At 69.9% G+C, this 54,545-nt stretch carries 53 protein-coding genes; 25 read left to right on the top strand and 28 right to left on the bottom strand.

Translation table 11 applies throughout. From position 1 onward, the window contains the following. Both BLQ73_RS26400 and BLQ73_RS26405 read right to left on the bottom strand, forming a co-directional pair. The coding region (locus BLQ73_RS26400; protein WP_093174516.1) for a tyrosine-type recombinase/integrase at positions 1 to 1,714 on the bottom strand (1,714 nt) is incomplete at its 3' end. Next, positions 1,711 to 2,826, bottom strand: a complete 1,116-nt coding sequence (locus BLQ73_RS26405) for a tyrosine-type recombinase/integrase (RefSeq protein WP_218126028.1) — start codon at positions 2,824 to 2,826, stop codon at positions 1,711 to 1,713. The genes BLQ73_RS26400 and BLQ73_RS26405, both read right to left, overlap by 4 nt. Positions 2,827 to 2,885: 59 nt before the next feature. Between BLQ73_RS26405 and BLQ73_RS26410 the strand changes: the two genes are divergently transcribed. The 6 genes from BLQ73_RS26410 (at position 2,886) to BLQ73_RS26435 (ending at position 6,225) form a co-directional block, all read left to right on the top strand. Then, complete coding sequence (locus BLQ73_RS26410) at positions 2,886 to 3,920, top strand: IS3 family transposase (RefSeq protein ID WP_093174520.1); 1,035 nt, start codon at positions 2,886 to 2,888, stop codon at positions 3,918 to 3,920. 52 nt (positions 3,921 to 3,972) lie between these two features. After that, the gene (locus tag BLQ73_RS26415) at positions 3,973 to 4,257 is read left to right on the top strand and encodes a hypothetical protein (RefSeq protein ID WP_143020452.1); all 285 of its coding nucleotides are present in this window, start codon (positions 3,973 to 3,975) and stop codon (positions 4,255 to 4,257) included. Further along, complete coding sequence (locus tag BLQ73_RS26420; protein WP_093174524.1) at positions 4,250 to 4,585, top strand: hypothetical protein; 336 nt, start codon at positions 4,250 to 4,252, stop codon at positions 4,583 to 4,585. Before BLQ73_RS26415 ends, BLQ73_RS26420 begins: the two co-directional genes overlap by 8 nt. A 148-nt stretch (positions 4,586 to 4,733) precedes the next feature. Then, entirely contained in the window at positions 4,734 to 5,585 is an 852-nt protein-coding gene (locus BLQ73_RS26425; protein WP_176955697.1) for an N-acetylmuramoyl-L-alanine amidase, read from the top strand. A 32-nt stretch (positions 5,586 to 5,617) separates the two neighbouring features. Then, positions 5,618 to 5,914, top strand: coding sequence for a hypothetical protein (locus BLQ73_RS26430; protein ID WP_143020453.1), 297 nt, complete (start codon positions 5,618 to 5,620; stop codon positions 5,912 to 5,914). A 50-nt stretch (positions 5,915 to 5,964) separates the two neighbouring features. Next, complete coding sequence (locus tag BLQ73_RS26435) at positions 5,965 to 6,225, top strand: hypothetical protein (protein ID WP_093174530.1); 261 nt, start codon at positions 5,965 to 5,967, stop codon at positions 6,223 to 6,225. 85 nt (positions 6,226 to 6,310) lie between these two features. On the opposite strand, the gene BLQ73_RS26440 is transcribed toward BLQ73_RS26435, so the two are convergent. From BLQ73_RS26440 to BLQ73_RS26475, 8 genes are all read right to left on the bottom strand, one after another. Beyond that, a complete protein-coding gene (locus BLQ73_RS26440; protein ID WP_093174532.1) occupies positions 6,311 to 7,432 on the bottom strand; it encodes a hypothetical protein in 1,122 nt (373 codons plus the stop codon). A 2-nt stretch (positions 7,433 to 7,434) separates the two neighbouring features. Next, complete coding sequence (locus BLQ73_RS26445) at positions 7,435 to 8,403, bottom strand: thiopeptide-type bacteriocin biosynthesis protein (RefSeq protein WP_093174616.1); 969 nt, start codon at positions 8,401 to 8,403, stop codon at positions 7,435 to 7,437. Beyond that, entirely contained in the window at positions 8,385 to 9,563 is a 1,179-nt protein-coding gene (locus BLQ73_RS26450; protein ID WP_245691431.1) for a lanthionine synthetase C family protein, read from the bottom strand. Before BLQ73_RS26450 ends, BLQ73_RS26445 begins: the two co-directional genes overlap by 19 nt. Beyond that, positions 9,563 to 12,640 (bottom strand): lantibiotic dehydratase, encoded by a 3,078-nt coding sequence (locus BLQ73_RS26455; protein WP_093174534.1) that lies wholly within the window; start codon positions 12,638 to 12,640, stop codon positions 9,563 to 9,565. Before BLQ73_RS26455 ends, BLQ73_RS26450 begins: the two co-directional genes overlap by 1 nt. 78 nt (positions 12,641 to 12,718) lie before the next feature. Further along, positions 12,719 to 12,916, bottom strand: coding sequence for an FxLD family lanthipeptide (locus tag BLQ73_RS26460; RefSeq protein WP_093174536.1), 198 nt, complete (start codon positions 12,914 to 12,916; stop codon positions 12,719 to 12,721). A gap of 55 nt (positions 12,917 to 12,971) precedes the next feature. Further along, positions 12,972 to 14,207 (bottom strand): methyltransferase, FxLD system, encoded by a 1,236-nt coding sequence (gene fxlM / locus BLQ73_RS26465; RefSeq protein ID WP_093174538.1) that lies wholly within the window; start codon positions 14,205 to 14,207, stop codon positions 12,972 to 12,974. A gap of 192 nt (positions 14,208 to 14,399) precedes the next feature. Continuing rightward, positions 14,400 to 14,702, bottom strand: a complete 303-nt coding sequence (locus BLQ73_RS26470) for a hypothetical protein (protein WP_093174540.1) — start codon at positions 14,700 to 14,702, stop codon at positions 14,400 to 14,402. Next, complete coding sequence (locus tag BLQ73_RS26475; RefSeq protein ID WP_093174542.1) at positions 14,699 to 15,550, bottom strand: SAM-dependent methyltransferase; 852 nt, start codon at positions 15,548 to 15,550, stop codon at positions 14,699 to 14,701. Before BLQ73_RS26475 ends, BLQ73_RS26470 begins: the two co-directional genes overlap by 4 nt. Positions 15,551 to 15,818: 268 nt before the next feature. Between BLQ73_RS26475 and BLQ73_RS26480 the strand changes: the two genes are divergently transcribed. Then, positions 15,819 to 16,994: a helix-turn-helix domain-containing protein gene (locus BLQ73_RS26480; protein ID WP_143020454.1), complete on the top strand. Its 1,176-nt coding sequence runs from the start codon at positions 15,819 to 15,821 to the stop codon at positions 16,992 to 16,994. On the opposite strand, the gene BLQ73_RS26485 is transcribed toward BLQ73_RS26480, so the two are convergent. After that, the gene (locus tag BLQ73_RS26485; RefSeq protein ID WP_245691432.1) at positions 16,971 to 17,816 is read right to left on the bottom strand and encodes an alpha/beta hydrolase; all 846 of its coding nucleotides are present in this window, start codon (positions 17,814 to 17,816) and stop codon (positions 16,971 to 16,973) included. The genes BLQ73_RS26480 and BLQ73_RS26485 overlap by 24 nt on opposite strands. 69 nt (positions 17,817 to 17,885) lie before the next feature. Beyond that, entirely contained in the window at positions 17,886 to 18,587 is a 702-nt protein-coding gene (locus tag BLQ73_RS26490) for a GntR family transcriptional regulator (RefSeq protein ID WP_176955698.1), read from the bottom strand. 292 nt (positions 18,588 to 18,879) lie between these two features. Here BLQ73_RS26490 and BLQ73_RS26495 point away from each other — a divergent pair, with 292 nt between their 5' ends. From BLQ73_RS26495 to BLQ73_RS26510, 4 genes are all read left to right on the top strand, one after another. Then, positions 18,880 to 19,161 carry a hypothetical protein gene (locus tag BLQ73_RS26495; protein ID WP_093174550.1) on the top strand — a complete coding sequence of 94 codons (282 nt, stop codon included), beginning with the start codon at positions 18,880 to 18,882 and terminating at the stop codon, positions 19,159 to 19,161. After that, entirely contained in the window at positions 19,158 to 20,621 is a 1,464-nt protein-coding gene (locus BLQ73_RS26500) for a hypothetical protein (RefSeq protein ID WP_093174552.1), read from the top strand. The genes BLQ73_RS26495 and BLQ73_RS26500 overlap by 4 nt, the downstream gene beginning before the upstream one ends. A 174-nt stretch (positions 20,622 to 20,795) precedes the next feature. Beyond that, on the top strand, positions 20,796 to 21,275 hold the full coding sequence (locus BLQ73_RS26505) for a hypothetical protein (protein WP_093174554.1): 480 nt from the start codon (positions 20,796 to 20,798) through the stop codon (positions 21,273 to 21,275). 240 nt (positions 21,276 to 21,515) lie between these two features. After that, on the top strand, positions 21,516 to 21,719 hold the full coding sequence (locus BLQ73_RS26510; RefSeq protein ID WP_093174556.1) for a hypothetical protein: 204 nt from the start codon (positions 21,516 to 21,518) through the stop codon (positions 21,717 to 21,719). Positions 21,720 to 21,968: 249 nt separating this feature from the next. Here BLQ73_RS26510 and glnA read toward each other — a convergent pair whose 3' ends face one another. Further along, entirely contained in the window at positions 21,969 to 23,393 is a 1,425-nt protein-coding gene (gene glnA, locus BLQ73_RS26515; protein WP_093174558.1) for a type I glutamate--ammonia ligase, read from the bottom strand. A gap of 343 nt (positions 23,394 to 23,736) precedes the next feature. On the opposite strand from glnA, the gene BLQ73_RS26520 reads away from it, so the two are divergent. Next, a complete protein-coding gene (locus BLQ73_RS26520; RefSeq protein ID WP_093174560.1) occupies positions 23,737 to 24,195 on the top strand; it encodes an RDD family protein in 459 nt (152 codons plus the stop codon). Positions 24,196 to 24,225: 30 nt separating this feature from the next. Here the strand turns inward: BLQ73_RS26520 and BLQ73_RS26525 are convergent, their stop codons facing one another. The 10 genes from BLQ73_RS26525 to BLQ73_RS26570 form a co-directional block, all read right to left on the bottom strand. After that, entirely contained in the window at positions 24,226 to 25,110 is an 885-nt protein-coding gene (locus BLQ73_RS26525) for a class I SAM-dependent methyltransferase (RefSeq protein WP_093174562.1), read from the bottom strand. Positions 25,111 to 25,123: 13 nt separating this feature from the next. Continuing rightward, on the bottom strand, positions 25,124 to 25,813 hold the full coding sequence (locus BLQ73_RS26530; protein WP_093174564.1) for a DUF4191 domain-containing protein: 690 nt from the start codon (positions 25,811 to 25,813) through the stop codon (positions 25,124 to 25,126). A gap of 186 nt (positions 25,814 to 25,999) precedes the next feature. Continuing rightward, complete coding sequence (gene lipA, locus BLQ73_RS26535; RefSeq protein WP_093174566.1) at positions 26,000 to 26,929, bottom strand: lipoyl synthase; 930 nt, start codon at positions 26,927 to 26,929, stop codon at positions 26,000 to 26,002. 51 nt (positions 26,930 to 26,980) lie between these two features. Continuing rightward, positions 26,981 to 27,667, bottom strand: coding sequence for a lipoyl(octanoyl) transferase LipB (gene lipB, locus BLQ73_RS26540; RefSeq protein ID WP_093174568.1), 687 nt, complete (start codon positions 27,665 to 27,667; stop codon positions 26,981 to 26,983). 32 nt (positions 27,668 to 27,699) lie between these two features. Further along, on the bottom strand, positions 27,700 to 28,437 hold the full coding sequence (locus BLQ73_RS26545; RefSeq protein WP_093174570.1) for a Type 1 glutamine amidotransferase-like domain-containing protein: 738 nt from the start codon (positions 28,435 to 28,437) through the stop codon (positions 27,700 to 27,702). 84 nt (positions 28,438 to 28,521) lie between these two features. After that, complete coding sequence (locus BLQ73_RS26550) at positions 28,522 to 29,415, bottom strand: TIGR01777 family oxidoreductase (protein WP_093174572.1); 894 nt, start codon at positions 29,413 to 29,415, stop codon at positions 28,522 to 28,524. A gap of 64 nt (positions 29,416 to 29,479) precedes the next feature. Beyond that, positions 29,480 to 30,202: a VOC family protein gene (locus tag BLQ73_RS26555; protein ID WP_093174574.1), complete on the bottom strand. Its 723-nt coding sequence runs from the start codon at positions 30,200 to 30,202 to the stop codon at positions 29,480 to 29,482. Positions 30,203 to 30,329: 127 nt separating this feature from the next. After that, the gene (sucB, locus tag BLQ73_RS26560; protein WP_093174576.1) at positions 30,330 to 31,787 is read right to left on the bottom strand and encodes a 2-oxoglutarate dehydrogenase, E2 component, dihydrolipoamide succinyltransferase; all 1,458 of its coding nucleotides are present in this window, start codon (positions 31,785 to 31,787) and stop codon (positions 30,330 to 30,332) included. 27 nt (positions 31,788 to 31,814) lie between these two features. Continuing rightward, positions 31,815 to 33,194 (bottom strand): dihydrolipoyl dehydrogenase, encoded by a 1,380-nt coding sequence (gene lpdA / locus BLQ73_RS26565; protein ID WP_093174578.1) that lies wholly within the window; start codon positions 33,192 to 33,194, stop codon positions 31,815 to 31,817. 106 nt (positions 33,195 to 33,300) lie between these two features. Further along, positions 33,301 to 34,839 carry a leucyl aminopeptidase gene (locus BLQ73_RS26570; protein ID WP_093174580.1) on the bottom strand — a complete coding sequence of 513 codons (1,539 nt, stop codon included), beginning with the start codon at positions 34,837 to 34,839 and terminating at the stop codon, positions 33,301 to 33,303. Between the two features lie 79 nt (positions 34,840 to 34,918). Between BLQ73_RS26570 and BLQ73_RS26575 the strand changes: the two genes are divergently transcribed. Both BLQ73_RS26575 and BLQ73_RS26580 read left to right on the top strand, forming a co-directional pair. Further along, a complete protein-coding gene (locus BLQ73_RS26575) occupies positions 34,919 to 35,266 on the top strand; it encodes a GntR family transcriptional regulator (protein ID WP_093174582.1) in 348 nt (115 codons plus the stop codon). Between the two features lie 82 nt (positions 35,267 to 35,348). Beyond that, entirely contained in the window at positions 35,349 to 36,338 is a 990-nt protein-coding gene (locus tag BLQ73_RS26580; protein ID WP_143020455.1) for a DUF1648 domain-containing protein, read from the top strand. Positions 36,339 to 36,531: 193 nt separating this feature from the next. On the opposite strand, the gene BLQ73_RS26585 is transcribed toward BLQ73_RS26580, so the two are convergent. Beyond that, positions 36,532 to 37,365: an adenosylcobinamide-GDP ribazoletransferase gene (locus tag BLQ73_RS26585; protein WP_093174586.1), complete on the bottom strand. Its 834-nt coding sequence runs from the start codon at positions 37,363 to 37,365 to the stop codon at positions 36,532 to 36,534. Positions 37,366 to 37,429: 64 nt separating this feature from the next. Beyond that, positions 37,430 to 38,536, bottom strand: a complete 1,107-nt coding sequence (locus tag BLQ73_RS26590) for a bifunctional adenosylcobinamide kinase/adenosylcobinamide-phosphate guanylyltransferase (RefSeq protein ID WP_093174588.1) — start codon at positions 38,534 to 38,536, stop codon at positions 37,430 to 37,432. Positions 38,537 to 38,830: 294 nt separating this feature from the next. Here BLQ73_RS26590 and BLQ73_RS26595 point away from each other — a divergent pair, with 294 nt between their 5' ends. Continuing rightward, positions 38,831 to 39,037 (top strand): hypothetical protein, encoded by a 207-nt coding sequence (locus tag BLQ73_RS26595; RefSeq protein ID WP_093174590.1) that lies wholly within the window; start codon positions 38,831 to 38,833, stop codon positions 39,035 to 39,037. Positions 39,038 to 39,095: 58 nt separating this feature from the next. Here the strand turns inward: BLQ73_RS26595 and BLQ73_RS26600 are convergent, their stop codons facing one another. Beyond that, positions 39,096 to 40,097, bottom strand: coding sequence for an aldo/keto reductase family protein (locus BLQ73_RS26600; protein WP_093174592.1), 1,002 nt, complete (start codon positions 40,095 to 40,097; stop codon positions 39,096 to 39,098). A gap of 85 nt (positions 40,098 to 40,182) precedes the next feature. Between BLQ73_RS26600 and BLQ73_RS26605 the strand changes: the two genes are divergently transcribed. Beyond that, a complete protein-coding gene (locus BLQ73_RS26605; RefSeq protein ID WP_143020456.1) occupies positions 40,183 to 41,589 on the top strand; it encodes a hypothetical protein in 1,407 nt (468 codons plus the stop codon). 428 nt (positions 41,590 to 42,017) lie between these two features. Here BLQ73_RS26605 and BLQ73_RS26610 read toward each other — a convergent pair whose 3' ends face one another. After that, complete coding sequence (locus BLQ73_RS26610) at positions 42,018 to 42,638, bottom strand: DUF3043 domain-containing protein (RefSeq protein ID WP_093174596.1); 621 nt, start codon at positions 42,636 to 42,638, stop codon at positions 42,018 to 42,020. A gap of 146 nt (positions 42,639 to 42,784) precedes the next feature. Here BLQ73_RS26610 and BLQ73_RS26615 point away from each other — a divergent pair, with 146 nt between their 5' ends. The 7 genes from BLQ73_RS26615 (at position 42,785) to BLQ73_RS26645 (ending at position 51,147) form a co-directional block, all read left to right on the top strand. Continuing rightward, on the top strand, positions 42,785 to 43,582 hold the full coding sequence (locus BLQ73_RS26615) for a PspA/IM30 family protein (protein WP_093174598.1): 798 nt from the start codon (positions 42,785 to 42,787) through the stop codon (positions 43,580 to 43,582). Continuing rightward, positions 43,579 to 43,857, top strand: a complete 279-nt coding sequence (gene pspAA / locus BLQ73_RS26620) for a PspA-associated protein PspAA (RefSeq protein WP_093174600.1) — start codon at positions 43,579 to 43,581, stop codon at positions 43,855 to 43,857. Before BLQ73_RS26615 ends, pspAA begins: the two co-directional genes overlap by 4 nt. 9 nt (positions 43,858 to 43,866) lie before the next feature. Further along, complete coding sequence (gene htpX, locus BLQ73_RS26625) at positions 43,867 to 44,766, top strand: zinc metalloprotease HtpX (RefSeq protein WP_093174602.1); 900 nt, start codon at positions 43,867 to 43,869, stop codon at positions 44,764 to 44,766. Positions 44,767 to 44,808: 42 nt separating this feature from the next. Continuing rightward, on the top strand, positions 44,809 to 45,369 hold the full coding sequence (pspAB, locus tag BLQ73_RS26630) for a PspA-associated protein PspAB (RefSeq protein WP_093174604.1): 561 nt from the start codon (positions 44,809 to 44,811) through the stop codon (positions 45,367 to 45,369). Further along, positions 45,366 to 46,826 (top strand): alpha/beta fold hydrolase, encoded by a 1,461-nt coding sequence (locus BLQ73_RS26635; RefSeq protein WP_176955699.1) that lies wholly within the window; start codon positions 45,366 to 45,368, stop codon positions 46,824 to 46,826. Before pspAB ends, BLQ73_RS26635 begins: the two co-directional genes overlap by 4 nt. A 170-nt stretch (positions 46,827 to 46,996) precedes the next feature. After that, the gene (gene lysX / locus BLQ73_RS26640) at positions 46,997 to 50,320 is read left to right on the top strand and encodes a bifunctional lysylphosphatidylglycerol synthetase/lysine--tRNA ligase LysX (protein ID WP_093174608.1); all 3,324 of its coding nucleotides are present in this window, start codon (positions 46,997 to 46,999) and stop codon (positions 50,318 to 50,320) included. A gap of 80 nt (positions 50,321 to 50,400) precedes the next feature. Continuing rightward, positions 50,401 to 51,147, top strand: coding sequence for an SIMPL domain-containing protein (locus BLQ73_RS26645; protein WP_093174610.1), 747 nt, complete (start codon positions 50,401 to 50,403; stop codon positions 51,145 to 51,147). Positions 51,148 to 51,359: 212 nt separating this feature from the next. Here the strand turns inward: BLQ73_RS26645 and nadA are convergent, their stop codons facing one another. Next, complete coding sequence (gene nadA, locus BLQ73_RS26650; protein ID WP_093174620.1) at positions 51,360 to 52,514, bottom strand: quinolinate synthase NadA; 1,155 nt, start codon at positions 52,512 to 52,514, stop codon at positions 51,360 to 51,362. A 343-nt stretch (positions 52,515 to 52,857) separates the two neighbouring features. Between nadA and erpA the strand changes: the two genes are divergently transcribed. Then, a complete protein-coding gene (erpA, locus tag BLQ73_RS26655) occupies positions 52,858 to 53,211 on the top strand; it encodes an iron-sulfur cluster insertion protein ErpA (protein WP_093174612.1) in 354 nt (117 codons plus the stop codon). A gap of 239 nt (positions 53,212 to 53,450) precedes the next feature. After that, positions 53,451 to 54,437: a carbohydrate kinase family protein gene (locus tag BLQ73_RS26660; RefSeq protein WP_093174614.1), complete on the top strand. Its 987-nt coding sequence runs from the start codon at positions 53,451 to 53,453 to the stop codon at positions 54,435 to 54,437. The last annotated feature ends 108 nt before the right edge of the window (positions 54,438 to 54,545 follow it).

Genomic DNA, 54,545 nt, shown 5'->3' on the forward strand with positions numbered 1-54,545 from the left:
AGGTGCAGGTCTCGCAGATCGTCTCGTAGCGGCAGCCGATCTCCGCAGGGCGGGTGCAGTACCCGTTGCCCAGCAGTCTGCGGGAGGTTTCGAGCTGAAGGCGTTGCATGTTCGGCCCGGCGGCGTCTGCGGGTAGCGCGGGTGCGCAGTCGTAGAGTGCCTCGACCTGCTTGGTGACGGCGAAGTACTCCTCGGCGACGGTCCGGTCGGAGATTCTCGCGTAGGTCATGGTCATGGACATGGATCTGTGGCCGAGCAATACGGCGATGGCCTCCAGGCTCATCCCGCGGTTGATCGCCTGAGTGGCCAAAGTGTGCCTGAGCTGGTGCGGGGTGACATGTCCCAGCTCGGCGGCGGTTGCCGCCCTGCGGACGGCGGAGTCGACGCGGGTCTGCGGGATCAGCCGTCCAAGCTCAGTGAACATCAGCCTGCCCGGCTGGTCCGCGCGGTGCTCGAGCCACTGACCAAGGAGAGTCTTCACCCGTGGGTGCAGCGGGATGTACCGGTCGGTGCGGAGCTTGCCGACCGGGACGTGCAGCCACTCCCCGTCACCGATCCGGACGATCGCGGTGGTGGTGAGGCGGAGAAACTCCCCCTTGCGCAGACCGGTGCGGGCCAGAACCTCGACGCAGACCCGGTCGAACAGGTCCGGCAGCCGCCTCGCGGCGGTCAGTAGCTTGACGGCGGCCTCGTCCTCCAGGAAACGGGGCAGCGGACGATCCCGGAGCGGGATGTCCCCGGCGAAGACAGGGGTGCGGTCAGGGACGTCGTCATACCCCCACTCGATGATCCGGTCGAAGAAGCCGCGCAGATGGCCGATGCGCATCCCGATCGTGGTCTTGGCCGGGGTGCGGCTGCCCCGATAGCCGGGCCGGGCCTGCATCCAGGCCTTGAACCCCTCGATACGGGTTCGCCGGATCAGCATCGCGGTGGTGACCTCGCGATGATGATCGGCCAGGTAGGTGGCCAGGTGGCGCAGGGTGGTGTCGATGAGTTTCACGCTGCCGGGCCGCATGCTGATCGCGAGCTGGGCGAGGTATCGGCGCATCGTTCTCACCAGGACCGGGGCGTGATTCTCAAGGTGCGACCAGTGGCCGGGCCGGCCTCGGTCGCCGACCTGTTTCCCGCCGGGCGCCTCCAGGATGCCCGAGGCGGCCAGGGTGGCCCGGAGTCCGTGCACCGGTGTGGTCAGGGTGCTGGGGACCTTGCCACGCTGGACTCTGACGACTTCGGCGAGCCGGTCGCGGGCTTGTCCGAAGTACGGTTCGGTCAGTTGCCCGGCCGGGCGTCCGGCGACCGCGGCGAGCTTGGCCAGCACCGCCCACTGCCGTCCGATCTGCTGATCGCCCCAGCCCAGCCGGTAGGCCGTCGCGGAGAACAGCATCGCGAAGTCGGGGTCGACATCGGCGAGCCGATACCCCCAACCGGCGTTGGCCACGGCAACGTAGCCGGCATCGGCCGGCGTCGCGGTGGCCAGCGCGAGCCGGACCGCGAAACCGCGAACCCCCGATGGCGCCTCAAGGCGACGGGCGAGCGGCGCCTTCAGCCAACCTCCCAGGTCACCGAACAGATCAGTGAACTGCCCGGCGATCCGGATCCGGTGCTTGCGCGCGTGGAGGGTGGCGCCGTCGTTGATGAACGCCTCGACCGCTTCCGGTACTGAGAGAACGACGGCGGCGCCCTTGGGTGTGGGTGCCGCTGCAGGCGCCTTCATCGCTCCCCGCCCTGGGGGAGGTCGGCCTCGAGTGCGTCCATTGCCTTGTGGTACTCCTTGGCCGGCCATGAATCGGCCAGGTGCAGGTAGATGCGGGTCGATTCGATGGAGCAGTGCCCGGCTTGGGCCTGGACCGCTTCGAGCGCCATCCCCGCCTCTCGCAGCCGGGTCAGGCAGGTGCGCCGCAGCATGTGGCAGGTGGCCCGTTCCAGCCCGGCTCGCCGCCGGGCACCCCGCAATATCTCATCGATTCCGGCGGCGGTGAGCGGCCGGCCGCGGCTGGGGCCCTTGAGGACGACGAACACCTGGCTGGTGTCGCTCTTGGGCCGCTCCTGCTCGAGGTAGGTCGTCAGGGTGGTGAAGAACCGTCCGGCCACGGGCACGATCCGCTGGTGTCCGCCCTTGCCTTCGGCGATGAGCAACCGGCGGTCGACCGCCTGGACATCCTCCAGCCGCAGCCCCAGGACCTCGCAGCGGCGCAAGCCTCCCAGGAGCATCGCCTCGGCCATGGCCCGATCACGCGCCGTGCGCAGCGCCGCCAGCAGCGCAACGGCCTCCGCCGGGGCCAGGACCCGAGGCAGCGTCCGTGGCGTTCGGATCAGCGGGAGACGTCCGCTCCGCCTCCCACGGTCGTTCGGGCTGCGCGTCAACGGTCCCGAGGGCACCGGGCTCGTCTTCACCACGCCCCGCGCGATCAGGTAACCGAACAGGCCTGACAACGTCGCCAGCCGACGGCGGATCGTCCGCGCCGACAGCCCCGCCTCGCCGTCGGCCAGACGGACCACGTTTCCCCCGTTGAGGGGAGAACGCTGCGCGACGATGAACTCCAGCACGTCCGCAGTGGTCACCTCGGCCGGTTGTTCACCGACGAACCCGAAAAACACTTTCAGGTCGAACCCGGCTGCCAGCACCGAATTCGGACGGCAACGGCCTGCGACAAAGCGCAGATAGTCATCCAGAAGGTCATGACCGAGCCGGACCTCGACCCCCGACTCGCCCAGCGCTCGCCGCTCCAGACACGGCACCCATCCCGACATGCGAAATCCCCCCGCCCCCTGGCCGGCCGCTGCTTGATCAAAGCCTTCCCGGAACCGGTTCGGGATCACCTGCATATCGTGGCGCTCTTGGAATCTCTCTCCGAGAGTGCGGACTCCGACGCCAAGCGCAAGAGATAATCGATAAGGCGTTCGCCGAACTGGAACCCGTCACCAGCACGAAATTCGCATGCGACACCCTGGGGAAATCACGCTCCACCCTGCACCGGCACCGCAATCCCCGCCCCCGGCCCCCCGGCCCGCACCGGCCGCCGGCACCGCACCCCGCGCAACTGTCCCCGCAGGAGCGCCGGGCCGTGATCGAGGCGCTCAACTCCGAGCGGTTCTGGGACAAGGCCCCGGCCCAGGTCTGGGCCGCCCTGCTGGACGAGGGCGTCTACCTGTGCAGTGTCCGCACCATGTACCGGCTCCTGGCCGGGGCCGGGCAGACCGGTGACCGGCGCGGACAGGCCGCCCACCCCCCGCGCGTCCGCCCCGAGCTCGTGGCCGACGGCCCCGACCAGGTGTGGACCTGGGACATCACACGTCTGAAAGGACCGGTGAAAGGCGTCTACTTCGACCTGTACGCGATGCTGGACATCTTCTCCCGCCGCGTTGTCCACTGGGAGGTCCGCCCGACCGAGAACGGCGAACTCGCCAAGCGGTTCATCCAGGGAGCGGTCAAAGCCAACGGCGGCGCGGCGCCCCGTACGATCCACGCCGACCGGGGCACCTCCATGACCTCCAAAACCGTCGCGCAGCTCCTCGCCGACATGAATATCGAGCAGTCCCACTCCCGGCCGCGGGTGTCCAACGACAACCCCTACTCCGAGGCGAACTTCAAAACACTCAAATACTGCCCCGCCTTCCCGGAGCGCTTCGGATCGATTCAGCACGCCCGCCAGTTCTGCGAGGAGTTCTTCCAGTACTACAACCACGAGCATTACCATTCCGGGATCGGCCTGCACACGCCGGCGTCGGTTCATTTCGGTACCGCGGGGCGGATCCGGGACGAGCGGGCCCGTGTGCTCGCCGAGGCCTACGCCCGGCATCCTGAGCGGTTCCGCCGCCGGCCCGAGCCGCCGCCGCTGCCTGCGAGGGCATGGATCAACGAACCCCGCCCCGCGAGCATCGAGACCACGGAGGATATGCAGCCGAGTTATGCAGCATGACGTGTGTCATCCGGATTGACAGCTACCGCCGGGGGTGCCAGACAGCGAGCGGTTGGCTGCGCACCTGGCCCGCATCGAGGCGGTCAAGACCTACCGCGCCCGAGTGGAGCCCGAGGAGCAGCAGGTACGGCAGGACGTGCTCGCCTTCGTCGGCCTCGACGTGACCGCGCCAGTTGACCCGCTGGAGCCGGTCAAGACCATGATCCGCCTTGACCCTGCTCGGGTTGAGGCGCGCCGCCTGGCGGTGGCCTGGTACCGCGACAACCGGGAGGCGCCACTCGTGCCGTCGTACCAGACGAAGCCGCCAGCCACGTCGTGGGCTGTGGCCGGTGGATGAGCTGAACCGGCTCACGCTCGCGCTGACGGAGCTGCGCGCCCTGGTCGAGGTCGGGTTCGAGAGGACGAACGGCAGCACCGCGCTGATCTTGCAGCGGTTGGACCAGGTGGACAACCGGCATGCCGAGCTCGCGCAGCGCGTCGAGCAAGACCGTGCCGCCGCCGATGCGCGGTACATCGCGCTGGAGGCCCGCGTGGACACGGTCGAGCGGGAAGCGGTGACCCGGACGCAGCTCACCGAGCGCACCAAGCAAATCATCGCCGTCGTCGGCTTGCTGGTGACGGTCGCGGGCGCGGTGATCGCGCTGATCCAGCTCACACGCGGCTGACCAGTCGTTTTCGATTGACGAACCCGAGGGGGTCACCATGCCATGGCTTACGCAGCTCGCTGACGTTGCCCGCCGGACAGGCTTTCCAGTTACCGAGGTCGGCGGATGGAAGAGTCGTGGGCACGGGCCGCAGCCTTCCGTCGAGGGCGTGGTCTGTCACCACACCGCCGGATGGAATGACCGGCACATCGTGGTCAACGGCAGGCCGGGCCTGAACGGGCCGCTCAGCCACATCTGGCTGCAGCACACTGGCCGGATCTGGGTCGTCGCCGCAGGTCGCTGCTGGCACAACGCGCCGAGCACCAGTCCGCACCACATGAACAGCACGTCGATCGGCATCGAAGCCGAGAACGACGGTCGCACGCCGTGGCCCGATGCGCAGATCGACGCCTACGAAGCGCTGTGCGCGGAGCTGTGCCGGGAGTTCGACCTGCCGACCTCGCGAGTGAAGCCGCACAGGGAGGTCAACTCCGACAAGCCTGACCCGCACTCCATCAACATGAACCATTTCCGGGAGCGTGTGGCCGCGCTGATCAAGAGTCCCGGAACCCCGCCTAAGCAGGAGGACGTCATGCCCGAGGTGATCTCTCTGGGGGCTGGTGAGGACCAGGATCTCCCGGCCGGAGGTGAGCTGGCGGTGCGCTGGCATGTCGAGTACGCGGACGACCCGCCCGCGCACGGTGCAGACGGTGTCGCGGTCCTGGCCAAGGACTCACGCTGGTGCCTCGTGGATGGCCTGGTCAAGGTACGGGGCCTGAAGCCGGGCGCGGAGATCGACGTGGCGTGGTCAAGGTACTCCCGGGACGGCAAGACGTTCGAGGACGATGCCTGGCGGCTGTCGTTCCGCGCGGACGTCAATGGCCGGGTGGAGGAGAGCATCGGCGGCCAGTTCAGCCTCAACGCCAAGAACCAGCTTCGGCTCAGGGTGATCAACCCGACCGACGCCGCGGCGGTCGTCGAGAAGGTGTCGATGGCCAAGATCAGCATGTTCGCCCGCTAATTGCGGTTCCGCTTTTGACAGGAGGCATGTTCATGTCCACCCCCACCGAGACCGCGCCGACGATCGGCCGGATCGTTCACTACAAGCTGTCCGGCCACGACGTCTCCATGATCGACCTGGAGTCGATGCAGTCGTTCGGCGGCCAGGGCGTCATCCGCTCTCCCGCGAAGCTCGGCGATGTCCTTCCGGCGATCATCACGCGAACCTACGAGGGTTCCGGGACTGCCGTGAACCTCCAGGTGTTCCTCGACGGCAACCACAGCTACTGGGCCACGTCGCGCTCGCAGGGCACCGACCACGGCCAGTGGTCGTGGCCGCCCCGCGCCTGACCCACTCTCAAACCGTCCCGCCGCAGCGGGCTGTCCCGAAGGAGGGGCACATGCACGCAGATCCTCAGGTCACCTACTCGAAGCCGCCCATCGAGACCAAGGTCAAGGCGATGGGCCTGGTCTCGTACCTCGCTGGCGTCGCCGGAATGGCGGCGCTGCAGGCGCTCGCCGACGACCCCAGCATGATCGCCTTCCTTCCCGACTGGATCGAAGCGATCACGCTGCCGCTGGTGCCGACCGCACTGACGGCCCTGGCCGGATGGAAGGCCCGGCACACCCCGCGGCCTGACCTTCCAGGCGATCAACGGTAGCGTCTGCCATCACGAGCGCGCCCCATTCCTCCCTATATAGGGGGAATGGGGCGCTTTTTGTGTTTTCAGGGCTAAGCGCAGGCTCTCAGCATGGGGGAGGGGAGTCGAGCCGCATGGCTTCGGTCAAGACGTCTGTCGCGATCTTCGTCGAACGAATCAGCACGTCCAGCAGTGGCTCCGGCAGTTCACCAGTCCCCAGGCCGGCAGAGGCCACCAGACCAGTCAACGCTTGCCGATGCGTCGCGGACAAGGGATGGCCACCTGTGAGCACATCGCGAGCGGCGTAACCATCGCCAGACTCGACCACCTCCTCGGCCACCCGGGCGTGCACGCGGTCAGCCGCTCCGGAGGCCGTGCTGCTCACGAGCGTGGCTACGGTCAGCCCGAGCCGGGCGCGGAAGACCGCGAAGCCGGGCAGAGGCACACTTCCAAGGAACTGCTCGACCATCGCCGCAACGCTTCGGCCAGCCGACGCGCTGCTCCGGTCCGCGCACATCACGCTCAGGCACGAGCCGACCAGGTGCTCCCAGGGCTCGGTCAGCGTGCACTCCTCCAACACCTTCTGAGCTGCCTGAGCTTCGCCGTGCAGGCAATGGGTGATGATCTCGGCCTGTCGTCCCTCCAGCAGGTGCATGCCGACCCCGTTGTGGACCCGAGCATGGGTGACCGCCTCGTCCCAGCGGTCAGCGAGCGCCAGGACGCGGATGCCGTCCGCGAGGTACTGCAGCCAGACCCATTCGCGCAGCTTGTGATGCTCCTGCCGGGTGCCGGTGACGTTGGCCAGGGGCAGGCGGCGGCCCTCGATCACCAAGTCGGTGCCGTTCCGGGCCGCCTGGTACATGCTGTCCAGCAGTCGTAGCGCGTGCTGCCCGGCGTCGGCGCGGATCTGGAGCCGGGCGAGGTTGAGGGCGGGTTCCAGCATGTATCGCGCTTGGAGCACAGTGAGCGGGTGATCGGCCTCACGGTAGACGTTGATGTGCTGCCAGCACAGCTCACGGGCCAAGTCCGGCAGGCCGCAGTCGCTCGCCAGCAGCGCGGCCTTGTTCAGTGCGTGCGCCCCCTCGTGCAGCGGGTCCACGTCGGGGCGCGCGGCGGTGTCGGCGATGCCGGCGATCTCCTGGACACGCTCCGGAAGCGAAGGGCAGGCGGGCCGGGCGCGGCCGACGAGCGGGAAGCGGCGTACGGCGGCACGCAGTATGGAATCCATGATCAAGACTCGGGAAGGAAGGCGGCCGTGACCGCGCGGGAGAGGATGCCTTGCGTGGTGGCCGACAGGCCGAGCCGGTTCCAGTGGAAGATCACGACGTGGGTGAGGAGGGCCCGTAACCCACGGTTGAGACGGCCTTCGGCAGCGGCGCGGCCGAGTTGGTTGCCGGCGGTCTGCCAGGCGGTGAGCCACGGCGCGGCGAACGCGGCGGGCCCACCGGGCTCGAACGGTTGGGTGTCGGCTTGGGCGGGGATGGCCAGCAGCGTGCGCACGTTGGTGGTCAGCGCTTCGAGGCGGCCGGTGTCGGCGGTGGCAGGTGCTGGTCGTAGCCCAGTCACGCGGGCGAACACGTCGCCGCGCTCGAACCAGTCCAGGCCAGCCGCCTGGAGCAGGGCGTTGATCAGCATGATGGACAGTTCACGGCGGCCGAGGCCGGGGGTGTCCTGACGGGCGAACTCCAGCACGCCGATGCTGTCGGCGCAGAACAGATCGTGCGCAGCCTGCATCCCGTCCGGTCCGCCGAATGCGGCGGTTTCCGGCTCGTAAATGGTCGGCCACCAGCGGGTGAGCGCCCCCGCTGCGCTCAGCTCATCGAGCACCTGATCAACGGCGGGAACGTCGGCCTCCCGCAGACGCAGCCGCCAGCCAGGAGGCTTGCGCAGGAACCACCAGCCGTTGACAGCCCCGCGCGCCTGAAGCTGTTCCAGACGGGGCCCGAGGTGGCGGGCGCCGATCTCCTCGGCGGTGTCCCAGTCGGGAAACTGGACGCGTAGCTGATACCAGCCGGTCTCGGCGCGGCGTTCGAGCGCCGCGAGCCCCGCGGCCTGGAAGGCGATGGCGGCCTCGTCGAGGTCAACCGGGTCCACACCGGTATCGGTGGCCACCGTGTCGAGATCTCCCCCTGCAAGAAAGGCGAGGACACCAGCGGCGAGCTGGTGCGGAGCCGTGGTCGTCAGGTGATGAGGAGGCATGCGTCCCATCCCGAAAGTGGAGGAGCGGCGTGCCGCGCGGTTTCCAGGACCAGCCCAACCCCGGCGGCTCCATCCGGCAGCCCTCCAGGATCGTCCTGTCCGTCAGCCGCACGCTGAGCGAGCGCGGCGGCGAGCGCGGGGAGTCGTTGACCGATTGCAGCATTGGCGGCGTCGCCGGCGGCCCGGAACGCGGTCTGATAGACCCCGGCCATGCCGTGGCACACCCCCGGCCCTGTGATCTTGCTGAGTTGCTGGTCGGTCAGGCACTCAGCCATGGCCTTCTCAGCGATCCCACGATGGACGGGGTCGCACGTTGCCAGGGCGGCGAGTTGTAGTGCGCGCGCGATCCCGGCCGCCCCGTAGCACCAGGACGGCCACCCTGGCCCCTGCTGGGTGGTGCTGCCGGTTCGCATCTCGTCGCGGGTGAGCCACTGAGGCCACCACGACCCTTCCGCCGAGGACTGCCTCCATCGGTCGAACCAGCGGCACAGCCCGTGGAGGGCGTCGATCTGTCCCGGAACCTCGCAGCCACGCAGCGCGGCCAGGGACAGCAGGGCGAGCGGCCCGGCCGCACCGTGCGCGAGGCCAAGATTGACGTGCCCGCCAGGCGTTGGGATCAGCGGGTCGGGATCGTGATCGACCCACCAGCCCGGCAGCTCTTGCCCGTCGATGCGGCGTGGTTTGATCAGCCGGACCATATAGTCGAGGACGTCGGCGAGCAGGTCGCTGCCGGGTGCTCGTAGGAGCAGCAGTGCGCCGATCCCGGTCAGCCCTCGGAAGAGGTCGAATTCGGCGAACGAGGCGGGGAGGCGTCGTCTCATCCGTTCCGTCGCGGTGGCCAGACGTCGCTGGGCCAGGCGTGTGACGTGCTTGTCCAGGGCGCGGGCCGCCGCCTGGTAGCGGGCATCGCGGCTCGTGCCGGCGGCGTGCAGGATGAACGCGACGGCGGGTGCCCCGTAGTAGAGGCTGGCGTGCGGTGCGCCGTCGATCGGCCCGTTCGCGACCTGCTTGATGTGGGTGTGAGCGGTTGCCCAGTCTCCAGTGCCGGTCAGGGCTCGCTCGATGTGCAGGAGCGCGGTCGCGGCGGACCCCTTGGCCAGTGATTGCCGCTCCACGTCGTGCGGGGTTAGCTGCACCGGTTCACTTGTCTTGCCGCTCACTAAGCACCTGCCAAGGCGAGACGGCGCATTGCGGCCGCGCGGGTGAGGCGGATCGTCACCTTCTCGAACTCGGGATCGACGCCGAGGGCTCGCACGTGGTGATCATGCAGCAGGGTCCGCAGAACTGTGGCGGGCGCGCGCTGCTGAGCGAGGGTGTGATGGTAGTCGGCCAGCGCCGCATCGCGAGCCTGCCAGGCGGCGGCGACGGCTTCGCCGTCCGGCAGAGCGCGTACGGCCTGGTAATCGCCGGTGGGATCGCTCCAGTCGAGCGCCTGGCCGCGCAGCGCCCGATCCAGCGGCCCGGTCTGCTGCTCCAGCTGGCGGACCAGTGTCCGATACCCGATGAGGCGGTCAGGGGCGAACGCGGCGGCCAGGTGCGCCATGGACGCGGCGGCCAGCGCCTGGCCGGGCAATCCGGTGCTGGTGGCCATCGTGATCTGCGTGATGGCCGCTCGGGTGTCGGCCGCGAACACCTGCTCGGCCGCCGCAAGAGCCGCGCCTTCGCCATACCGGCCGGGCTGTTCGCGGTAGGTGGTCAAGGTGAGGTGCGCGGGCAGTCCACGCGCCTCCAGGTGGGCGGCGAGCGCGGCCAGGCGGGCCGCTACCGGCCCGTACTGACTGGAATCAGCCAGGCGCAGGAACACGGCGAGGTGCTGGTCGGCGTCGAGCCGGATCATGTCCCGGTGACGGCGCACCCACCAGCAGGTGACCAGGTCGGCGACCTCGGAGATGAGGGCGGGCAGGTGGTGGGTGAGAATGCCGTCGAATCGCGCCGGATTGCCCACCAGGTGGGCGCACAGCACCGTGGCGTCGCCCGGCCGGAGAGCAAGACCCGGGGCTGTGGTGATCGGCAGATGGCGCGGCGGCGAGTCGATCGCGGTCAGCGGGATCAGCAGTTCGGCCGGTCGGCCGATCCAGCCGCCCCCCTCCGGCAGGTGATCCTCTTGCAGCTCAACCCGCCCGGCTCGCCCCAGCCGTGTCCGAAGGACGGCGCGGTCCAGCGGCTGATCGAGGTCGAGCGGGAGACGGAGGTCCTCGTGGCACAGCAGGACGCGCGCCGGTGCTCGCGTCTGGTGTCGCCACGCCTGCAGGGCGGCGTCCCAGTCCTGGCCGACGCTGGGTTGCAGGTCGGCGGGGGTGAGGAGCCAGCGGGCGGCGGCCAGGATGGTGCGCCGGTAGCGGATGCGTGGCAGATACGGCAGGGTGCGCGCGGCACCGTAGTTGAACGGCCCGTAGATCGCGCTGCGAGCGTCGGCGACCTCGGCGAGGAAGCGGGCCAGCGGCGGCGTCTGCACGACGGTGTCCAACGCGTGCCCGACCCGAGGGACGACGAGCCGACCAGTGGAGGACTGCACCAGGTGCAGGTGAGCGGCATCAGCGGTGACCGACAGGTCCCCGACGTCGATCGCGCCGTTGCCGGGGTGCTCGCCCAGGTGCACGAGCTCGGGGACGAGCGGCGGGACGCGCGTGACGTTCTCGTTGTGGGAGCGGCGGGGTGGGAAGGACAACTGCACCGCGACGGCGCCGTCGCAATGCCTGTGGGACGCGGCCAGCCGCGCCTGCTCGTCCTCATCCAGCAGGTGGGCGAATCGTCCGGCCATGCTGGTGCAGGCCCGAGGCGTGGCAACGACGCGCAGGCCGAACTCACCGCGGCTGATCGCCTCGGTCGAGGTGGCATGCAGGGCGACACCGATCTCCACACGCTGTGGCGTCACGACGGTGTCGTGGTCGCCTATCGTCAGGGCGGTGACGTCGGCGTCGATAAGGGTGATCTCGTCGGCTCCGGTCATGGTGGCTTTCTGGATGAGGGTCAGCAGGTGGGCATCCCGCTCGGTGAGCGTGCGCCAGGTGGGCCGGGCACGGGGAGCGCCGAGGTAACCGGCGGGGAAGCCAAGCCCAGAATCGGCCACCAGCTCTTTCACCGGAACGAGGACACCAGGGCCATAGCGAGCCAGGAAACGGGCGTGGTAGTCCATCCAGGCGGTGCGGCCGAACGGCTCGGTGGACAGCCGCAGCAGGACGGTGGCGGCGTGTGCGGCCTCTTGCAGTACCGGTTCCGGGATGGTGATCCTCGCGTCGAGGGCCACGTCGATGGCCAGGCCCATGGCCGGTCGAGAACCGGAGGCGAGCGCCGCCATGTGCGTGCTGATCGTGGCGCGGATCGCGGCGGCCCGTTCGGGGGCGGCGACAGCGTTGTGGCGGGCCAGCAGATCGCGGAGGTGTTCGAGGTCGCGCAGCAGCGCCGAGACGTCGGCCAGGTCCTCACCATCAGCGTCGTGCAGGACATCGAGCAGATGCGACAGCGGGTCAGCGGCCGTCATCGGCGGACGCAGGTTCGTGATCAGGATGTGCTGGTCCACCAGCGTGTGCAGCAGCGCGAGGATCTTCTCCGCAGGAGTTTCCGGGAAGCGTCCGGCCAGTTGGGTGGCGAGCTGGTCGAACCGGATCGGTGCTGTGGCCAAGGCCAGCACGAGCCGCATGGGCCGGGTCAGGCGTACCGACACCTCGTGTCCGGAGCCGGGGGCGTGGGTGTCGCCCCGTGCCCGGGTGGCCACGATGAAGCGGCCGTCGCGGATGACGCCGAGGCTGTTGGCGATCACCGTCAGATGCGGGCGCAGGCGCTGATGCTGCTCGATCTGGTCTATGAGGCGGGTGATCCAGTCGGCGTCCACTCGGGCGAACGCCTGGTGCCGGGTGCCGATGTCGGCATGTGCGGGCCCGATGTCGGCTGTGGCAACTCCGGCGAACAGCCCAAACGGAGTCGGGCGGCGCTGCCAGCGCAGCAGGTAGGTGACGGTAGACAGGATGGCGCGGCGCACGTCGCTGGCCGAGACCGTGGCAGAGGTGATCAGGGCGTTGATGCGAGTGGCCAGCGCAGGACTGGCGATCAGGAGGGCCTCGTGGACGTCGCCGCGCGCCCATGCCTTCGCCAGCCAGGCTCGGCCTTCCTGTAGGAAGGCGGCGGGATCGCCCAGATCCAGATCAAGATGTTCGGGTAGTTCGAGGTCGCCCGGGTCGGTGCTCGCTCGCACCACCACGAGGCCGGTGTGCTGGTAGCGCGGGGGAACGCTTACCATGATCCCCTCTCCTTGGTCGATCGGGAACCGCGCCGCCGACGCCCAAGACGTCGCTGGACGTCGGCGGCAGAGAGTGATTCAGGACGGGTCGTTGGAACTGGTGCTACATGCGCTAGTGCTGCAGGTGGTGCCGCATCCGTCGTCTGTGGCGCACATCATGGTCACCAGCGGCGTGGTCGCCTCCACAACGCGCATGTCCAGCTCGAACTCCTCGTCGGCCACGCCGTCCGCCAGGTTCTGGATGTCGGTGGCGTCGAGGGTCAGCGATGGGGTCATCGGATCACACTCCTCACATTGGGTTGGGTGTAAGGCGTCCTGACTGAGCGGCTGGTCAGCCGGTGGGCCAGGAGATCGTGACAAGACCGTGGGCCTTGTTGAAGGTTGCTGTGCCGTCCGGCAGGTGGGTGGGGGCGTTGCTGCCGGTCGGCCAGTAGGCGAACATCGGCTCTGGCCGGTTCCGGGCCCGCGCGTCCCACGCCTGAATCTGCTCGACCATCGCGGCCGCGGCCTCCTGGCCGTGCGGCCCGTACGCGCGTGCCCCGAATTCCACACCCGCGCCCTCCAGCGCGGGCCGCACCGACAGGTAGGCGAAGGAGTCGCCGTGCACGCCGGCGAACGGGAACCACGTTTTGCGCTCCTGCGCCAGCTCGGTTCCCTCCTGCGCGGCGAGCCTGCAGAAACCCGGCAGGAAGCCAGCGAACCAAAGGTACAGGTCGGCGAATGACACGCCGTTCTTGATGGTGACCCCGGACCATACTTCGCTGCGTTCGGTGGCCAGGACACCGTCCAGCAGGCCCGGGTCGTCGGGCGTCCCGTCGTCGAATCGCAGCGTGACCATGTGGCCGTTCGGGTCCGGCAGTCGAAGTTCCCGGTCGATGTGCTCCCCGGCGCCCTGCATCGGGACGAATCCGCAGACCACGGTGGATGTGCTGGCCAAGTGGTCGTTGACGCGGCGAAACGCGATGGAGCGGCTGATGCCGTTCATCCGCAACGGCACCACCAGCGTGCCGCCCTCAGCCAACTGACGCAGCCAGGCTGAAGCCAGGTCCCACGCGCCGACCGTCACGATGATCGCGTTGAACTTCTCGAACCCGGGAATCTCGTGCTCGGCGTCGATCGTGAGCACCGTGACGCGGTCGCCGTACCCGGTGGCTTCCAGGAGCGTCGTGGCGCGGTCGGTCACCTCCGGGTCGATGTCCACGGAGACGACGCGGCCGTTCGGCCCGACGATCTCGGCGATCATCGCCGCGTTTACGCCCCCTGAACCGATCTCCAGCACCGTCATACCCGACTTCAGCTCGGCCTGTTCCAGCATCGCGGTCTGGATGTATGTCGCGCTGACGGAGGAGACAGCCACGCCGTGCTCGTCCCGCTTGGTCACCACCGCGCTGTCGAGCTGGTAGGTCACTTCCAGCGGGGTGTCGGCGGGGACGAAGGCATGCCGCGGCACTGCGCGGAACGCTGCTTCGACCGGGGCCGAGGTGATGAACCCGGCGTCCTTGAGCTCGCCCGCGAGCTTGGCCCTCAATTCAGCGGCCCGCGTCTCGTCGGTGGCCTTGCCGTTCACAGATGATCTCCTCGTTGTCTGTCTACTGGTCGGGTTTCACGGAGGGGCGGTGTAGCGCGGGTTCACGCTGGCCATGGCCGATCATCGCTGTCCACTGGACACGCCGGGACAGCCCACGTACCCCCGCGCAGTGCGACACGTCTCGCGGGGGTCCTCGCGCCGCCGAACAGCGGGCTCTCCGCGCTCGTTTGTTCACCCGAGCACTTCCTGTAGGAAACCGGGCGGTACGTGGACGATCTTGGGAGGGTGGGCGGGGATGGCCTCGGCCACCGTCTGGAGCAGCACGTGATCGACATCGAGGATGCGGCGCCATACCTCGCGCGCGCTGTTGGTCTCGATCGGTGTGTGGAGGGCGTGGTCGTAGGCCGGGTAGGCGGTGAAGACCCGGCGGTACGGCTCCCACATCACGCACCAGCGGTCAGCGCACCAGCGTTGTACGTCCTGCGCCAATTTGTGGGCCGTCTCATCGCTCAGCTTGTCCGTGGTGACCGTCATGCTGCACCTCGGGCAGGGGCCTCGGCATGGCCGAACCGGGCGACGGCGGCTACGAAGTGGGCCCGGCCGACGTCTCTCGACACCGCGATGTGAGGCCGCCATGTGGAAGCCTCGACCAGGCCCGGTTCAAGGAGCTCCAGACCGTTGAGGAACATCTTCTGGATGACATCCCGAGGCCGTGGGTAGATGTCGGCTGTCCGCTTGTAGTCAGCGATCATCCGCTTCAGTTCCTCCGGGCTGAGGAGGTCGCTTCGGGCGTGCGAGAAGATCAGGTAGCCGAAGGTGAAGTGGGCCATGTAGCGGCGCAGGATGCCGCCAGGGTCTTCGGCGGCAGGCTTGAAGTGTGCGAGCGCCGTGGCGATGATCCCGATGGGCTGGCTAGGGTCGAGCAGACCGGCCTCTTGGTGACCGAGGACCTCGTCCACGTTCCACGCGTCTTCCTCGATGACACCGGTTGCGCCGGGGACGTCGAGAAAGACGCGCCCATGGACTGTCACGTGCTTGTCATTGTCCACATAGACGACGCGGGCGCCCTCGTGGTGGCGGACGACCGTGGCGTGCGTTGTCTCGTAGCCTTCTGGCGGCAGCCCGCATCCGAGATTCAGCCATTGGTGGATCCCTGCTGCGGCGACCACTTCGGTGGCGCGGGTGACGAACTCCAGGTTCGCCATGGCGGCCTCGGGGAGCTTGGGCGCGGTCTCCTGCAGCTTGTCCAGCACATTCCGGTCAGGCAGCAGATTGTCCTTGCCGCCCGTGGCGGCGTTGTAGACGCGGGCGATCGACGGTGTGGAGAAGTCGTAGCGGCCTTCATCTGGCGTGTCTTGGGAAGCAACCCTGGCGGTGCTCATGAGACTCGCCCTTCGGGACAACGCTGGGTTCGGATGGCTCTACGCTTCTGCATGGGTCAGGACCTCGATTCCTGATCAAGGCCCCGGAATTCCCCCCGGTGTTCGTCGCGCCGGGGGCCGGGGCCGCCTTCTGTGGCGAGGGCGCTGCTAGAAGCAGCCCTTAGGGATAGCGTTGTCAGCACCGCTGGTCAGGGTCTAGGCCTGGGCTGTCCGCAGGGCGTCCGCGAGTTTGCGGACACCACCGTGCGGACACGGTAAGGAGCACCGCGTGGGCATTGAAACGTTCGGTGAGGCGCTTCGACGTCTACGCGCCGGAATGTCACTCCGCGAGCTGGCTCGTGTAGCTCACTGCAGCAAGAGCTACATCGCCGATCTTGAAAGCGGACGACGATCACCGACTATGGCGGTCGCCACGGCACTCGACAAGGCTCTCAGGGCGAACGGCCAACTCGTGGCCCTGGCTGACCGCAGACAGCGCGCCGTTGTCTGGCCGGTGGCAAGCATGGAGGCACTACCACCTGCTGAGGGGGTCATGACGGACCCTCGTCGCTACGTGGGTGGGTCCGTGGTGGAGGAACTACGCCTCCAGCTCGACGCGAGCAAGGCGGAAGATGGCGCTCTCGGACCATCAGCGGCTCTGCCCAGAGTGCAGGCCGTGATCGCGATCATGCAGCACTCCGTTCGCGAAGTTCGCCCTCAGGTTCGACGGCAACTGCTGGCCGTGGGAGCGGAGGCCGCGGAGTTCATCGGCTGGCTGTACCGCGATCTACGGGATTTGCCTACGGCAACGTACTGGTACGACCGGGCGGTCGAGTGGGCGCAAGAAGCCGACGACGGCCCCATGCAAGGCTACGTGTTGCTACGCAAATCCCAACTCGCTTATGACCGGCAGGACGCTTTGAAGGTGTTGACGCTGGCGGAAGCGGCGCAGCACAGCAGCACGCGGCTTCCGGCTGGGGTGCGGGCAGAAGTGCTGCAGCAGCAGGCGTTGGGCCTGGCCATGATGGGGGAGCCGGTGCGCGAGGTCGAGGTGAAGCTCGACGAAGCACGCGGACTGCTGTCCGGCGTGTCGGAGGAGGAGCCGGGGACACTTGGCAGTTCCTTCACGGAGCACATGCTGTTGTTGCGCAGCAGCGCGTGCTTCACCGAGGCGGGCAAGCCCGCCAGGGCGGCCGAGATCCTTGAGTCGATCATCGCTGGCGGCAGCCTGTCATATCGCGACGTCGGCTACTTCCAGGCCCGTCACGCGGCCGCGCTGGCCCTGATCGGCGAACCCGATCAGGCGGCCACCCTGGGGCTCGCAGCGGCGCGCGTTGCGCGGGCCACTCGTTCGCGGCGGACGATCACGGTCTTGGGCGACGTGGTGGAGTCGATGGGCCGCTGGCAGCGTCGGCCGCAGGTGCGCGCCCTGCAGGACTTCTTAGCTGATTGTCCTGCCGCGTAGGCGTCCGTCCCGCAGCCATTCGGCGACCGTCCGGATCACCGCGGCCTGCCATGCCTGGCTTTGAGGGTTGTGATATTGCGGATCGTCGTGGACGGCGAAGGTGTGCTGTGCGCCTTCGACCTCGACCAGGTCGCACGGGGCGGTGAACTGGGGCACGGCCGCTCGGGAGGACTCGATCGGCACGAGGGTGTCCTTGGTGCCGTGCACGATCAGGGTCGGGGCCTTGATGGAACCGAGGATGGTGTGCGGCTGCAGCCAGAAGACTTCGTTGAGGAGTGGCCGGCCGTGGCGCAGGGTGGGGGTGAAGGTGATGGATCCCTGCTCGGTGAGCTGGCGGGCGACGTCTTCGTCCAGGTAATCGTCGTGCCAGTAGGGGCGGCTGTCGATGGTGCGCTTCTTGTAGTTGAGCTGGGGGTTGAGCAGTACCAGCCGGGACACTTCGTCGGGCCGATGGGCGGCGTAGTAGCCGCAGACGCCGCCGCCGAAGCTCGTGCCGAGCAGGCTGAGTCTCGTGGCCTTGGTCGTCTCGCGGAGCTGCTGCAGCGCGGCGCGGATGTCGTTGAGGATGGTCGAGAGGGTCAGTTCTTCTTGTCTGCCTTCGCTCTCGCCGTGGCCGCGCAGGTCGAAGCGGAGGGATGCCAAGCCGTGGTCGCCCAGTCCGTGAGCCATCCGGGTGAAGAAGCCGCTTTCGTGACGCGTCACTCCGCCGCCGTGGACCAGGACGACGGCGTACTCTGGCGGTCCGTCTGGTGCGACGAGCGTTCCGGCGAGCTGTTGGCCGTCGAGGGTCCGGAAGGTGATCTCATGCTCTGTTGAAGTCACCTTCAGCAGCATAGGCACGGCCTTGGACCGGTGGAAGCATTCGCGATGGCTCCTGGACGGAGGCGCAGTTCAGGGTGACGTGGGCGGGAGCCGCTGGTCCACGATGTGGATCCGCTGTGGGTTGATGAGGCGGCGTAGCAAATGGAGGGGCTGGCCGGTGTCGTCGTAGGCGATGCGCGTGATGTCGAGCAGCGGGCTGCCACGGCTGACTCGGAGTTGTGATGCTTCCTTCGGATCCGCTAGGTGGATCTGGGTGTGGATGTCCAGTACGTCGGACGACGGGTCTGCGCTGGACGCTTTGGCCTCAGGCTCCTCTGTGGCGAGGTACCACTGATCGAGGCACACGATCTGGTCATCAACTACGCCATGTCCCTCGAAGTAGAGCACCGGGTGGTCGGGGCCGAGGCGTAGGCTCTCCAAGATCTCTCCGGGCGGGAGGACGGTTTGCGGGGCCTGCTCGATCAGGCGACCTGTGGTCCCCGCCGACATGCACGCGTTCATGAACACGATGGGCTCGTTGCGCCGCTCGACGGCCATGGGAATCTCGATGACGGCGGGCGGTCGCTGTACGATCATGCCCTTATTGGCGGCGCGCCGGACCCGGCCCTCAGCTTTTAGTTCTCGCATGGCGCTGGTGATGACGTGCCTGCTGCAGCCGTACTCCCGCATCAGTTCTTCGGTGTGGGGGAGTGGCTCGCCTGCCGGATAGGTGCCGTCGAGGATCTTGGTCCGGAGGTCGTTTAGGACCTCGGGAAACCTCGCGACGGGCACGGGCGGGCTCCTTCGTTGGGCTGCTCTGGCTGGCGTTGATCGTAGTACGGCGGCGCGATCGGTGCTTCTCACCTGCGGGCTTGACAGTGATCGTCGGGCGATGCAGCATGACTCTCGCAATTCTGTTTACTAGTAAACACGAAATCGCGAAGTATGAAAAAGCGGCCCTCCGCTTCCACCGGAAAGGCCGCTCAGCTACAAGCCCATGCGGGCCCCAGCCCAGATCTTCCACATCCGGGCGGGGCCCTTGAGCACCAGGTCTCTCAACCCTCGTGAAAGGAACCGAGACCCGATGTCCAGCCACATCGTGGCATCGCCGTTCGGCGTTGTCACATCCGACGCCACCTCTGACCTCGACGGGGTCCTCCTGACCCGCGCCGCCAAGTGCCGCCAGCCCGGCATCGACCCCGAATACGCCCAGCGGCTCTGCTCCGGCTGCCCCTTCACCGGCCTCGACGGCGAGTGCGTGAACCGTGCGCGGAAGATGCCGTTCGACAACTGGGGCATCATCGGCGGCACCACCCCCACGCAGCGCCGCCTCCTCGGCATCGGCACCTACGAGGTGGCGGCGTGAGACTACTCGCCCCCAACCCCGAGCGTGAGCGCGCCCGGCTCGAAGCGGAGCAGTTCCGCATCGAGCAGGAGCGTCTCCGCGACGAGGCGCGTCGCCTGCGCGAGATCGAGGAGGCCGAGCACCGTGCCACCCTCTCCGAGCGGGCGGGCGAGCTGGCCGAGCAGGAGCAGACCCGCATCGTCGCCGAGGCCGAGGCCGAGCGCACCCGCGCGAAGTGGCGGAAGCGGCGCGAGGTCTGGGCCGAGCGGACGCGGGCGGCCAGCCGGCTGGCCGTCATGTCGATCACCAACCTGGGCGTGAACGGCGTCGCCGTCTCTGGGCAGGCGATGTCGTTCATGCAGCGTGGGCTCCCGCCGCTGTGGGCCGTGCTCGCGGCCGGGATCGTCGAGTCGGTCGCCGTGTACGTGTCCTGGCACGCGCACGTCGCGCTCCGCGAGGGCGACGCGGCCTGGGCCACCCGCATGTGGTCGTACCTGGTCGGCGCGGGTGCCGGGTACCTGTCGTACACGCACGTGCAGGACTACCCCGAGCTGTTCGCGGCCTGCTCGCTCGCCTCGCCGTGGCTGTGGTCGATGCACTCCCGGCACCTGCACCGAAAGGACTTGCGGGAGAAGGGGTTGATCGACCCCCGCGTGCCGAAGTTCAGCGCGCTGCGCTGGCTGCTGCACACCAAGGAGACGTTCGCAGCCTTCAAGTGGGCGGTCAGCGAGGGTGTCCAGAGCCCGCACATCGCGGTCGAGGTGGTGCGCTCCCGCCGCGCCGTCCGGATGACGTGGCGGACGGTGGACCAGGCACAGGCGGCAGTCGTCGCGGCGCAGCGGACGCAGTTGGAGCTTGCGCTGACACAGCTCGCCGCCCTGTCGGAGGAGCTGCACAGCGTGGACCCGGACGCGCAGGCGGCCAAGCAGACGATCGCGCGGTTCGTGAACCGGGTCGGCGGCGGCATGTTCCCGATGTACCGTCCGCTGCCCGCCGGCGAGCTTCGTCCGGCGGACGAGCGGACGGATGAGGTGCGGACGGACGGCGGGCGGAAGCCGGACGGAGGGTGGCGCTGGGCCTGGCTCGTGCGCGGACGGACGGCGGACGAGAAGCGGACGGACGAGACAGACGAGCCGCAGACGGACGACGGACCAGAAGCGGACGGACAGCGCGGACGAGAAGCGGACAGGCGACAGACGGACGGCGGACGACGAGTCCGCGCGGAAGCGGACGGACGGCACGGACGGAAAGTCTCGTCCGGGCGGACGGTCCGGCAAGAAGCGGACGGACGGACGCCGTCCGTCCACGCGGACGAACGGCGGACGGACGGAGCGGACAGGCGGACGGACCGCAGGTCCCGCCGACCTTGCGGATGTGCTTCCTCTTGGACAGGCGATCCTCGCCCAGCACCAGCGGACGCGGCTGACGCGCGACCGCCTCGCGGCCGGGGTCAAGTCGGCCGGACAAACGATCAGCAATGAGCGCGCCAGCGCGCTGCTGAAGGTCCTGCAGACGGACGGGACGTCCGCCACAGACGGTGCAGACGGGACCGACTCATCCACGCAGACGGAACAGATGGCGGACGGCGGACCGGCCGGGGCGGAAGAAGCGGACGAGAGCGGTTCGTCCACCGACGACGACAGGGGAGTGAACTGATGACGACCAGCCGGACGAACCAGGCGACCGAGTGGTCCTGCTACATCCCGATGTGGGACGAGGCCACCGAGGAGTTCCACAACGCATGGATTACCTACCGGACGGACGACCCGTACTTCGTCCTCCTGGAGATCGAAGATTGGCCCGCCCCGGTGGCAGTGCCCCGCGTCGTCCTCCTGGAGATCGAAGATTGGCCCGCCCCGGTGGCAGTGCCCCGCGTCGTCCTGCTGGATGGCCTGAGCGGGCGGGCCGAGTGCCTGTCGAAGCCGGACCGCACCGCGCTGCGGGTTGAGCCGTCCTCGGACAGCAGGTATCTGCTGCTCGGGGTCACCCAAGGAAACCTGTCTCTGGCGGTGTTCCGCGCGCCCGCTGACGTGCTCGCCCGGCACATGGCTGGCATGCACGAGCTGGTGCCGGAGGGAGAGGAGATGGCCCACATCGACTGGGACGCCGTGATCGCCAACCTCATGCTGGCGTGACGGATCGTGACCGGACGCCAGGCGGTGTTCGCCGCCGAGCAGAGCCGCAGACCGCCGCCGCGGGGCGACCCAACGCGCGCAGGTGTACGTGCGCGCACGTGCGCGAGATCGTACCACGGCCCCGTCAGTCGTAACCGTCCGTGACGATCGGGAGGAGTCACGTGCCCACCAAGCCGACCCGCCGCGAGGCCCGCAAGACGCGCTTTCACGCCCGGATTGAGGGCGCTGAGAGATGGCTAATTGCGCTACCGCTATCAGCAGTTGGCGGTCGGCACGGTGCTGGAGGAATTGGAGCGGCACGGGGCGGGAGTAGCTGGCATCTCGCTGACGGCCGTCGCGCTGTGGGGGCTGGCGACCGCGACGTGGGGTGTGGTCGGTGGCAGTGCGCTCGTGCTGTCGGCCGCCGTGGTTCTCGTGCTCGGCAGGGCTCTACGGGCCGACTAGCAGTGAGTGCGATACCGGGAGGCCGACGTGCGAGCATGGGAGGACGCGCAGTACACACACCAGGGGGCCGCCTGAGTCCCCTCACGTGCAGAAACGGCCCGGCATCGCGATTCGATGCCGGGCCGTTCTGTTCGGTCTCTGTTCGGTCAGAGGACGAGAAACGACGGGAAACAACAAGCAAGGATGAGAACGTTTTTCCAGCTCAGCGGCCGTTTCTAGGAAGATCACCGAGGTAGGAAAACCCCGCTGTCACACGTCGTAGTAGAGCTCGAACTCGTGCGGGTGGGGGCGGAGGCGGATGGGGTCGACCTCGTTCTCGCGCTTGTAGGAGATCCAGGTCTCGATGAGGTCCTGGGTGAACACGCCGCCTTCGAGGAGGTAGTCGTGGTCGGCCTCCAGGTTGTCGAGGACCTTGTCGAGGGAGGCGGGGACCTGCGGGACGAGGCGGGCCTCCTCCGGAGGCAGCTCGTAGAGGTCCTTGTCCATGGGCTCCGGCGGCTCGATCTTGTTGCGGATGCCGTCGAGGCCGGCCATGAGCATGGCGGCGAAGGCGAAGTACGGGTTGCAGGACGGGTCGGGAACCCGGAACTCGACGCGCTTGGCCTTGGGGTTGGACCCGGTGATCGGGATCCGGACGCAGGCCGAGCGGTTGCGCTGGGAGTAGACCAGGTTGACGGGGGCCTCGTAGCCGGGCACCAGGCGGTGGTAGGAGTTGACCGTCGGGTTGGTGAAGGCCAGCAGCGACGGGGCGTGCTTGAGCAGGCCGCCGATGTAGTAGCGGGCGTAGTCGGACAGGCCCGCGTAGCCGACCTCGTCGTAGAAGAGCGGCTCGCCGTCCTTCCAGAGCGACATGTGGCAGTGCATGCCGGAGCCGTTGTCACCGAAGATCGGCTTGGGCATGAAGGTCACGGTGTGGCCGAACTCCATCGCCGTGCTCTTGATGATGTACTTGAAGAGCATCAGCCGGTCGGCGCTCTCCAGGAGCGTGCCGAACCGGAAGTTGATCTCGGCCTGGCCGGCGGTGCCCACCTCGTGGTGCTGCATCTCGACGGGGATGCCGGCCTCGATGCAGCGGCGGGTCATCTCCGAGCGCAGGTCGGTGAAGTGGTCCATCGGCGGCACCGGGAAGTAGCCGCCCTTGTAACGCGGCTTGTAGCCGAGGTTGCCGCCTTCTTGGGCCTTGCCGGTGTTCCAGGCGCCCTCGATGGAGTCGATGTAGAAGAAGCTGGAGTGCGCGTTGGTCTGGAAGCGCACGTCGTCGAAGATGTAGAACTCCGCCTCGGGGCCGACGTAGACCGTGTCGGCGATGCCGGTGCCCTTGAGGTATTCCTCGGCCTTGCGCGCGACGTTGCGGGGGTCGCGGCTGTAGGCCTCGCCGGTGAGCGGGTCGTGCACGAAGAAGTTGATGTTCAGCGTCTTGTGCGTGCGGAACGGGTCGAGCACCGCGGAGGTGGGGTCGGGCAGCAGCAGCATGTCCGACTCGTGGATGGCCTGGAACCCGCGGATGGACGAACCGTCGAACATAAGGCCGTCGGTGAAGACGCTGCGGGTGAAGTTCTCCACGGGGTAGGTGAAGTGGTGCGTCGTCCCCGGCAGGTCCGTGAACCTGATATCGACGAACTGCACCCCTTCGTCCCCGATGAACTTCAGGACGTCGTCGGCGGAGTTGAACACTTCGAAACCTCCCAAAGGGCACGGCATGCGCTGAGCCTTCTTCACGCGGCAGCGGCTGGGTCCGGTTCCGGGGTCCGGCCGAACCGGGCGGTCCGCCTGCCGGCGGCTGACACGAAGAACACTCGCTCTCGACCGTAGGCGCGGGCCGTTTCCACCCCATGTCCCGTTTGTTTCACGCGTGTTAAGGGGAACCGGTCCTACGTTAACCCGCGTTACGGCGTGCCCTGGTCGCCCGTGAGGGGCACAGTACTCACTTTTGACCTGCGGCGAGTCAAATAACGGTACGGCTTGCGCCAGGCCGGGCGGCGCCCGGCCCACGGCCCTGGCCGGATACCTTTGTTTCATGAGCAAGCAGCGCCCATGGACGCAGACGTGGATCGGCGGTGTGCGGTCCGCAGGGGTCGACCTCGGATATCCCGGTCAGCGCCTCGGCCTTCCCGAAGAAGGCCCCGATTCGGTGGCCGGGTTCGGCCGCAGGCTCGCCGCACTGATGATCGACTGGTTGATCTGCACCTGGGCCATCGCGCAGGGCCTGCTCGGGATGAGCTCGGTCGACGCGGCGTGGGTGGGGCTGCTGGTGTTCGCCGTGGAGAACGTGCTGCTCGTGGGCACGATAGGCATGACGTTCGGGATGCGGCTGATGAACATCCGGGTCGCGACGCTCGACCGGGGCCGCCCCCGCTGGGTGCCGACGATCGCGCGCACGGTCCTGCTGTGCCTGGCGGTCCCCGCGGTCATGCTCGACCGCGACCGCCGCGGCATCCACGACCGCGTCTCGGCCACCGTCGTCGTCAGGACCTGACGCTCCTCCAGACCTGACCGCCGGCGGTCCTCAGCCGGGGAACCGGCAGCAGAAGATCGCGGTGCCGGGCAGGTGCCGGCCTCGGAGAGGACTCCATCCTCCCCAGATCCGGTCGTGCCCGTCAGGCCATTCGGGCTCGATCAGCCGGTCGAGCACCAGCCCGGCGCCGGTGATGTGGCCGACCCAGTCGCCGAGGGTGTTGTGGTGCTCGACGTAGACGGGGGTGCCGTCCTCGTCGGTCTCGACGTACGGCATGCGGTCGAAGTAGGTGGTCGTTCCCACGGTCAGGCCGCGGGGGCCCGGATCGTCGGGGAACGCCCACCTGATCGGATGACTCACCGAGAAGACGAACCTTCCGCCGGGCCGCAGCACCCGGCGGATCTCGGCGAGCACCGCGCCGGCGTCGGCCACGAACGGCAGCGCGCCGAACGCCGAGCAGGCCAGGTCGAACGAGCCGGCGGCGAAGGGCAGGACCTCGGCGTCGGCCTGCACGACCGGCAGGGCGCTCCGGCCGTCGCCCATGAGATCGCCCATGAGATCGTCGATGAGGTTCGCGTCGATGCGGCGGGAGTGCTGGAGCTGGCGGAACGACAGGTCCAGCCCCACGACCCGCGCGCCCTGGCCGGCCAGCCAGCGCCCGCACTGCCCGGCGCCGCACCCGATCTCCAGGACGCGGCGTCCGGCGACCTCGCCGAGCAGCCGGGCCTGCGCCTCGTCCAGCCCTTCGGGGCACCAGATGAAACCCGCGTCGCGCAGGAACGCGCCGTGTTCGGCCTGGTAGTCGTCGGCCTCGGAGTCCCACCAGCCTCGGACGGCCCGGCTGGTGGCCCGGGAGTCGACGGGCCTGCGGAAGGACCGGGTGACGCTCACCGCGTCCACCGACCCCTCCGACAGTTTGTCCGTGGATGAGCTCATGGTCACGTGCGGGTCAGCGGGCCTTCGGGCCGCGCGGGATGCGGGCGCCCTTGGGCAGCGGCCCCTTCGGCAGGGGCAGGTTCTGCGGCAGCGCGCGCAGCCGGTAGTTGATCTCGGAGACCGCGGGCTTCTTGAGGTTGCGGGGGAGCTTCATCAGGTGGCGCTGGAGCTTGGCGAGCGGCACTTGGCCTTCGCCGTCTCCGCACTGCACGTCGTAGACCGGCACCTCGACCGCGACCCGCTGCACCCGCTTCTTCTCCGCCAGGAGCAGCTTCTGAATCCGGCCGCCGTATCCCTCGCCGACCAGCACGATGCCCGGATAGCCGACGACACGGTGAACGACGTCCTGGTCGCGGTTGACCGCGACGGCGGGCGTGACGTCCCAGTTGCCGCGCATGCCCTGGAGCACGGCCGCGGCCGCGCCCACCTGCCCGTCAAGGATGGAGTATTGCGCTTTCTGCGCCAGCTGCCCGAACACCACAAGGCCGACGGTGAGTGACAGCATCAGGCCGATGAAGACCATGTACCACAGCCAGCTCATGACCAGACCGATCACGATGCATACCGCGAGGGTGCCGAGCGCGGAGGCATAAACGATCGGCATGCCCTTGGGGTTGGCCTGCTTGACGATCTTCGCGATCATCCGGAGCTGCTTGATCCGCCCCGGACGCTCACTCGCGGGGTCTACGGGCTTTTTCGCCATGCTGTGAAGGATACAAATCCCAGGGTCAAGAACGGAAAACGGACAGGCGTCGAGATCTCGACGGAGGGACACGCGGGCTCTCGCCGTACGGCAGCGCTCCGCGCCCCGGCCGGGCCGCTGCGACCGGCGGACGGCTCGGCCCGGTCTCGGGGCGGGCGAGCGCGATCACCTGTCCGCGGCGGGCGGTCAGGCGCTCTGACGTGCCTCGATCGCCTGCTTGTAGAGGCGCCCGGCCCGGTACGACGAGCGGACCAGCGGCCCCGACAGGACCCCGGCGAAGCCGATGGCCTCGGCCTCGGCCTGCAGTTCCACGAACTCGTGCGGCTTCACCCAGCGGTCCACCGGGTGGTGGCGCGGCGTGGGACGCAGGTATTGCGTGATGGTCAGCAGGTCGCACCCGGCTTCGTGCAGGTCGCGCATGGCCTGGATGATCTCGTCGCGCTCCTCGCCCATGCCGAGGATCAGGTTCGACTTGGTCACCAGGCCGGCCTCGCGGGCCATCGTGATGACCTCCAGCGAGCGCTCGTAGCGGAAGGCGGGCCGGATGCGCCGGAAGATGCGTGGCACCGTCTCGACGTTGTGGGCGAAGACCTCCGGCTTGCTGGAGAAGACCTCCTCCAGCTGGGCGCGGTCGCCGTTGAAGTCCGGCACGAGCAGTTCGACGCCGCAGCCTTCGACGGTGGCGTGGATCTGCCGCGCGGTCTCGGCGTACAGCCAGGCCCCGCCGTCCGGCAGGTCGTCACGGGCCACGCCCGTCACGGTGGCGTAGCGCAGGCCCATCTGCTGCACCGACTCGGCGACCCGGCGCGGCTCGTCCCGGTCGTACTCGGCGGGTTTGCCGGTGTCGATCTGGCAGAAGTCGCAGCGCCGGGTGCAGTGGTCGCCACCGATGAGGAAGGTGGCCTCCCTGTCCTCCCAGCACTCGTAGATGTTGGGACAGCCGGCCTCTTCGCAGACGGTGTGGAGACCCTCCCGCCTCACGAGCGACTTCAGCTCGGTGTATTCGGGACCGGTTTTCAGCTTCGTCTTGATCCATGGCGGCTTGCGCTCAATGGGGGTCTGGCTGTTGCGCACCTCCAGGCGGAGGAGCTTACGGCCTTCTGGAGCAACGGTCACAGACGACAGCTTATGTCCCGCTCCGCAACACAGCCGACCAGGGGGGAAGGTTCAGGCCCGCATGGCGGTCGCGAGGTCGTCCTCGTGCAGATCGTACGGCTCCGCCGCGAGGGCTTCGGCGAGCCGCTTCTCGGCGAACGGCAACACCTCGTCGACCACGATCCGGCGCCCGGTCTCGGCCGACAGCGACGAGACGCCCGCGCCGTCGATCCCGCAGGGCACGATGCGGTTGTACCAGCTCGGGTCGTTGGAGCAGTTGAGTGAGAACCCGTGCATGGTGGTGCCGCGGGAGACGCGGATGCCGACGGCGCCGAGCATGCGGTCGGGCAGGCCGACCGCGGGGTCGCCCGGCACCCACACCCCGCTGCGCCCTTCGACGCGCCTGACGGCGACGCCGAAGTCGGCGCAGACGTTGATCAACGCCTCCTCCAGCGACCGCACGTAGGCCACCACGCCGATGGAGCCGTCCAGTTTGACGATCGGGTATCCGACGAGCTGACCGGGTCCGTGCCAGGTGATGCGCCCGCCTCTGTCGACCTCGACCACGGGGGTGCCGTCGGTGGGGCGCTCACCCGGCGTGGTGCGCTTGCCCGCCGTGTAGACGGGGGCGTGTTCGAGCAGGAGGGCGACGTCGGGCCCCCGGTCGTCGGCACGCCAGGCATGGATCCGGCGCTGCAGCGCCCACACCTGCTCGTAGGGAACATCAACACCCAGTCGGACGACCGCCAGCTTGTTCACACTTTAAGATTAGTTGACCATTCGGTCGGGGGTCAGGCGGTCAGGCGTCTCGGCTCGATCCGGAACTCCTTGACCCCGCCCGCGCCGTCGCGCTCGATGCGGTAGGCCGCACCGGTGGGGCTGGTCGAGACGGCCTGGATGAACTCCGTGCCGACGTAGTGCAGGGCCACACCCTCGTCGGCCGCGTAACCTTCCGGCAGCTCGCCGTCGCCCACCGACCGGTGCAGCAGCTCGCGCCGCTGCGGGTCGGAGTCGTAGTGGACCCCGCACGAGAACGGCAGCAGCCCGAGGCCCTCGGCCCATGGCCGCAGCTCGGGGCCGAAGGAGTCGGTGTTGCCGCCGACATGCCAGCAGAGCGCCCCGGCGCTCTGCCCCGACAGCACGATCCCGGCCCGCCACGCCTCTTCGAAGATCTCGTCGAGCCCGTGGAGACGCCACAGCGCGGCGAGGTTGGCAACGCTCCCACCGCTCACATAGATCGCGTCCTGCGACAGCACCCACTCGCGGGGGTCGTCCACATTGGGCATGGGGAACAGCGTGAGGTGGCTGACCTCGACGTCCCAGTCGTGGAACGCGGTATACATCTTCAGCAGCCAGTCGGAGTCGTCGCCCAGCGCCGTGGCGAGCAGACCGAGCTTGGGCCGGTCCTGGCCCGTCAGGTCGAGCGTGTAGCGCATGAGGGCGCTCGGCTCGATGAAGCCCTCCCTTACGGACGGACGGAACGATCCACCACCGATGGCGACGATATGGGACTGACCAGCCCTGCTCATTGTGTATCTCCCTGAGCGTGGAACCCCGTCCACGGGACGGGGTTAGAAACCCGGAATGTGGGTGCGCTTCGGACGAACGGCACCCTAGAGTACGGCGGCCAGGGCCCTCCGGAGGTCCGTATACCGGAAGGTGTAGTTCATCGCCAATAGTCGCTTAGGCACTGCTCTGGGGCCTATGAGAACTCCCTCGGAAGCGAACTCGCCGAGCCCGAGGCGCAGCGCGAACCCCGGTACGGCCAGCGGCAGCGTCGGCTTGCCCAGCACCTTGCCCAAGGTCCTGGTGAACTCCGCGTTGGTGACCGGGTTCGGCGCGGTCAGGTTGACCGGGCCTCGGGCCTCGGGGTCGTCGAGCATGTGCCGTACGGCACCGACCCAGTCGTCGATCGCGATCCACGGCCAGAACTGCCGCCCCGAACCCAGCGGAGCGCCGAGGCCCAGCCTGAAGATCGGCAGGATCGGCCCGAGCGCCCCGCCCTTCCCGCTGAGCACCATGCCGGTGCGCAGCCGTACCGTGCGGATGCCCGCGTCCTCGGCGGGCTCGGTCTCCGACTCCCACGCCCGCACCACGTCGGCCAGGAACCCCGTGCCGGGCGGCGACGACTCGTCCACGACCCGGTCGCGGGTGTCGCCGTAGTAGCCGACGGCCGAGGCCGACAGGAACACCCGCGGCTTATGCCGCATGTGCGCCAGCGCCCGCGCGATCGTGCGCGTGCCGTCGACCCGGCTGCGCAGGATCAGCCGCTTGCGATCCGGGGTCCACCGTTTGCCCCCGATGCCCGCCCCCGCCAGATGGACCACCGCGTCGGCCTCCTGGAGGACATCGGTGTCCAGTAGGCCCTTCTCCGGGTTCCAGAAGGACTCACCGGCCCCTCGGGGCGGTCGCCGTACCAAAGTGATGACCGTCTGGCCATCACCCCTCAGGGAGCGAATCAGCGCCGATCCCAACAGTCCGGACGATCCAGTCACGATCACTGTCATCGGTGCTCCTTAACGAGGACCCCCGCGCAGGGCGATGCGAGCGGGCGCGCGAAAGATCGCGCGTTCAGCCTAGGCGGGCGAGGAAGAAGCGCAAGCCCTGATCATCGGCGCAGTCGGCGCTGTCGCCGTAGGTGTGCCGCTCGGGGTCGGTGCTCGTGCCCCCGGCCGCGCGGACCCTGGCGACGGCGGCCTCGACGTCGGACACCACATACAGCGGTACGGCGATCGCCGCCCTCCGCCCACCGCGCAGACCCGTCATCGGGCGTATGTCGGCCCCGCGGGAGGCCACATTCCAGCCGTCCTGCGAGCGGCCCGGCCGGAACTCCCAGTCGAGCGCCGCCCCGAAGAAGGCGCGTGCCCGGGCGGAGTCAGGAGTCTCGACGGTGATGTAGCCCAGGTCGCCGGGGCGGGGTACGGCGGTCGCCCGCGCGCCCGTGGTGTCGTGGTAGACGGCGAACGGCAGCCCCTGGTCGTCCTGGCACCTGGACATGGTGCCGTAGGGCTCCTCGGACGGCTCGTCCGCCTTGCCTCCGGCCGCCCGGACCTTCTCCACGACGGCGCTCACGTCGTCGACGTGGAAGCAGAGGAACAGGGTCAGGCGCTCCCGGCCTCCCCAGAGGCCGTGTTTGGGGGAGATCCCCCGCACCTCGCGGCCCTCCGGCACACTGCCTGGAGCGATTTCCCATTCGAGCGCCGCACTGTAGAACTTCTCCGCGCGCTCCACGTCAGGTGTCCACAGAGCCGCGTATCCGACGTCCCCGTGCCGCAGCCGATCGCTTCCCGCCATCGCCGTTCCCCCTGGTCAACCGGTGATTTTGGCTTATCCGTGACATACCCACGCAAGGGTGGGTGAAAGCGAAGGACCGGCCCTCCCGGAGGGGGAGCCGGTCCTTGCGTCACATGTGCCGCTCAGCCTAGCCGCTGAGGCCGAGCTGGTTCTCGAAGCGGCCCTCCTCCAGACGACGCTTGATCGTCGTGAGGAAGCGGGCGGCGTCGGCGCCGTCGACCAGGCGGTGGTCGTAGGTGAGGGCCAGGTAGACCATCGACCGGACGGCGATGACCTCGCCCTCGGGCGTGTCGATGACGACCGGGCGCTTCACGACCGCGCCGGTGCCGAGCATGCCGACCTGCGGCTGGTTCAGGATCGGCGTGTCGAACAGGGCGCCGCGGCTGCCGGTGTTCGTCAGCGTGAAGGTGCCGCCGCCCAGCTCGTCCGGGCTGATCCGGTTGCCGCGGGTGCGCTCGGCCAGATCGGCGATCTTGCGGGCCAGACCGGCGATGTTGAGGTCGCCGGCGTCCTTGATCACCGGGACGAGCAGACCGCGCTCGGTGTCGACCGCGATCGCCAGGTGCTCGGCGTCGTGGTAGGTGACCTCGTTGGTCTCGCTGTTGATCTGGGCGTTCAGCTTGGGGTGCTGCTTGAGCGCCTCGATGGCCGCCAGGGCGAAGAACGGCATGAACGAGAGCTTGACGCCCTCGCGGCGCTGGAACTCGGCCTTGGCCTGGTCGCGGAGCCGGGAGATCTTGGTGACGTCGACCTCGACGACCGAGGTGAGCTGAGCCGACACCTGGAGCGACTCGACCATGCGCTTGGCGATGGTCTGCCGGATCCGCGGCATCTTCTCGGTGCGTCCGCGCAGCGTCGTGTCGACCACGACGGGGGCGGGCGCGGCGGGCGCGGCGGGCGCGGCGGGCGCGACCTGGGCCGGAGCCGCGGCCGGGGCGGCGGGCGCGGCCTGGGCGGCGCGCTCGCGCTGGACCCGGGCGGCCTCGACCACGTCCTGCTTGCGGATGCGTCCGCCGACACCGGTGCCGGTAATGGTGTCGAGGTCGACACCGTGCTCGCCCGCGAGCTTGCGCACCAGCGGGGTGACGTAGGGGCTCTCACCCGAGACCGCCGGAGCGGGCGCCGCGGGGGCGGCCGGAGCCTGGGCGGCCGGCTGCGGAGCGGGCGCGGGGGCCGGGGCCGGGGCGGGCGGGGCCGGCGGGGCGGCCTGCGGTGCCGGCTGGGGCGCCGGGGCGGGGGCCGGGGGAGCCGGCGGGGCCGCGGGGGCGGGCTGCGGGATCGAGGAGACCGGCTCGGGGGCGGGCGCGGGGACCGCCTCCGGCGCCGGGGCGGCCACCCCGGCGGAGCCGTTCTGGTCGATGATCGCGAGCTCGGCCCCGACCTCGACGGTCTCGTCCTCGGCGACCACGATCTTGGTGATCACACCCGAGGAGGGCGACGGGATCTCGGTGTCGACCTTGTCCGTCGATACTTCGAGGAGCGGCTCGTCGGCTTCGACGCGCTCGCCCTCCTTCTTGAGCCAACGGGTGACCGTGCCCTCGGTGACGCTTTCGCCGAGCTGGGGCATCGTTACGGAGACCGGCATGATGGATCTTCTCCTGTGAGGGCTTGGCTAGCTGTGCAGGTGGAGCGGCTTGCCGGCCAGGGCCAGCATGGCCTCGCCGACGGCCTCGGACTGGGTCGGGTGCGCGTGGATGAGCTGGGCCACCTCGGAGGGCAGAGCCTCCCAGTTGTAGATGAGCTGGCCCTCGGTCACGAGCTCGCCGATGCGGCGGCCGACCATGTGCACCCCGAGAACGGGGCCGTCCTTCTGAGCGATGACCTTGACGGCTCCCTGCGTCTGCAGGATCTGGCTCTTGGGGTTGCCCGCGAGATCGTAGGTCATCTCGACGATCTCGTAGCCGCGCTCGCGTGCGACCGCGGAGGTGATGCCGACCGAGGCCACCTCGGGGTCGGAGTAGGTGATGCGCGGCACGCCGTCGTAGTCGATGGGCGCGGGGTTCAGACCGGCGATGAGCTCGGCGACCATGATGCCCTCGGCGAAGCCCACGTGCGCGAGCTGCAGCGTCGGGTTGACGTCGCCGATCGCGTAGACGCCCGGCACGTTGGTGCGGCAGTGGGCGTCGACCGCGACGGCGCCGCGCTCAAGCGCGATGCCGACCTCCTCGTAGCCGAGGCCCGCGGTCACGGCGCCGCGGCCGACGGCGACGAGCAGGAGCTCCGCCTCCAGCGTCTTGCCGCCCTCAAGGGTGACGATGACGCCGGTGTCGTTGGTCTTGACGCTCTCGAAGCGCACACCCAGCTCGTACTTGATGCCGCGGCGGCGGAACGCGCGCTCCAGCATCTTGGAGCTCGCCTCCTCCTCCAGCGGGAGCAGGTGCGGCAGCGCCTCGACGATCGTGACCTCGGAGCCGAACGACTTCCACACACTGGCGAACTCGACGCCGATGACGCCGCCGCCCAGCACGATGACCGACGAGGGGACGCGGTCGAGCACGAGCGCGTGCTCGCTCGTGATGACGCGCTCGCCGTCGATGTCGAGGCCGGGCAGGGACTTCGGCTCCGAACCCGTGGCCAGGACGATGTCGCGGCCCTCGTAGACGGTGCCGCCCACGGCCACGCTCTTCGGGCCGACCAGGCGGCCCTCGCCCTCGACGACGGTGACGCCGCGGCCCTTGAGCAGACCCTGGACGCCCTTCCAAGCCCTGTTCACGATCTTGTCGCGGAAGGCGCGGACACCCTGCATGTCGATGCCCTCGAAACGTGCCTTCACGCCGACGCTCTCGGCCTCACGGGCCTCGTCTGCCACCTCGGCGGCGTGGAGGAACGTCTTGGTGGGGATGCAGCCTCTGTGCAGGCAGGTGCCGCCGATCTTGTCCTTCTCGATCAGCAGAACCGACTTGCCCAGCTCGGCCGCGCGCAACGCGCACGCATACCCGCCGCTACCGCCCCCAAGGACCACGATGTCGTAGGGGCCGCTGCCTTCAGCCACAGGATTGCTCCTTGTCAGATTGATCCACCGGGGCCAGGCTCCTGGCCTGCCTCCGGCTATAGCATCTTTTCACTTGTCCACGCCGTAGGTGACCCGCTCGCGAGGGTCACTCCGCGTAGCGTCCGGCCAACCCCACGAGCGTGCGGGTGATCGCCCCGGTGCCGCCCTTCGGCGTGTAACCGTACGGCTCGCCCTTGTTGAAGGCGGGTCCGGCCATGTCGATGTGCGCCCAACGAATTCCGTCCGGCACGAATTCCCGGATGAACAGCGCGGCGGCCAGCATGGAGCCCGACCGCTCCGGGTTGATGTTCGCGATGTCGGCCACCGCCGAGTCGAGCCCCTTGCGCAGCTCCTCCGGAAGCGGCATGCCCCAGGCGCCCTCCCCTTCGCGCACGGCGGCGGCGACGACCTCATCGCGCACGGCGTCGTCGTTGCTCATGACGCCGGACACGCGCCAGCCGAGCGCGACGATCTGCGCCCCGGTCAGCGTGGCGACGTCCACGATCAGGTCCGGCTCGTCCTGCGCTGCCCGCGCGATGCCGTCGACCAGCACCAGGCGGCCCTCGGCGTCGGTGTCGAGCACCTCGACGGTCTTGCCGCTGAAGGTGTGGAGCACATCGGAGGGGCGCTGGGCGTTGCCGCTCGGCATGTTCTCCGCCAGGCAGAGGTAGCCGGTCACGTTGACGTTCAGCCCGAGCCGGGCCACGGCGGTCACCGCGCCGAGCACCGCGGCCGCGCCCGCCATGTCCGCCTTCATCCAGTCCATGGAGGCCGACGGCTTGAGCGACAGACCGCCCGAGTCGAAGGTGATGCCCTTGCCGACGAAGGCCAGGGTCTTGCTCGCCCCGGCCGGAGAGTAGGACAGGCGGATCAGCCGCGGCGGGTTGGCCGACCCCTGGCCGACCCCGATGATGCCGCCGTAACCGCCGTCGCGCAGGGCTTCCTCGTCGAGCACCTCGACCGAGAAGCCGGCCTTGGGGCCGGTCTCCTCGGCGATCTCGGCGAAGCGGGCCGGCCACAGGTCCGACGGAGGCGTGTTGACCAGGTCGCGGGTGAACTTCACCGCCTCGGCGACCACCTCGGCCTGCCGCAGCGCCTCCTCGGCGCCCTCGGCGGAGGAGACGACGGTGACCTCGCCGACGGGGCGCCGCCCCTCGCCGCTGGTGCGGTAGCGGTCGAAGTCGTAGGCGCCCAGCAGGCCGCCCAGCACCACCGCGCCCGCCTGCGCCGCCGTGGCGGCGGGAAGCGACAGCGCCACGCGCTCCTTGCCGCTGAGCGCGCGCGTGGCCGCGCCGGCGGCACGGCGCAGTGCTTCGAGGGCGTCGTCCGAGTCGGGGGAGGCGTCGCCCGCGGGGGCGTCTCCCAGGCCGACGACGACGAGCAGTGGCGCGGAGATGGCGCCGAACGTCGGGATCTTGGCGATCTCGCCCGCCGAGCCCTTGTGGCCGAGGGATGCGAGGGTGTCGGAAAGCTTGCCGTCGAGCGCGCGATCGATGGTTTCGGCGCCCGGTGCGGGGCGGATGCCGTCCGAGCCGGAGTGGACACCGACGACCAGAGCGTCGGTGTCGGTCGAGACGGGGTCAGTGGTGTTCAGCCGCACAGTGGTCACACAGCCCGATGCTAGCCCTGCTTCATGAGTAGTCATAAACGAGGGTTCATCCTACCAATCGGCAATGAGACCTCCATGACGGGGTCCGAATAATGGTGCTACTCTCACTAGCACCATGTTGCTCTCCTTGGACCTCAGTGATCCACGCCCGCTCCACGAACAGGTGGCGGGCGCGATCAGACGTTCGATCGCCCAAGGCGCCTACGCCCCGGGCGACCGCCTGCCGTCCGCGCGAGACCTCGCCGACGCCCTCGGCATCAACGCCAACACGGTGCTGAGAGCCCTGCGCGACCTCCGCGACGAGGGCCTGCTGGAGTTCCGGCGCGGGCGCGGCGTCAGCGTCCACCGCCTGCCCGACACCAAATCCGTCCTGGAATCGCTGGCCCGCGAGTTGCTGGAGGAAGCCGAGCGGCGCGGATACGGCAAAGACGAGGTGATCGAGATCCTCAAGGAGCTGCCATGACATCCGTGACATCTCCGCCATGCAACCGCAGGCCATCTCGAATAAGCCCATGTCACGCAAGCCCATGTCACACAAGGGAGGCATGATGACGCCGAGAAACCGGGCACTCGCCATCGGAGGCGCGTGGGGGGTGGTGGTGACGGCCGCCGTCCTGACCGTCCCTCTGTCCCAGCGCGGTCGGCTTCCCGAGCCGCTCGCCACCCACTGGGGGCCCGGCGGCGTCGACGGCACCGCGTCCTTCACCGCGACGCTCCTCGTCTCCGCGCTCCTCTGGGTCATCCCCTGGGCCCTCCTCATGGGCATCGCGGTGGTCGGCCCGCCTACCACCCGTCAGGGGCGCGCCACCTGGTGGGCCGCCCTCGGGGGATGGGGGGTGCTCGCCGCCGGCATCACGTTATTGATCGTCTACTCCAACCTCGACGTGGCACAGGCCCGCGACGCCGCCATGTCCTGGTGGCAGCCCGTGGCGGTGGTGGGCGGCGGATTCGCCGCCGCGGCCTTGGCGGGTTTTCTCGGCAGGGGTGAGCCCGATCCGCCTCAGGAGGCCGCCTCATCCACCGGTCTGCCCACGGTCCGGCTGCGGCCCGGGCGGCGCACCGTGTGGATCGGCCGCACCTCCAACCGGTGGCTGGCGGCCATGTCCTGGGCCGCCGTCGCACCGGCTGCGATCTTGGGTGGGGGAGCGGCGGCGGGCCTGCTTCCGGCCCACCTCGGCTGGGTCGGGCTCAGCCTCGCACCCCTCGCCGTGATCGGATCGATCACCTCCACGGTCCGCGTGAGGATCGGCGACGACGGCCTGACGATCGGGTTCGGTGCGTTCGGATGGCCGAGGAGGCACATCCCGCTCGATCGCGTCGATTCCGCCTGGGCCGAGGCACGCAGCCCGGCCGACGTCGGAGGGTGGGGGCTGCGCGGGCTGCCCGGCGCGTCCACGATCATGCTCAGGGGCGGCCAGTGTCTCGTCGCCCGCTACACCTCAGGCGGCCGGATCGCGATCAGCGTCGACGACGCCGAACGCGGCGCGGCCCTCCTCAACGCACTCGTCATGGAGCGTTCCGAGGCCCTGCCATGAGCCTCACGCGGTTGCGGGCCATCGGCGGACGAGCCGACCTGTTCATCTTCCTGGGCGTCGCGCTCGGCCTCTCGTGGCTGCTCCTGCTGCCCGTCTGGACGGGGCCACCGGCCTGGTCGGCTGGGCCGTCCTCGCCGCGCTCACGGTGCTCGCGCTGCGGGCGTGACCCGTCACGCCCCCGGCGCCGCCGGGGTCAGAAGGCGGCGGCGACCACCAGGCTCACGGCGGCGGCGGTCTCGGTCAGAGCGCCTAGCACGTCGCCCGTGATCCCTCCGAGCCGCCGCACGGCATGGCGCCGCAATCCCCAGGCCGCCGCCAGCCCGGCCAGCACGGCCACCGGGTAGGCCACGGGCGACACGCCCTGCCCCCACGCCTCTTGTCCCCACAGCCCCTGTCCCCACAGCCCCTGTCCCCACAGCCCCTGTCCCCACAGCCCCTGTCCCCACAGCCCTTGCGCCCACAGTCCCTGCGCCCACGACAGCAGTACGGCTCCCGCCACCACCGCCGCGGTGGCGGCCACCTGCCCCGTGCGCGTGACGCTGCCGGCCACCATCGCCCCCAGCCCGCCCGGCCGCGCGGCCGGCACCCTGCCGCCGCACGCCCACGTGATGGCCAGCCTCCCGGTGACACACGCCACCACCAGCGCGTACGGCCCGGCCTCGGCCGCCGCCGTCACCTGCACCAGCAGGACGACGATCAGCGTCATCACGCCAAACGGCCCTATGTCTGACTTTTTCATGATGTCGAGGGCGCCGTCGGCGGGCTTGCCGCTCCCCAGCCCATCGGCGAGATCCGCCAACCCGTCAAGGTGCAAGCCCCGCGTGAGCAATGCCAGCACGCCGACCGCCAGCACCGCCGGCAGCAGGCCCCCGACGAACAGACCGGCAACCCACATCACCAGCGCCGCCGCACCCCCCAGCACCAGCCCCACCAGCGGCGCCAGCACCATCGCCCGGCCGGCCGAAGCCCTGTCCACCTGCGGGAACCGTACGGGCACCACACTCAGCACGCCGAACGCGAGCCTCACCCCATCCACACGCGCAGCCTAAACGGCCCGCCCACCCCGCAGGCACCGCAGCCGGCGCGGCCGGTCAGATGGGGAGGGGGAGGAGGCGGCCGGCGATGACGAGGGCCACGTCGTCGGATTCGGCGGCGATGGCCTGGTTGAGGCGGCCGAGGGCGTCGCGGAAGCGACGGCCGCTCGACGTGGCGGGGACGACGCCGAAGCCGACTTCGTCGGAGACGGCGATCACGCGTGCGGGTGTCCGCCGCCAGGCGGCGGCGAGTTCGGCGCAGCGGTCGGTCACGGCGGCGGTGCTGCCCTCCCAGGCACCGCACTCGTCGAACACCGCCGCGAGCCAGGTGCCGAGGCCGTCGATCAGCAGTGCGCCCTCGGCCTCCGCCAGCAGGCCCACCAGGTCGGTCGTCTCCGAGGTGGCCCAGTGGCGCGGCCGACGGTCGCGATGCTCGGCCACCCTGCGCCGCCACTCCGGGTCGTCCCCGCCCGTCGGGCCGGTCGCGACGTAGGTGACCTCCGGCTCGCAGGCCAGCCTGAGCTCGGCCTCCGCGGACTTGCCGGAACGGGCCCCGCCCAGCAGAAGGGTCCGCCGCGGCGCCGCGGGGCCGGGCGCCGGGGGCCGGAGCGTCTCGATCGCCGTACCGTCGGGTACGGCACTCACCCCCCACAGCGCCGTCCGCCTGGCCGGCTCCGCCTCCGAGGGCGCCCGGTGGTCGACCCCGACCGCCACCACGTGTGTCGCCGCCCCGACCAGCCCACGCCGCCGCAGCCCGCCGAGCCGCTCCGGCCTGTCCAGCAGGTCGATCAGCACCATGGCGTACGGCGTGGCCTCGTCGGAGCCGGGGCCGGGGCCGCCACCGGGGCCGGAGCCGCGGCCAGGGTCGGGGCCAGGGCTGGGGCCAGGGCTGGGGAGCGGGGCGGTGCCGTACAGGGCGGGGTCGGCGAGGAGGAGGCGGGAGCCGTCCGGGCCGGTCACGGCGAGGCCGTCGGGCACCGCCGCGACGGTGAAGCCCGGCGGCGGGGCCTCCTCCCGGGCGGGCCAGGGGAGGCGCAGGGCGCCGTCGAGCACGATGTCGAGGGGGCGCCGGCGGCCGGGGGACACGCGCGCGCACGAGGCGCAGCCGCAGCCGGGCTCAGGCCATCCCCGGAGACCGGCGGAGCCGTTGATCAGGACCTTCATCAGGAACCTCCGAGGAGACCCCCGCCTTGAGGCGGGGGAGGAATCGGACCCCCTGCGGAGCAGGGCAGGGGCGGGCGTTTCGCCGCCGGGCGAAACGCCATGCGAACACACGCGTGCCCTGAGCCATTCGCCGGGGGTTCGCCGGGGGCGGTGCCTGCGGGGATGCGGGTGCGGACGGATAGTGTTCGTCCGCTGCGGGGTTTCGCGCTGCGGTGCACCGCAGACGCGCTCGCGGCTTGGCATGCGGTCCCGTAAGGCATTGGACCTCGACGTAGGGGAAAGAGGAGCGTGGAGATGACCTGGCGCTGGCGCTATGAGAACGCGAACGGTGGCGAGGTCACCGATCGGCCGCTGCCGAGGGATGTCTTCCAGAACCAGTCCGACGCCGAGTCGTGGCTGGGGGAGAACTGGTCCGAGCTGCTGAGCGCCGGCGTCGAGCAGGTGAGCCTGCTGGAGGACGACCGGGTCGAATACTCGGGGATGTCCCTCCGGGAGCAGTAGGAGTCCCCGCGGGCCGCGTCCGCCCCGCCGCAGCCGCGGCGAGGCGGACGCGGGCGCCTCACGGACGCTCGGCGGGCGACTTGGTGAGAGCGGGGTCGCGCTGGACGATCGGGCCGAGCACGTCGTCGATCTTCTCCATGATCTCCCGGTCGAGCTTGACGCCCGCCGCCTTGACGTTGTCCCGGACCTGGTCGGGGCGGGACGCGCCGACGATGGCGGAGGCCACGTTCGGGTTCTGCAGCACCCAGGCGATCGCGAGCTGGGCCATGCTCAGGCCCGCCTCCTCGGCGATCGGCTTGAGCTCCTGCACGCGCGTGAGCACTTTGTCCTCCATCCAGGCGGAGATGACCGACGCCCCGCTCTTCTCGTCGGTGGCCCGGGAGCCGACCGGGGGCGCCTGCCCGGGCAGGTACTTCCCGGTGAGCACGCCCTGGGCGATGGGCGACCAGACGATCTGGCTCAGACCTTCCTTCTCGCTGAGCGGGACGACCTCCTGCTCGATGACCCGCCACAGCATCGAGTACTGCGGCTGGTTGGAGATGATCCGGTCGAAGCCCATCTCATCGGCGATCTTGAGGGCCTCGGCGATCTGCGAGGCCGTCCACTCGCTGACGCCGACGTAGAGGACCTTGCCCTGCCGTACGAGGTCGTCGAACGCGCGCAGGGTCTCCACGAGCGGCGTCTCGGAATCGAACCGGTGGGCCTGGTAGAGGTCGACGTAGTCGGTCTGCAGGCGGCGCAGGGAGCCGTGGAGGGACTCCATGATGTGCTTGCGCGACAGCCCGCGGTCGTTGGGGCCGGGGCCGGTCGGCCAGTAGACCTTGGTGAAGATCTCCAGCGACTCGCGGCGCTCGCCCTTCAGCGCTCTGCCGAGCACCTGCTCCGCTTTGGTCTCTGCGTAGATATCGGCCGTGTCGAAGGTCGTGATGCCTTCGTCGAGCGCCGCCCGGACGCACGCCAGTGCGGCGTCCTCCTCGACCTGGGAGCCGTGAGTGATCCAATTTCCGTAGCTGATTTCACTGACCTTCAGGCCACTACGGCCCAGATAGCGGAATTCCATGGATACGACCCTACGCTCGGGAGAGAGTCGATCATCTAGGCGGTGAGCGGCTGGGATTCGGGATAGTGTGCCCCGGGTGCGGCGGTTGATCGGTTCTCGGTTGGTACGGCGGGCGCTTCTCGGGGTCATCCTGGCCGCGATCGTCGTACGGGTGGTCAGGTGGCGGCGCATCGCGCGAGCTCAGGGCCGCGCGCGTGCCGCGAGCCGAGCTCGGGCCGCCGCCGCCCATGCCGGGGCCCATGCCGGGGCGCGCAGCGGGGCGGCGGTCGCACCGGCCTCGACGACGGCGGGGCTGCAGGCCGACCAGGGCGGGGCCGTGCCCATGCCGGGGGTGCCCGGCGCGGCGCAGCGCGCCCACTCCGCGACGCGGCGCGACCGGCTCCAGGAGGCACTGAACGCCCCCAAGCCGACCCGTCCGCCGCTGTCCGCCGCCGCGCGCACGGTGGTGGTGTGGCTCGCCGCCGTGGCGGCGGCCGTGGCTCTTCTCACCGTGCTCGCCGGGGCGTTCGTGGCGTTCGTGGCCTTCTCCTCCGGCGAGGAGAAGGCCCTGTCGGCGAGTGAGGCCGAACCGCACGCTCAGCGCGAAAGCGGGCCGCGCGAGACCGGGCCGGGGACGGTCTTCCCAGAGGCCCAGTCGATGCCGGTGCCCCAGGCGGGCCCTGCGGGTACGGCTACGCCGTACCCGCAGGGCCGTGAAGACCCGCCGGCGTCCCCCGCGCCGACGGCGCATCCCCGCTGCGCCGTACGGCCCGTCGTCGCCGACGCCAGGCCGCTGTCGCCCGCGATCAGCCGGGCGGTGAACCGGCAGTGGACACGCATCGAGGGCTGGCTGCGGACCAACGCCCCGCGTTCCTACGCGAGCCTGCGCCCCCCGGCGAAGGCCCGCACGCTCGCCGTCGCCGAGGCCCAGATGGGCCTGCGCCTCCCCGACGACCTGCGCGCTTCACTCCTGCGCCACAACGGCTCCGCGGGCCCCGCGGCCTTCGGCCTCGGCACCGCCGGGTCCGGCACGGGCACTCCCGCCCGCACTCCCACGTCGCCCCCGGCCACCGGCCCGACGAGCACCACCGGGCCGACGAAGAGCGGGACGCCGGGCGCCGGCCTGACACGCGGCGGGACGGGCATTGGGCGGGCGGAGAACGGGACGGCGGGCGCTACCGGGACGCCGGGGGCCGGGGCCGGGACGGCGGGTGGCCTGTACGGCGTGCGCGATGTACGCGACACGTGGCGCCGGACCTGTTCGACGTATGCGCCTCTCGGCCATCGGGCCGTCGAGTGGGTCCGTGTCGCTCCGTCGGTCGTGGTCGACACGGCGACGGGACGGCTCGCGCCCACCAGGCTCGGGGCCGTGGAGGGTCTCAAGGGCCGCACGTACTACGGTCTGCTGCGCTCGGTCGCCGACGCCCTGGAGACCGGGCGGCCCTTCGACGGCCACCGCCCGGCGGCCGTCGACGGTGTGCTCCGGTGGGTGCCGTCGCCGACGCCGAGGTGAACCCGGTGGCCGGGACCCGGTAGCCGGGCGCGGGTAGGCGCGGACCGGCACGGATCGCGGCGACGCCCCGTGACGCCGAGTCAGGGGGTGCTCCGATGGGTGCCGTCGGCGGCGCCGGAGCGAAGCCTGAACGTCGAAGTGGACCAGCCTGAACGTCGAAGTGGACCAGACGGACATGCGCGGGCGAGCGCGTGAGGCCGCCAAGGCCAGACGGCCGGATCGACACCGGCAGGTCGGCGAAGGACCGTCGCGGGCCGGGCCGGGTTGGGCGCAGGCGGACACGCGGCACCGCCCCGGCCGGTTCGACGCGGTCGAGTGACCGGTCGCGTGACGTGGGAGCCGGGGTGCCGACCCGCGCTCGACCCCGGCGGCAGCGCTCGACCCCGGCGGGTGGAACGTCCGGGGCGGGTGGAACGGCCGGGGCCGGGTCAGCGGCGGGGTGCCGGGGCGGGGACAGGTCTGCCGCCGGGCAGCACCTGCGGCTTGGGGAAGCGCAGTCGGCGGATCTGCAGGGCGCGCATGGCCGCGTAGAAGCCGATGCCCTTGAGGCTTTCGCCGGGGAACTTCTCGGTGGCGACCTTCTTGACCCGCCAGCCGACCCAGATGGCGGTGGCCAGCACGCTGACCATCATCACAGGCCAGGCGACGGTGATGACGCTGAAGTAGATGTACTGCTTGATGTCGTTGGGGAACGGCACCCAGGTCAGGACCAGGATGACGACCGAGAAGGGCAGGAAGTACTGGCTGACGATGCGCCGGGAGTCGACCCAGTCGCGGGCGAACTTGCGCACGGGCCCTCGGTCGCGCGGCTGGAAGTAGCGCTCATCACCTCTCGCCAGCCCTTCCTGGGCCCGCGCCCGCTGAGCCGCCTGCCGCTCGCGGAGTTGGCGGTAGGCTTCTTTACGGGTCTTGGGCGCCGTGACGGGTTGGCGCCGCCGTCCCTCGGCGTCTCGCCGCTTAGGGGTTGGGCGTCCCTTGCCCCCGGATTTGGCATCGTTTGCGGTGGCGGGGGACTCATCCACAGCCTGCTGGGTACGACGTCGGAACACGACGTTCAGCCTACCGGGCGTGCAACTTAGTGACGCCCTCGTGCGTTATGCGTAGGGTGAACCCAGGGGCGGCTCCACTGATCGACAGGGGCGGTCCGGCAGGGGGCGACCCGAGCACGACCATAAGAAGGGGACGGCCGACGCGCATGAGCGTGATGAAGAGACTTTCAATGATCTTCAAGTCCAAGGCCAACAAGGCCTTGGACAAAATGGAGGATCCACGCGAAACCCTGGATTATTCCTACCAGCGTCAGCTCGACTTGCTGCAGAAGGTCCGCCGGGGCGTGGCCGATGTCGCCACTTCGCGCAAGCGTGTGGAGCTCCAGATCAACCAGCTTGAGCAGCAGGGGGCGCGCCTTGAGGAGCAGGGCCGCAAGGCCCTGACGGTGGGTCGTGAGGACTTGGCGAGGGAGGCCCTCACGCGCCGTTCCGGGCTGCAGTCGCAGATCGCGGACCTGCGCGTCCAGCATGACAACCTCCAGTCGGAGGAGGAGAAGCTCACCACCGCCTCCCACCGCCTGCAGGCCAAGGTCGACGCCTTCCGCACGAAGAAGGAGACCATCAAGGCCACCTACACCGCGGCTGAGGCGCAGACCCGCATCAACGAGGCGTTCACCGGCATCTCCGAAGAGATGGGCGACGTGGGCCTCGCGATCCAGCGGGCCGAGGACAAGACGGCACAGATGCAGGCCCGCGCCGGCGCGATCGACGAGCTGCTGGCCAGCGGCGCGCTGGAGGACTTCACCGGCAAGCGCGACGACATCCAGGCCGAGCTGGACCGCGTGGGCGCCGGCAACGACATCGAGCTCGAACTGCAGCGCATGCGCGCCGAGCTCGGACAGGCGCCGGCGCCGAAGAGCGCGATCGAGTCGGGTGGGCAGCAGCCGCAGCAGCAGCCCCAACCGTCCACGCAGCAATACCGGCAACCGGGGGAGGGGCAGTGATCGTCCGAATCATGGGGGAGGGGCAGGTCCAGATCGCCGAGGGCGATATCGACGTGCTCAACGTTTTGGACACCGATCTGGAGACCGCGATCCAGCGTGACGACGAGGCGGAGTTCCGCGTCAGACTCCACGACCTTCTGGACAAGGTCCGCGAGGTGGGCACGGCGCTTCCAGATGACAGTCTGGAGCCGTCCGAGCTGATTTTGCCGCCTCCTGACGCTTCTATGGATGAAGTGCGCCAAATGCTGGGAGATTCCGGGCTTATCCCGGGCTAGCTTGGGCTCATGGCTCGCACCCGGTTCGCCGCAGACCGGGGCCTCACCAGGCGCATGGTCCTCACCATGTTCCTGCTGGGGCTGCTTTATGTGGCATTCGTAGCAGTGCTTATCGCTCTGGGCGCCCGAGCGATCACCGTGCTGGTGATCGCCGGGGGCTTTCTGCTGGTGCAGTACTTCTTCTCCGACCGCATCGCCCTCTACGCGATGGGCGGTCGGGAGGTGTCCCCCGAAGAGGCGCCCCAGCTGCACGCGCTGATCGACCGGCTCTGCGCCATGGCCGATATGCCGAAACCCAGGGTCGCGATCGCCGAGAGCGACGTTCCCAACGCCTTCGCCACCGGGCGCGACCAGAAGCACGCGGTCGTCTGCGTGACCACCGGCCTGCTGCGCCGCCTCTCCGCCGAAGAGCTCGAAGGCGTCCTCGCCCACGAGATGTCCCACGTGGCGCACCGCGACGTCGCCGTGATGACCATCGCCTCGTTCCTCGGGATCGTCGCCGGGCTGATGACGAGGTTCGCCCTCTACACCGGCCTCGGCCGCAGCCGCGACGACCGCGGCGGCCTTCCCGTCGGCCTGATCATCATGCTGGTGTCCGTGCTGGTCTACGCGGTGAGCTTCCTGCTCACACGGGCACTGTCCCGCTACCGCGAGCTGGCCGCCGACCGCGCCGGCGCACTGCTCACCCAGCGCCCCTCCGCCCTCGCCAGCGCACTGACCAAGGTCAGCGGCGACATGGCCCGCATCCCCACCGAGGACCTGCGCAAGGCCGAGCCGTTCAACGCCTTCTACTTCGCGCCCGCGCTCTCCCCGGGCGCCAGCGTGGCCGCCCTGTTCTCCACGCACCCGCCGCTGGACCGCAGACTCGACCAGCTCGCCCGCATCTCCGCGGAACTGGGCAGGCCCTGACAGCAGGCCCCGACGAGGGCAGGAAGGAGAACGGGGACGACGATGCGGTGGTGGGACACGTTGCTGGGCCGTACCAAACCCGTCGCGCCCGACCTTGACGCGCTTTTCCGGCTGCCGTCGGCCGCGGTGACGCTCAAGGCGGCGAGCGGTTTCGACCCGACGGGCAAGGGGTCGGTGAGTTTCCGCGCCGCCGAGGGCGGCGCGTTCACGGAGCTGGAGAGCGACGCCCGGGCCCTGATCGGGGAGCGGGCCGAGCGGTCCACCGACCAGTACGGATACACCTGGCTCACCGTGACCTACGAACCGGACGACGTCGGCGGCCTGGTCACCGACCTGCACGCGGTGAACACGTCCCTGGAGCAGGCCGGGTTCGGCCCCGCCCTGCTGTGCTCGCTCGTCTCCTTCGTCGGTTCGGCCGGAGAACGGCTGGCGCTGGTCTACCTCTACAAACGCGGCACCTTCTACCCCTTCGCCCCGCTCCCCGGTGAACGGAGGGACAACGCACTCGAACTCCAGGTGCGCGGTGCTCTGAGTGGCGAGCTCCAGATCGAGCGGGACCTGAGCAGGTGGTTCCCGGTCTGGGGTGCCCCGGGCATCATGTGACCGACCCGCGCACCCTCACCCGCGTGGCGGCGTGGCTGCTGGTCGCCGCCGCGCTGCTCTACAGCCTGTGGCTGCCGCAGCAGTACCTCAACCCCCACATCGACCGGGTCACCGCCTACATCAGCGAGCTCGACGCGGCCGACCAGCCGTGGTCGTGGATCGGCAGGCTCGGCGACGCGCTCGCCGGGGCGGCGGTCCTCGCCGCCGTCGCCCTCGTGCCCGACCCGCGGCCGAACAGGTGGAGTCTGACCGGATGGATCGGGCTGGCCGTGTTCGGCGCGGCGACCCTGATCGACGGGATGCTCGCGCTCGACTGCGCCACGCTGAGCGACCCCGCCTGTCTCGCCCGCGAGCACGCGGGCACCGTGTCGCTCTCGCACGACCTGCACACGGCCAGCAGCGCCGTCGCCGCCTTCGGAGCCATGTTCAGCCTCCTCACCCTTCCCGTCGGGTCGCGCTCACGCGCGATCAGGTACGGCGGAGCCGTCCTGGCCCCCGCCGCCTTGGCGGCGACGGTCTGGACCCTGCTGGCCGTCTCCCTCCAGGGCCAGGTGGGGGCCGCGCAGCGGCTCCAGGTCGCGCTGTTCGCCCTGTGGACGGTGGTGGTGGCGTACGGCCTGCCGCGTGCCGGGCCGGCCGGCCGCAGGGGCGGCGTCCACGTGGTGCGCGAGGGCACGGGCACACCCGTGATCGTGCTCGCGTCCGGCATCGCGGGCGCCTGGTTCCACTGGGACGGTGTCGCCGCCGCGCTCCGGGGTGAGGGCACCGTGGTCGGCTTCGACCGTCCCGGCCTCGGGCGCAGCCCGGCGCCTGTCGTCCCGCCGACGCTGCGGCGCGAGGCCGTACGGCTGCTCGCCCTGGCGGGCGGTTCGCCCGCCGTGCTGGTGGCGCATTCGGCGGCGGCGTGGCACGCCGAGGCGTGCGCCCGCTGGTGGCCGGGGCCGGTCGTCGGGATGGTGCTGGTGGATCCGAGCTGCGAGCCGGGCGGCAGGCGCGGCACCGCGTTCGGCAGGGCGCTGCGCGGGGCCATGCCCGCCCTTGGCGGCACGTTCGGCATGGCTGTGCTCGCCCGCCTGCTGGGCCCGCCCGCGCACCGCCTGCTGGCGCCGGACGGGCCCGGGGACGGCCGCGAGCGCGAGGTGTACGGCAGCGCCAGGGTGGCGGCGGCCTCCGCCGGCGAATGGCTGGCCTACCGGGACATGGCCCACGACATGGCGGCGCTGCGGAGGGAGCGGCCGTATCCGCCGATCCCGACCGTGGTGATCGGCACGGGCGCCGACGACCGGTGCCAGCGCGATCTCGCCGCGTCGCTCCGCGCGGAGCTGGTCGTCCTGCCCGGCTGCGGACATCAGGTGCACCTGGAGCGGCCCGCCGCGGTGGCCGCCGCGGTACGCGCGGTCATCGCGGCGTGGAAGCGCGGGGGACGCCGGTCGGGGCCCCGCTCGGACCCGCATTGATCTACCAAAAGGGTCCTGAGCAGGGAAAAGGCGGATATCGACCCTCATAGCGGGTATATCGCTCCCCGGGCAGATCACTGTCGGGCAGGCCACTGTCGGGCAGATCACTGTCGGGCAGATCACTTGGGGCATCGACTGCGGGGGATCGCAGGGGACCGCGGGGGGATGACGTGAGGCACGCCGAGGTCTGGGGCCTTGAGCCCGGGGCCGGGAGCGCGCAGGCCGTAGAGAGCGAGCGGTCGTCGCGCTTCCTGGCCGCTGTGCCCAGGGTGCTGTCGACCGTGCTCGCCGTACTCGCCGTCTACTGCCTGCTCATCGCCCTCGTCGCCCCCCTGCGGCACGCCCTCGTGCCCGTGACCGAGACGGTCAGCGTCGGGCTGTTCACCCTGGAGGCCAACCTCGCGTACGCGGTGTTCATAGCGCTACTCGCGGGCGCGGTGGCGCGGCGCAAACGGGTGGCGTACTGGGTATTCGTCGCGGTCGTCGTCATCACCCTGCTCGCCGACGCCGTCACCGTGCCGGTATACGTCTTCATCCCGGAGCTGAGACCGGAGTTCCCCGCGGCCTTCTTCATCGCCACGACCGTCAACCTCGTGCTCATGACCGCCGTCCTCGTCATCATGGTCGCGGCGTACGGCGAGTTCTACGCCAAGGTCCAGCACGCGGCGTTCCGCAAGGCACTGACCACGGTGATCGCGCTCCTGATCGTCTCCTTCGCCATCGGCATGGGGCTCGTCACCCTCTTCCCCGGCACGCTGCCGAAGGATGCACACCTGACCTGGGTGCTGGAGAAGACCCTGGGCGGCGCGATCAGCTTCGACTTCCACACCAGCGGCCACCCCCCGCAGTGGGTGGGGTTCCTCATCGGGCTCATCAGCGCCACCGCGCTGCTGGCGGGTGCCGCGGTGCTGTTCGGGTCGCAGCGGGCCCTCGCCGTACTCGCCCCGCGGGAGGAGACGCACATCCGCACCCTGCTCGCCGAGCACGGCGAACGCGACTCGCTCGGCTACTTCGCCACCCGCCGCGACCGGGCCGCGATCTTCTCCCCGAGCGGAAAGGCGGCCGTCTCCTACCGCGTCGTGGCCGGAGTGAGCCTCGCCGGGGGCGACCCCATCGGCGACCTGGAGGCGTGGCAGCCCGCGATCTGCGCCTTCCTCGACCAGGCCAAGGCGTACGGCTGGACGCCGGCCGCCGTCGGCGCGAGCGAGGAGGGGGCGCGCGCCTACCACCGGTCCGGGCTGCACGTGCTGGAACTCGGCGACGAGGCCGTGATCGACATCGCCGCGTTCTCCCTGGGAGGGCGCGGCATGCGCGCCGTACGGCAGGCGGTCAACCGGGTCGAACGCGCGGGCTACACCCTGCGGATACGCCGCCACAGCGCGCTGCCCCCCGACGAGATGCACCGTGTCATCGAACGCGCCCGCGCCTGGCGGGACACCGAGACCGAACGGGGGTTCTCCATGGCCCTCGGCCGCCTGGGCGACCCGGCGGACGGGCGGTGCGTGCTCGTGGAGGCCCTGGACGCGCAGGGTGGCGAGGCCGCCGTGCTGTCGTTCGTGCCGTGGGGGGAGCACGGCCTGTCCCTGGACCTGATGCGCAGGGACAGAGACGCCGACAACGGGCTGATGGAGTTCATGGTCGCCGGGCTGGCCGGCCATGCCCCCGCCCTCGGGATCGAGCGCATCTCGCTGAACTTCGCGGTGTTCCGCGCGGTGTTCGAGGAAGGGGCCCGCATGGGGGCGGGCCCGGTGCTGCGGGCCTGGAGGCGCACGCTGCTCTTCTGCTCCCGGTGGTGGCAGCTTGAGTCCCTCTACCGCTCAAGCGCGAAATACCAGCCGATCTGGGTGCCGCGCTACCTGGCCTACGGCGAGGCCCGCGACCTGCCCAAGGTGGGGTTCGCCAGCGCCGCCGCCGAGGGCTTCGTGCCGAGCCGCAGCCTGCACGCCCTGCTGCACCGCGGTGAGGCGGACGCGCAGGCCCGCGCCGAGGCCGGAGCGCCGCCCGCCGTCCCCGAGCTCCAGGCCGCGGACGGCCCCGCCGTACACGCTCCGGAGCAGGTGCAGGTGCGGATGGCCAAGCTCGCCGAGATCCCCGAGCCGTACAAGCCCATGTTCGACCGCACGGACACCTGCGCCGACGTACGGCAGCGCCACGCCGGCCTGCCCCCGGGCTCCTCATCCGGCGACTGCGTCGCCGTGGCAGGCCGGGTCATGCTGGTGCGCGACCACGGCGGGGTGCTGTTCGCCACGATCGCCGACTGGAGCGGGCGGCTCCAGCTCATGGTCACCGACCACGACCTGCTGGCGCGGTGGCGGCGCACCGTGGACATCGGCGACCACGTCGGCTGCCGCGGCGAGGTCGTCGCCACCCGCACCGGCGAGATCTCCGTGCGCGCCGAGGACTGGACGCTCACCGCCAAGTGCCTGCACCCCCTGCCGCACGCCCGCCGGGGCTTGAACGGGGCCGAGAGCACGGCCAGGAGGCGCTACCTGGACCTGGTGCTGCGGCCCGAGTCGCGCGAGATGCTGCGGGTGCGGGGGACCGCGCTGCACGCGCTGCGCAACTCCCTGGTCGACCGCGGGTTCCTGGAGGTGGAGACCCCGATGCTCCACCCCGTGTACGGCGGAGCGTTCGCCAGGCCGTTCATCACGCACAGCAACGCCTACGGCGACATGCGGCTGTATCTCCGCATCGCACCGGAGCTCTACCTGAAGCGCCTGTGTGTGGGGGGTGCGGAAAGGGTCTTCGAGCTCGGCCGTACCTTCCGCAACGAGGGCGTGTCCCCCAAGCACAACCCCGAGTTCACGATGCTGGAGCTGTACCAGGCGTACGCGGACTACGGCACCATGCTCGTGCTCGCCCGGGAGCTGATCCAGGAGACGGCCGTCGCCGTCTACGGATCCCCGGTGATCTTCCATAGGCGTGCCGCCGTGGACATCTCCGGCGACTGGCCGGTGGTCACCGTGTACCAGGCGATCTCCGACGCCGCAGGGCAGGAGATCACCCCGGGCACGCCGTACGCCGACCTGCTGGCCGTCGCCGAGCGGACCGCCGTCCCGATCGACCCCCGCTGGCGCAGGGGAGCGGTCGTGCAGGAGCTCTACGAGCGCCTGGTCGAGGCCCGGACCACGCGGCCCACCTTCTACACCGACTTCCCGGCCGACATCTGCCCCCTGACCCGCCCCCACCGGGACGACCCGAGCCTGGCGGAACGGTGGGACCTCGTCGCCTACGGCACCGAGATCGCCACCGCCTACTCCGAGCTCATCGACCCGATCGAGCAGCGCCGCCGCCTCATCGAGCAGTCGCTCCACGCCTCCCTCGGCGACCCGGAGGCCATGGAGGTGGACGAGGACTTCCTCCTCGCGCTCGAACACGCCATGCCGCCCACCGGCGGCCTCGGTCTGGGTGTCGATCGGCTGGTCATGCTGCTCACCGGTGCCTCGATCCGACAGACCCTGACTTTTCCCCTCATGCGTCCCGAACCCCGGTAGACCTTTTGGAAACCCACGGATAGCGTCAAGTCCGGGCGCGGCGCATCGGCGTCCGCGGCCCCCGATGATGGCATCGGCGCATGATCAAGATGACTCGTGCGGCGCTCCTCGCCGCCGCCGCGATCGCCGGTGCCGCAACGTTCGGCGGGATGGCCTCCGCCGACGCGGTCAGCCCGGCCGACCCGGTCAAACCGAAGGTGACGATGCAGAACGAAGCTTCACGGGTGACCGTCGTGGGACAGGGCAGTGTGGCGTCCGCTCCCGACATCATGCGGCTCAACGCGGGGGTCGAGGCGCGCCGCCCCACCGCGGGCGAGGCATTCGCGGCGGCCAGGGCGGCGGCGGGCCGCCTCACCCAGGCCCTGCTCGACGCGGGCGTGCAGGCCAAGGACCTGCAGACCAACGACCTTTCGCTCGGACCCGAGTTCGAGGTGCACCCCAAGGTCTCCGGGTACCGCGCCTCCCAGGGCGTGGTGGCGATCGTCCGCGACGTCTCCACCGCGGACAAGGTCATCGAGGCCGCCGCGTCCGTCGGCGAGGAGGTCCGCCTCAACGGCGTCTCCTTCGAGATCTCCAACCCGGAGGCCGCGACGAAGGCCGCCAGAGACCGCGCCTTCCAGGACGCGCTCGCCAAGGCCACGCAGTACGCCGAACTCGCCGACAGGCGGATCGGGCGGGTCGTCTCCATCAGCGAGGAAGGCGGCGTTTCGCCGCGCCCGTTCCTGATGGGCGCCGCCGCGGTCGCCGACAAGGAGTCCATCAGCGTCGGTCAGGAGATCACGTCGGTCACCGTGCGCGTGGTCTTCGAGTTCGCCCCGCAGGACTGAGCCCCGCGGCCCCGGAGGCCCCACCCATGACCGTGCCCGCGGCACGCGTTCGCGCGCACCGCGGGCACATATGGGCGCATGCGGGCCGGCCGCAGTAGGGCCACGGTGCAGCCACAGTGCAGCCACAGTGCAGCCACCGTGCGGCCACCGTACGGCCCCCAGCCTCTGTACGGCTCAGCCTTCGCGCGGCCCGCCGGCCTTCGCGCGGCCCGTCAGGGGAGGGCCAGCATCCGGTCGAGAGCGACCTTGGCCCAGTGGGTCGTGTCGGAGTCGACGGTGATCTGGTTGACCACGGTCCCCGCCGCGAGCGACTCCAGCGCCCACACCAGGTGGGGCAGGTCGATGCGGTTCATCGTGGAGCAGTAGCAGACCGTCTTGTCCAGGAAGGCCACGTTCTTGTCGGGGAACATCTGCCCGAGGCGCTTGACCAGGTTCAGTTCGGTGCCGACGGCCCACGAGGAACCGGAGGGGGCGGCCTCCAGCGTCTTGATGATGTATTCGGTGGACCCCACGTAGTCGGCCTTGGTCACGACCTCGTGCCTGCACTCGGGGTGGACGAGCACGTTGACGCCGGGTATGCGCTGCCGTACGTCGTCCACGCACTGGGCGGTGAACCGCCCGTGGACGGAGCAGTGGCCTTTCCAGAGGATCACCTTGGCGTTCTTGAGCTGCTCGTCGGTCAGACCGCCGTTCGGGCGGTGCGGGTTGTAGACGACGCAGTCGTCGAGCGACAGGCCCATCTCCAGCACCGCCGTGTTGCGGCCGAGGTGCTGGTCGGGGAGGAACAGCACCTTCTCGCCGCGCTCGAAGGCCCAGGTCAACGCGCGCTCGGCGTTGGAGGAGGTGCAGACCGCGCCGCCGTTCCTGCCGCAGAACGCCTTGATGTCTGCGCTGGAGTTCATATACGTGATGGGAACGGTGACCCCGGCCACCCCGGCGTCCTCCAGGGTCTCCCAGCACTCCTCGACCTGGTCGAAGGTCGCCATGTCCGCCATCGAGCAGCCCGCGGCGAGATCGGGCAGGACGACCTTCTGCCGGTCCGTGGTGAGGATGTCGGCGGATTCCGCCATGAAGTGCACGCCACAGAAAACGACGAACTCCGCGTCCGGGCGGGCCGCGGCCTCCCTGGCCAGCTTGAACGAGTCCCCGGTGACGTCCGCGAACTGGATCACCTCGTCACGCTGGTAGTGGTGGCCGAGGACGAACAGCCGGTCGCCGAGGGCGGCCTTGGCTCTCCTGGCCCGCTCCACGAGAGCCGGATCTGACGCGGGCGGCAGCTCGCCGGGACAGTCGACTCCGCGCTCGCTGTGTGGGTCCTCCGACGTGCCCAGCACGAAAAGCGGAAGCCCGATCTGGGTGGTCGACACGACCACACCCCCTTATCGTCGAACTGACGACTAATGATGGCACAGCCGTCGGAGATCACCTGGTCCGGGGGGGCTTATCCGGATATTGCCGCAGGTCAGAGTGGTGGGAGCGGTTCTCTCCGGCTGTGCCGTACACATGTGGTCGCCCGCAGGGGGCGCGCGCGGGGACGCGCGGGCGGACGCGCGGGGGCCTGAAGGGGACGGCGAGGGCCGCCAGGGCGGAAACTCTCAGGCGGCTCGCGGAATGTGTGGACCTCGGCAGGTGTTGCTACCGTCTAAGTAGAGACGTCAGAACCAAGACAGTCGCCCGCGGCGGCGGCTAACCACTACGCGGGAGCAGCACATGACGGTTGAGAGCAGCGAGACCACGCAGCAGGGCCTCGTCCTGACCGACGCGGCGGCGGCCAAGGTCAAGAGCCTGCTGGAGCAGCAGGGCGAGGAGGGCCTCCAGCTCCGCGTTGCCGTGCAGCCGGGTGGTTGCTCCGGCCTCCGCTACCAGCTTTTCTTCGACGACAGGTCGATGGACGGCGACGTCGTGACCGACTTCGGCGGCGTCGGCGTCGTGACGGACCGCATGAGCGCTCCCTACCTCATGGGTGCCACGATCGACTTCGTCGACACGATCGAGAAGCAGGGCTTCACGATCGACAACCCCAACGCCACGGGCTCCTGTGCCTGCGGCGACTCCTTCAACTAGATCACGCCACGTCCGCGGCTCCGCGGGAGGCGTCGACGTGTCCGAGCGATGGTGATGGCGCGTGAGAACGCCGGGGACACACAGACCCGCCGGTGACGAGCCGGCCGTGACGAGCGTCGGAGAGGGCCCCGTCCGCCTTGGTGCGGGCGGGGCCTTCCCGTATCCTTACGTGGCTCATCGGCGGCTCCACAGGGCCGCCCACGCCCTCTAGAGATGCTGACAACGAGGAGAAGCACCCCGTGCGCATCGCCGTCACAGGTTCCATCGCGACCGACCATCTGATGACCTTCCCCGGTCGGTTCGCCGACCAGCTCATCGCCGACCAGCTCGACCGGGTGTCCCTGTCGTTCCTCGTCGACGACCTGCAGATCAGACGCGGGGGGATCGCCGCCAACATCAGCTTCGGCATGGGGTCCCTCGGCCTCGCCCCGATCCTGGTCGGCGCGGTCGGAGCCGACTTCGCGGACTACCGCTCATGGCTGGAGCGGCACGGCGTCGACTGCGAGTCGGTCCACGTCTCCGAGCTCCACCACACGGCCCGCTTCCTGTGCACGACCGACGAGACGCACAACCAGATCGCCTCGTTCTACACCGGCGCCATGGCCGAGGCCCGGGAGATCGAACTCCAGCCGATCGCCGACCGGGTGGGCGGGCTCGACCTCGTCGTCGTCAGCCCCAACGACCCCGACGCCATGCTCCGCCACACCGACGAGGCCCGTCTGCGCGCCATCCCGTTCGCCGCCGACCCCTCGCAGCAGATCGCCCGCATGGACGGCGAGCAGATCCGCTCCCTCGTCGAAGGCGCGGCCTACCTCTTCAGCAACGACTACGAGAAGGCCCTCATCGAGCAGAAGACCGGCTGGAGCGAGGACGACGTCCTGCGGCGTGTGGGCATCCGCGTCACGACCCTCGGCCCCAAGGGCGCCCGCATCGACCGCGTGGGTGAGCCCTCACTCCACGTCCCGCCCGCCCCCGAGCTCGGCAAAGCCGACCCGACCGGCGTCGGCGACGCCTTCCGCGCCGGCTTCCTCGCCGGCCTCGCCTGGAACCTCGGCCTCGAACGCTGCGCCCAGATCGGCAACCTCACCGCCACCCACGTCCTTGAGCGTGTGGGCTGCCAGGAATACGAGCTCAAGCAGCAGGTCTTCCTCGACCGCTTCGCCGACGCCTACGGCGCCGAAGCCGCCGCCGAGATCGCCCCCCACCTCCGCTGCCTCCACCCCTGACCCGCCCCACCCCCGCTGAGGCCGACGTTCTGGGTTTCTGGCCGCTTTGGGAGTGCGAGCGGGCGCCGGTGTCTGGACTGAGGAGCGTAGGGAGCGTAGCGACCGGAG

Source organism: Sinosporangium album, from assembly GCF_900100605.1.
GTDB classification, from domain to species: Bacteria; Actinomycetota; Actinomycetes; order Streptosporangiales; family Streptosporangiaceae; genus Sinosporangium; species Sinosporangium album.

Coding starts and splice junctions, on each gene's coding strand:
- BLQ73_RS26405 (WP_218126028.1), bottom strand. CDS start 2,826: ATGCAGGTGATCCCGAACCGGTTCCGGGAAGGCTTTGATCAAGCAGCG.
- BLQ73_RS26430 (WP_143020453.1), top strand. CDS start 5,618: ATGTCCACCCCCACCGAGACCGCGCCGACGATCGGCCGGATCGTTCAC.
- BLQ73_RS26435 (WP_093174530.1), top strand. CDS start 5,965: ATGCACGCAGATCCTCAGGTCACCTACTCGAAGCCGCCCATCGAGACC.
- BLQ73_RS26440 (WP_093174532.1), bottom strand. CDS start 7,432: ATGGATTCCATACTGCGTGCCGCCGTACGCCGCTTCCCGCTCGTCGGC.
- BLQ73_RS26445 (WP_093174616.1), bottom strand. CDS start 8,403: ATGCCTCCTCATCACCTGACGACCACGGCTCCGCACCAGCTCGCCGCT.
- BLQ73_RS26455 (WP_093174534.1), bottom strand. CDS start 12,640: ATGGTAAGCGTTCCCCCGCGCTACCAGCACACCGGCCTCGTGGTGGTG.
- BLQ73_RS26460 (WP_093174536.1), bottom strand. CDS start 12,916: ATGACCCCATCGCTGACCCTCGACGCCACCGACATCCAGAACCTGGCG.
- BLQ73_RS26470 (WP_093174540.1), bottom strand. CDS start 14,702: ATGACGGTCACCACGGACAAGCTGAGCGATGAGACGGCCCACAAATTG.
- BLQ73_RS26475 (WP_093174542.1), bottom strand. CDS start 15,550: ATGAGCACCGCCAGGGTTGCTTCCCAAGACACGCCAGATGAAGGCCGC.
- BLQ73_RS26495 (WP_093174550.1), top strand. CDS start 18,880: ATGTCCAGCCACATCGTGGCATCGCCGTTCGGCGTTGTCACATCCGAC.
- BLQ73_RS26505 (WP_093174554.1), top strand. CDS start 20,796: ATGACGACCAGCCGGACGAACCAGGCGACCGAGTGGTCCTGCTACATC.
- BLQ73_RS26520 (WP_093174560.1), top strand. CDS start 23,737: ATGAGCAAGCAGCGCCCATGGACGCAGACGTGGATCGGCGGTGTGCGG.
- BLQ73_RS26525 (WP_093174562.1), bottom strand. CDS start 25,110: ATGAGCTCATCCACGGACAAACTGTCGGAGGGGTCGGTGGACGCGGTG.
- BLQ73_RS26530 (WP_093174564.1), bottom strand. CDS start 25,813: ATGGCGAAAAAGCCCGTAGACCCCGCGAGTGAGCGTCCGGGGCGGATC.
- BLQ73_RS26545 (WP_093174570.1), bottom strand. CDS start 28,437: ATGAGCAGGGCTGGTCAGTCCCATATCGTCGCCATCGGTGGTGGATCG.
- BLQ73_RS26550 (WP_093174572.1), bottom strand. CDS start 29,415: ATGACAGTGATCGTGACTGGATCGTCCGGACTGTTGGGATCGGCGCTG.
- BLQ73_RS26555 (WP_093174574.1), bottom strand. CDS start 30,202: ATGGCGGGAAGCGATCGGCTGCGGCACGGGGACGTCGGATACGCGGCT.
- sucB (WP_093174576.1), bottom strand. CDS start 31,787: ATGCCGGTCTCCGTAACGATGCCCCAGCTCGGCGAAAGCGTCACCGAG.
- BLQ73_RS26570 (WP_093174580.1), bottom strand. CDS start 34,839: ATGACTACTCATGAAGCAGGGCTAGCATCGGGCTGTGTGACCACTGTG.
- BLQ73_RS26575 (WP_093174582.1), top strand. CDS start 34,919: ATGTTGCTCTCCTTGGACCTCAGTGATCCACGCCCGCTCCACGAACAG.
- BLQ73_RS26580 (WP_143020455.1), top strand. CDS start 35,349: ATGATGACGCCGAGAAACCGGGCACTCGCCATCGGAGGCGCGTGGGGG.
- BLQ73_RS26590 (WP_093174588.1), bottom strand. CDS start 38,536: ATGAAGGTCCTGATCAACGGCTCCGCCGGTCTCCGGGGATGGCCTGAG.
- BLQ73_RS26595 (WP_093174590.1), top strand. CDS start 38,831: ATGACCTGGCGCTGGCGCTATGAGAACGCGAACGGTGGCGAGGTCACC.
- BLQ73_RS26600 (WP_093174592.1), bottom strand. CDS start 40,097: ATGGAATTCCGCTATCTGGGCCGTAGTGGCCTGAAGGTCAGTGAAATC.
- BLQ73_RS26615 (WP_093174598.1), top strand. CDS start 42,785: ATGAGCGTGATGAAGAGACTTTCAATGATCTTCAAGTCCAAGGCCAAC.
- htpX (WP_093174602.1), top strand. CDS start 43,867: ATGGCTCGCACCCGGTTCGCCGCAGACCGGGGCCTCACCAGGCGCATG.
- pspAB (WP_093174604.1), top strand. CDS start 44,809: ATGCGGTGGTGGGACACGTTGCTGGGCCGTACCAAACCCGTCGCGCCC.
- BLQ73_RS26645 (WP_093174610.1), top strand. CDS start 50,401: ATGATCAAGATGACTCGTGCGGCGCTCCTCGCCGCCGCCGCGATCGCC.
- erpA (WP_093174612.1), top strand. CDS start 52,858: ATGACGGTTGAGAGCAGCGAGACCACGCAGCAGGGCCTCGTCCTGACC.